We start from the raw sequence: 55,913 nt of genomic DNA on the forward strand, positions 1-55,913 counted from the left end.
CCCTCCTGACCCGCGCGCCCGAGGGGCTGGACCCCCAGTTCAGGGCCCTGTTCGACGCCGCGCCGGACGACCGGGCCCGCAAACGCGCCGTCGTCGACCAGATCGCCTCCCTCACCGACGCCTCCGCCCTCTCCCTGCACGCCCGTCTCACGACGCGCCGGGGGGTGAGGTGATCGGGCCATTCCCCCTTCACGCGGCAGGCTCGTTGCGGGACGCTCGCATGTGGTCGCACATGGCCCACAGGTTATAAGGAGGCATCAGGTGGTCGACGCACACCGGACATTCGTCATCGTCGGCGGGGGACTGGCCGGAGCAAAGGCAGCCGAGACGCTCAGGTCCGAGGGGTTCACCGGCCGGGTGATCATGATCTGCGACGAGCGCGACCATCCCTACGAACGGCCGCCCCTGTCCAAGGGCTTCCTCACCGGGAAGAAGGGCCGCGACTCCGTCTTCGTCCACGAGCCGGCCTGGTACGCCGCCGCCGACGTCGAGCTGCACCTCGGCCAGGCCGCCGTACAGCTCGACCGCAAGGCCAAGACCGTCCTCCTGGGCGACGGCACCGTGGTCCCGTACGACCGGCTCCTGCTGGCCACCGGCGCCGAGCCGCGCCGCCTGGACGTCCCCGGCACCGACCTCGCGGGCGTCCACCACCTGCGCCGCCTCGCCCACGCCGAGCGGCTGCGCCGGGTCCTGGCCTCCCTCGGCCGCGACAACGGGCACCTGCTGATCGCCGGTGCGGGCTGGATCGGCCTGGAGGTGGCCGCCGCCGCCCGCGGCTACGGGGCCGAGGTCACCGTGGTCGAAGCGGCGCCCACCCCCCTGCACGGGGTCCTCGGCCCCGAGCTCGGCCGGCTCTTCGCCGACCTGCACGCCGAGCACGGCGTCCGCTTCCACTTCGGCGCCCGGCTCACCGAGATCACCGGCCAGGACGGCATGGTCCTCGCCGCCCGCACCGACGACGGCGAGGAGCACCCGGCGCACGCCGTGCTCGCCGCCATCGGCGCGGCCCCCCGCACGGCCCTCGCCGAGACCGCGGGCCTCGCCCTCGTCGACCGCGAGCACGGCGGCGGGATCGCCGTCGACGCCTCCCTGTGCACGTCCGACCCGGACATCTTCGCCGTCGGCGACGTGGCCGCCGCCCACCACCCGGTGCTCGGCACCCGGCTGCGCGTCGAGCACTGGGCCAACGCCCTCAACGGCGGCCCGGCCGCCGCCCTCGCCATGCTCGGCCGGCACGTGTCCTACGACCGGGTGCCGTACTTCTTCTCCGACCAGTACGACGTCGGCATGGAGTACTCCGGGTACGCGCCGCCCGGCAGCTACGACCAGGTGGTGATCCGCGGCGACGCGGCCAAGCGCGAGTTCATCGCCTTCTGGCTCTCCGAGGGCCGCGTCCTCGCGGGGATGAACGTGAACGTGTGGGACGTCACCTCCGGCATCCAGGCCCTGATCAGGTCGGCCGCACCCGTGGACCAGGAGGCGCTGGCCGACCCCTCCGTCCCCCTCGCCGCCCTCACCGGCTGAGCGGGGACGGCCGGCCGCGCGGGGCGCCCGGGAGGATTGTCGGAGCACGGCCGTAGACTTCACGCGTGGCTGGCAGGATCAATGACGACGACGTGAAGGCGGTACGGGACGCGGTCCCGATCGACGCCGTGGTGTCCGAGTACCTCCAGCTGCGCAACGCCGGCGGCGGCAACCTGAAGGGCCTGTGCCCCTTCCACGACGAGAAGTCCCCGTCCTTCCAGGTCAGCCCCAGCAAGGGGCTGTACCACTGCTTCGGCTGCCAGGCGGGCGGGGACACCCTCGACTTCATCATGAAGATCGACCACCTGTCCTTCTCGGAGGCCGTGGAGCGGCTGGCCGGCCAGGCCGGCATCACCCTGCGGTACGAGGAGGGCGGGTACACCGCCGGCACCAGCGGCCGCGGCGAGCGGATCCGCCTGGTCGAGGCCCACAAGGCGGCCGCGCAGTTCTACGTGGACCAGCTGGACGGGCCCGAGGCCGAGATCGGCCGCCGGTTCCTCGCCGAGCGCGGGTTCGACCAGGCCGCCGCGGCCCACTTCCAGGTGGGCTACAGCCCCGCCGGCTGGGACCACCTCACGCGCTTCCTGCGCGGCAAGGGCTTCACCGACAAGGAGCTCATCACCTCCGGCCTGGCCCAGGACAGCCGCAGCGGAAAGCCCATCGACCGCTTCCGCGGCCGCCTGATGTGGCCCATCCGCGATATCACCGGCGAGGTCGTCGGCTTCGGCGCCCGCAAGCTCCGCGACGACGACAACGGCCCCAAGTACCTGAACACCCCCGAGACGGCGATCTACAAGAAGTCCCAGGTCCTCTACGGGATCGACCTGGCCAAGAAGGAGATCGCCCGCACCAGCCGGGCCGTCGTCGTCGAGGGGTACACCGACGTCATGGCCTGCCACCTGGCGGGGGTCACGGACGCCATCGCGACCTGCGGCACCGCCTTCGGCGGCGACCACATCAAGATCCTGCGCCGCCTCCTGATGGACAACGCCACCGCCGAGGTGATCTTCACCTTCGACGGGGACGTGGCCGGCCAGAAGGCCGCCCTGCGGGCCTTCGAGGACGACCAGAAGTTCGCCGCCGAGACCTCCATCGCGATCACCCCCGGCGGCATGGACCCCTGCGAACTGCGCCTGGCCGAGGGCGACGGGGCCGTGCAGAACCTGGTGGAGTCCCGCACCCCCCTCTTCGAGTTCGCGATGCGGCACATCGTGTCCCGGCACAACCTGGAGAACCCGGCCGGCCGCGCCGCCGCCCTGGACGAGGCCGCCCCCGTGGTCGCCAAGATCAAGAACATCGCCATCCAGCACGAGTCGGCGGTCCAGCTCGCCGGGATGCTCGGCATCCTCGACGAGCAGTTCGTGGTCAAGCGGGTCGCCCAGCAGGCCCGCTGGGCCCGCGAGCGCGGCGGCAAGGCCCCCGCGGGCCCGCAGCGCCGCGGCGGGCCCGACCAGAGCCCCGCGCCCGCCCAGCAGGCCCCCGCCCACGCCCCGGGCCCCGCCCTCAACCTCCGCAACCCGGTCCACCTCACCGAGCGCGAGCTTCTCAAGCTGGCCCTCCAGCGCCCCGACCTGGTCGCCCCCACCTTCGACGCCTACGGGGCCGACGAGTTCACCGCCGCCCCCTACGCGACGGTCCGCCAGGCCATCGCCGAGGCCGGCGGGGTCACCGCGGCCGGCGAGGACTACCTCGCCCGGGTCCGCGACACGGCCCCCGACGACACCGTCCGCAAGCTCGTCACGGAGCTCGCCGTCGAGGCCATCCGCGCCAAGACCGTGGACGAGGCCTACGCGGGCGTCCAGCTGGTCCAGGTCCGCCTGCGCGCCGTGGACCGCCGCTTCCAGGAGGTCCAGGGCGCCATGGCCCGTATGGCCAGCCACGCCTCCGCCGAACAGGCCGCGGCCCTCCAGCAGGAGCTGTGGGTCCTCCAGCAGTACCGCCAGTCCCTCCGCAACCGGGGCGCGGAAGCCCTCTGACCGCCGTCGGACGGCACCGCCGGAGCGCGGCGGACCGTCCCGTGGACCCCGTACGCGTTCGATACGGCGCGATCTTGTCGGACACGCGTACGAGCGGCATCGGGCTTCGGTCCGGTGGGTAACCATCCGGTCACACAGCGGACTCAGAAAGTCCTCGCACGCCCCTCGTGGCAGCGATGTGTCGTACCCCACACTGAAGAGCGGTGCCTGAGTCCTCGGAGCCCTGGAGGTCGCCCCCGTGCAGACCCAGACCCTGACCGAAGCCGTGCCCGCCCGGAGCCGGGCGGAGGAGTACCCCGAGACCGGCAGCGGACCGGGCTCCGGCCCGGACCCCGAGCCGGAGGCCGCGGCCGGGGGCGAGTCCGCCGAGGCGGCCGCAGCGCAGTCCGCGGAGCACGAAGCACCGGAGCACGAAGCACCGGAGGACGCAGCAGGGGAAGCGGCGGAGGACGCCGCGGAGGACGAGGCGGACGGCGAGGGGGAGGCCGGGGCCGGGCTGCTGGACCGGGTGCCCGCCCCGCGCCGCCGGGCCGATACCGCCGGGCCCACCTCCGACCTGTTCCGCCAGTACCTGCGCGAGATAGGCCGCATACCCCTGCTGACCGCGGAGGAGGAGGTCGAACTCGCCCGCCGGGTCGAGGCCGGCCTGTTCGCCGAGGAGAAGCTCGGCACCGCCCGCGACCTCGACACCCGCCTCGCCCTCGACCTCGACAAGCTCGTCGTCATGGGCCGCATGGCCAAACGCCGCCTCATCGAGGCGAACCTCCGGCTCGTCGTCTCCGTGGCCAAGCGGTACGTGGGCCGCGGCCTGACCATGCTCGACCTGGTCCAGGAGGGCAACCTCGGACTGATCCGCGCCGTCGAGAAGTTCGACTACGCCCGCGGCTACAAGTTCTCCACGTACGCCACCTGGTGGATCCGCCAGGCCATGTCCCGCGCCCTCGCCGACCAGGCCCGCACCATCCGCGTCCCCGTGCACGTGGTCGAGCTGATCAACCGGGTGGTCCGCGTCCAGCGCCGGATGCTCCAGGAGCGCGGGTACGAGCCCACCGCCGAAGAGGTCGCCGTCCACCTGGAACTGACCCCCGAGCGGGTCAGCGAGGTCCTCCGGCTCGCCCAGGAGCCCGTCTCCCTCCACGCCCCCGTCGGCGAGGAGGACGACGTCGCCCTCGGCGACCTCATCGAGGACGGCGACGCCGCCTCCCCGGTGGAGTCCGCCGCCTTCTTCCTGCTGCGCGAGCACCTCGAAGCCGTGCTCTCCACCCTCGGCGAGCGCGAGCGCAAGGTGGTCCAGCTGCGCTACGGGCTCGCCGACGGCAGGCCGCGCACCCTGGAGGAGATCGGCCGGATCTTCGGCGTCACCCGCGAGCGGATCCGCCAGATCGAGTCCAAGACCCTCAACAAGCTGCGCGACCACGCCTTCGCCGACCAGCTCCGCGGCTACCTCGACTGACCCCGGCACCCGGCGCGGCCCCGGCGCGGCCCCCGGCGCGGCCCCGGCGCGGCCCCCGGGGCGGCCCCGGGGCACCCGCCCGGCCCGCCGGGGTGGCTCAGTCCACCTCGGCCACGGCCTCCGCGAACTGCGCCGCGTACAGGCGCGCGTACGCCCCCTGCGCCGCGAGCAGCTCCGCGTGCGTGCCCTGCTCCACGATCGAGCCGTTCTCCATCACCAGGATCACGTCCGCGTCGCGGATCGTGGACAGCCGGTGCGCGATCACGAACGAGGTCCGGCCGTGCGCCAGCCGCGCCATCGCCTTCTGGATCAGCACCTCGGTACGGGTGTCCACCGAGCTCGTCGCCTCGTCCAGCACCAGGATCACCGGATCCGACAGGAACGCCCGCGCGATCGTGATCAGCTGCTTCTCACCCGCGCTGACCCCCGAACCCTCGTCGTCCAGCACGGTGTCGTACCCGTCCGGCAGGGTCCGGATGAACCGGTCCGCGTGCGCCGCCCGCGCCGCCTCCTCGATCTGCGCCCGCGTCACCGCCTCCCGCGCCCCGTACGCGATGTTCTCCGCGATCGTGCCCCCGAACAGCCAGGTGTCCTGGAGCACCATCCCGATCCCCGACCGCAGCTCCTCGCGGGTCATCTTCGAGATGTCCACCCCGTCGAGGCAGATCCGGCCGCCCGTCACCTCGTAGAACCGCATGAGCAGGTTCACCAGCGTGGTCTTCCCGGCACCCGTCGGCCCCACGATCGCCACCGTGTGCCCCGGCTCCACCGCCAGCGACAGGTTCTCGATCAGCGGCTTCTCCGGCTCGTACCGGAAGGCGACCTCCTCCAGCGTCACCTGCCCCTTCAGCTCCGCCGGCCGCTCCGGCAGGTCCGCGTCCGGCTCCTGCTCGGCCGCGTCGAGCAGCTCGTACACCCGCTCCGCCGAGGCCACGCCGGACTGGACCAGGTTCGCCATCGAGGCCACCTGCGTCAGCGGCATCGAGAACTGCCGCGAGTACTGGATGAAGGCCTGCACGTCACCGATCGACAGCGTGCCCGAGGCCACCCGCAGCCCGCCGACCACCGCCACCAGCACGTAGTTGATGTTCGAGACGAACAGCATCACCGGCTGCATCAGACCGCTGACGAACTGCGCCTTGAAGGAGGCCCTGAACAACGCGTCGTTCGACTCGGCGAACACCTGCGCCGACTCCTCCTGCCGGCCGAACACCTTCACCAGCGTGTGCCCCGAGTACATCTCCTCCACGTGCGCGTTCAGCGCCCCCGTGGACTTCCACTGGGCCACGAACTGCGGCTGCGACCGCTTCCCGATCTTCGCCGCGATCACGATCGACACCGGCACCGTCACCAGCGCCACCAGCGCCAGCAGCGGGGAGATCCAGAACATCATCGCCAGCACGCCGACGATCGTCAGCAGCGAGTTCAGCAGCTGCCCCATCGTCTGCTGGAGGGTCTGCCCGATGTTGTCGATGTCGTTCGTCGCCCGGCTCAGCACCTCGCCGCGCTTCTGCCGGTCGTAGTACGACAGCGGCAGCCGCGCCAGCTTGTCCTGGAGCTCCTCGCGCAGCCGGTAGACCGTGCCGTTCATGACGTGGTTCGACAGCCGCGTCGCCACCAGCATCAGCAGCGCCGCCAGGCCGAAGGCCGCCAGCGCCCACAGCACCGTCGTGCCCACCGCGCCGAAGTCGATGCCCTCGCCGGGGGTGAACTGCGTCCCCGAGAGCATGTCCGCCGTGCCGCCCTCGCCCCGGGCCCGCAGCCCCTCCAGGGCCTGCTCCCGGGTGATCCCCGCGGGCATGTCCCGGCCCACGATCCCCGCGAACACCAGGTCGGTGGCGTGGCCGAGGATCTTCGGCCCCATCACCGTCATCGCCACGCTGCCGACCACGGCCGCGACCATGCCCCACAGCCGGCCCCGGTCCACCGCCAGCTGCTTCAGCAGCCGCCGGCCGGAGCCCTTGAAGTCCAGGGACCGCTGGGCCGGCCCCATCATCATCCGTCCACCGGGCCCGCTCATGCGGCCTCCGCCTCCGTCAGCTGGGAGAGCACGATCTCCCGGTAGGTCTCGTTGCCCGCCATCAGCTCCTGGTGCCGGCCCACGCCCACGACCCGGCCCTCGTCCAGGACCACGATCCGGTCCGCGTCGCGGATCGTCGACACCCGCTGGGCCACGATCACCACCGTGGCCTCCTGCGTCTCCCGCGCCAGCGCCGCGCGCAGCGCCGCGTCCGTCGCGTAGTCGAGGGCCGAGAACGAGTCGTCGAACAAGTAGATCTCCGGCCGCTGCACCAGCGTCCGCGCGATCGCCAGCCGCTGCCGCTGCCCGCCGGACACGTTCGTCCCGCCCTGGGTGACCGGCGCGTCGAGCCCGCCCTCCAGCCGCTCCACGAACTCCCTGGCCTGGGCCACCTCCAGGGCCCGCCACAGCTCCTCGTCGCTCGCGCCGGGCCGCCCGTAGCGCAGGTTCGACGCGACCGTCCCGGAGAACAGGTACGGCTTCTGGGGGACCAGGCCCACCGTCCGCGCCAGCAGCGCCGGCTCGATGCCCCGTACGTCCTCCCCGTCCACCAGCACCGTGCCGCCCGTCACGTCGAACAGCCGCGGCACCAGCCCCAGCAGCGTGGACTTCCCGCTGCCCGTGGACCCGATCACCGCCGTGGTCTCCCCGGGCCGCGCCAGCAGGTCCACGCCCACCAGCACCGGCGCCTCGGCCCCCGGATAGCGGAAGTCCGCCCCGCGCAGCTCCAGCGAGCCCTTCACGGCCAGCTCCCGGACCGGATCGGCCGGCGGGACCACGCTTGACTCGGTGTCCAGCACCTCCTGGATCCGCTCGGCGCACACCTCCGCACGCGGCACCATCATGAACATGAAGGTGGCCATCATCACGGACATCACGATCTGCATCAGGTACGCCAGGAAGGCCGTCAGCGCGCCGATCTCCATCCCGCCGCTGTCGATGCGCTGGGCGCCGAACCAGACCACCGCCACGCTGGAGACGTTCACGACCAGGATGACCGTCGGGAACATCAGCGCCAGCAGCTTGCCCGCCGCCAGGGAGACCCCCGTCAGCTCGGCGTTCGCCTCCCGGAAGCGCTCCTTCTCGTAGCCGTCGCGGACGAAGGCGCGGATCACGCGGTTGCCGGTGATCTGCTCGCGCAGCACCCGGTTCACCGTGTCGAGCCGGCTCTGCATCTGCCGGAACAGCGGCCGGGTCCGGAGCACGATCGAGCCCACCGCGATGCCCAGCACCGGGACCACCGCGAGCAGCACCGTCGAGAGCTGCACGTCCAGCGACAGCGCCATCACGATCCCGCCCACGCACATGATCGGCGCCGAGACCATCAGCGTGAACGACATCAGCGCCAGCATCTGGACCTGCTGGACGTCGTTGGTGGTCCGGGTGATCAGCGAGGGGGCGCCGAACTGGGTCAGCTCGCGCGCCGAGAAGCTCTGCACCCGCGTGAACACGGCCGCGCGGACGTCCCGGCCCAGGGCGGCGGCCGTCCGCGCGCCGAAGTAGACGGCTCCGGTGTTGCACACCAGCTGGACCAGGCTGACGGCGAGCATCAGCGCGCCGAAGCCCAGGATGTAGCCGGTATCGCCCTTGACGACACCGTTGTCGATGATGTCGGCGTTCAGAGTGGGCAGGTAGAGGGTCGCACTGGTCTGGAGGAGCTGGAGCAGCACCAGCAGGGCGATGGGTTTCCGGTACGGGCCCAGGTGGGTCCGCAGAAGTCTCATGAGCACGCGCAGGCTCCGGGTCGGCAAGATCGGGGTTTCACCCCATCTTCAACCAACCCGGTGGCCGATCCGCATCCTTTTTCGCAAAGCCGGTCCAAAGCCTGACCGGGCGTACGAATCCCCCGCGGGGCCGCCCTCAGAAGGCGCCCGGGTGGACCTGCTCGCGCGTGGCGACGTACTGCTGGCGCACGGCCTGCCAGGCCGCGAGCTCCTCGCCCGCCTCGAAGACCTGCACCGCGGCCCCGTGCCAGGCCGGCGGGGTGTGCGGGGCGAGGGTGCCCTGCTGCACTCCGAGGGCCCAGGCGGCCTGCCGGGCCGCGCCCAGCGCCGCGTAGTCCGCCGGCTGGGGGACGACGATCTGCGTGCCGAAGAGCCCGGGCGCCGCGGCCTGTACGGCGGGCAGCTCGGCCGCCGCCCCGAGCAGGAACACGCGGCGGATCTCCACCCCGCGGGTGCGCAGCACGTCGAGGGCGTCGACCAGCCCGCACAGCATCCCCTCGAACGCGGCCCGGGCCAGGTGCTCGGGCTTCATCGAGTCCCGGCGCAGCCCCATGAGGGTGCCGGCGGTGTGGGGGAGCTCCGGGGTCCGCTCGCCCTCCAGGTACGGGAGCATGACCAGCCCGTGGGCCCCGGGGGTCGAGCGCAGTGCGAGCTCCGAGAGCCCGTCGAGGTCGGTGCCGAGGAGTTCGGCGGTGCCGCGCAGGGTCCGTACGGCGTTGGAGGTGTGCACGACGGGCAGGTACATCCCCGCCGCGTCGGCGAGGCAGGTGATCATCCCGTCGGAGTCGGCGAGCGGCGCGTGGTGCACGGCCATCACCGAGCCGGAGGCGCCCAGGGAGACCACGGCGTCCCCGATGCCCAGCCCGAGGCCGAGCGCGGCCGCCATGGTCTCGCCGGTGCCCGCGGAGATCAGCAGGCCCTCGGGGGTGGTGCCGGCGGCCTCGGCCGGGCCGAGCACCTCGGGCAGCACCGCCCGGTGGCCGAGCGCGAGCTCGACCAGGTCGGGGCGGTAGGTGCCGGTGGCGGGGGACCAGTAGCCGGTGCCGGAGGCGGCGCCGCGGTCGGTGGTGCGGCGGGCGGGCCGCCCGAGCAGCTGCCAGACCAGCCAGTCGTGCGGCTGCATCAGCACGGAGGTGTGGCGGGCGGCCTCGGGCTCGTGCCGGGCCAGCCAGGCGAGCTTGGACACCGGCTGGGAGGGCTGCGGTACGCAGCCGACGGCCTCGGCCCAGGCCTGCCGGCCCCCGAGCGCGTCGACCAGGTCGAGGGCCGCGACCTGGGCCCGCCGGTCGTTGCCGACCAGCGCCGGGCGCACCAGGGCGCCCTTGGAGTCCAGCGGCAGCAGCCCGTGGGGCTGGGCCGAGACGCCGATGGCCTGGACCCCCTCCAGGAGCCCGCCGCCGGCCGCCTCGCCCAGCGAGAGCAGCCAGGACTGGGGGTCGGTCTCGTAGGGCTGGCCTGGTGGGGCCTCGCCCTCGGGCTTGGGATGGGGGGCGTACCCCTGGCGCAGCACGGCACCCGTGTCCGTGTCGCAGACGACGATGCGTGTGTAGGCGGAAGAGCTGTCCAGCCCGGCGACTATCCCCATGCGGAGATTGTGCCGCACGGGGGCCGTGGTGCGGCCGTCAGGTGTTGCTGGTTCCCCAGTCGTCGTCGAAGCCGTTCGAGGAGGCCTTGGACGAGCGCAGCGCGCGCACCCGCTCCCCGAGGGAGTCGGGGATGGCGTCCCCGACCCGGTCGCTGACCGCGTGGTACGCCTTGCCCGCGAACTGGCTCGCGTTGTGCCCGGCCGTCTCGGCCGCGTTGCGGACCGCCGGGTTCTGCGAGAACTCGCGCAGGGACTTCTTCATCTCCTCGTAGCGCTCCCGTCCCGCACGGGTCCCGAGGACGTACCCGACGGCCAGTCCGACGACGAACGTGAGCTTGTAACGCATGGCTGCCACCCTTCGCTGTGTCGGTGCCCGGCGGCCCTCCGGTACCTCCGTCGATACCGATTGGCGGAGCACCCCCCTGCTTGCGCTAATCTATGTCTCGCAACGGGCACCCGCCCCCCGGCAAGCCGGAGGAAGGGCTGTTCGGTGCAACGCAGCAATCCCCTGTAGCTCAATTGGCAGAGCAGCCGGCTGTTAACCGGCAGGTTACTGGTTCGAGTCCAGTCGGGGGAGCGCGATCCCCTGTAGCTCAATTGGCAGAGCATTCGGCTGTTAACCGGAGGGTTGCTGGTTCGAGTCCAGCCGGGGGAGCCACACGAAAGAGGACCCAGCGGGTCCTCTTTCGCGTTTTTCCCGACGGTTCGTGGAACCGGGCAGCGCTGGATGCGGTCTCCTAGGACAAGCGAAGCCGATCATGCGGGGCATCCGGAGCAGGAGATCGTATGAGCGGCTATGCTGCGGCAGACGGCGCGCACACATGTACGCGCCACGCCGTAGAGGGGCGGTAGCTCAGCCGGTTAGAGCAGCGGACTCATAATCCGTCGGCCGTGGGTTCGAGTCCCACCCGCCCCACTGCAAGCCGCAGGCGAAGAATCGTTCTCGCCTGCGGCTTTTTGCGTTCCCCGGGGTGCCGGGCCGGTGGGGCGTGGCGGCGGGGCGGGGTGCGCGGGATGTCGCCGGTCCGCGGGTGTCGCGGGTCCGCGGGCGCCCCCGCCGGGGTGGGGTGGGGGCGCCGGGGTCAGGCGGCCTCGGTGGCGTCCGCCAGATGGTGGAGGACGTCCGAGAGCTTCTCGCGGCGGGCGAAGACGGCGCGCTGCAGGTGCGCCCCCGAGCCCTCGCGCAGCAGCCGCGCCAGGGTGTCCGAGGCGTGGTCGAGGTCGCCCGCCGCCGCCAGGGCCGGGGCCAGCAGGTCCAGGAGGGTGCCCGCCAGGGTGGCGGCCGGCACCTCGGCGCCCGTGTACGGGTCCAGCCCGAACCCCTCCAGCCCGTCGCGGGCCGCGCGCCAGCGGGCCAGGCGCAGGACGTCGTCCCGTACCGCGGGAGGCGGCGGACCGCCCTCGGCCAGCTCCCGCAGGGCCGTGGCCACCAGGGCCCGGCCCAGCGCGGCCTGCATGACCGCCGCGTCCAGGTCGGGGGACATGTCGGGGGCCCGGATCTCCAGCGTGGGCCAGGTGCCCGAGGGGCGCAGGTCCCAATAGACCATCTTCGGGTCCAGCGCGGCCCCCGAGGCCAGCAGCATCTCCACGGCGTGCCGGTAGTGCGCGGTGGAGGTGAAGTGCGGGGGGAGCCCGGCTGAAGGCCAGGCGCCCCAGGCCAGCGCCCGCCAGCTGGCGTGGCCCGTGTCCCGCCCGTCCCAGAACGGCGAGTTGGCGCCCAGCGCGATCAGCGTGGGCAGCCAGGGGCGGACCCGGTTGGCCACCGCCACCGCCGTGTCCGTGTCCATCGTGCCGACGTGGATGTGCCGGCCGCAGCCGATCAGGTTGTCGGTCAGCGCCCCGAAGCGCTCGAACTGCTCCCGCTGGCGGGGCTCGTCGTGGTTCAGTGCGAGCGGGCCCCGCCGCGCCAGTACGGGGGACGGGCTCGCCAGCAGCCGGCAGCCGTGCTCGCGCGCCGCCTTGCACAGGATCCGGCGCAGCCCGGCGAGCTCGCCGCGCAGCTGGTCGGCCGTATCGGCGACCGGGGTCGCCACCTCCACCTGGTAGCGGGTGCCCTCCGAGTGGAGCTCGCGCCGGATCCCGCCGGCGGAGGCCAGGACCTCGGGCGCGGCCGGAGCCAGCTGCCAGGTGCGGGCGTCGACGAGGAGGAACTCCTCTTCCACGCCGAGGGTGAGGGGGACGGTGCCGGTCCGCTGGACGCCGGTGCCGACGGTCCCCGAAGTGCTCTTGCCAGGTTCGATCACTACGCCTCCCTGGACATACGAGTCGTTTCATCATGAGCCGACCAAGGGCGGCAGGCGAACGCCGTTTCGGTCAATCCCCGGTAAACACAGGCGAGTTCCTTCGTGCCGGGACCGCCTGCGGCGGAGCCCCTGCGGCAGGCCGGGCACCGGGGGCCGCAGGGGCCGCTGGGGGCGTGGTTACCATCCCGTGTGCACCCAGAGACCTCGGACAGACAGCCCTCGAAGCGACCGTCCCCGGACGGACAGCCTTCGGAAAGACCGTCCTCGGACGGGCAGCCTTCGGACGGACAGTCCTCGGGCGGGCAGCCTTCGGACGGACAGTCCTCGGGCGGGCGGTCCTCGGACGGGCAGCCTTCGGAGGAGGCGGGTGGGCGGGACGCGGATCGGGGCGGCGGCGGTGAGGGCGGGGGTGGCGGGGGCGGTGGTCGGCGGGGCCGGATATTCGCGGACCTGACGCCCCTGCGGGAGTCCGCGCACTACCGGCGGCTGTGGATCGGCAACACCATCTCCTGGCTCGGCCAGGGCATGACCGCCCTCGCGATCTCGCTCCAGGTCTACGACATCACCGGTTCCAGCTTCGCGGTGGGCCTCGTCGGACTCTTCTCGCTCGTACCGCTCGTCGCCTTCGGCCTGTACGGCGGCGCCATCGCCGACACCGTGGACCGCCGCCTGCTGGGCCTGTGCGGTTCGGCGGGCGCCGCCGTGCTCTCGGTCGCCCTCGCCGCGGCCGCCCTGCTCGGCTACCACGAGGTGTGGTTCCTGTACGCGATCGTCGCCCTCCAGGCGCTCTGCTTCGCGCTCATCTCGCCCGCCCGCAACGCGATGATCCCCAAACTGCTGCCCCCGGAGCAGCTGCCCGCGGCCAACGCCCTGGGATCGGTCACCAACACCACCGGCATGATGGCCGGGCCCATGCTCGGCGGGCTCATCGTCGGCTGGTGGGGCTACCAGGCCGCCTACCTCATCGACGCCGTCACCTTCGCCGCCGCCCTGTACGCGATGTGGCGGCTGCCCCCGATGCGGCCCGACCGCGGCGGGGACAAGCGCGCGCGGGCCTCCGTCCTCGACGGGCTGCGCTTCCTGGCCACCCGCCCCAACATCCGGATGACCTTCTTCTCCGACATGTGCGCCATGGTCCTCGCGCACCCGCGGGCGCTCTTCCCGGCCGTCGCCGTGCTCTGGTACGACGGGGACGCCACGACCGTCGGCCTGCTGGTGGCGGCCCCGGCCGTGGGCGCGCTCCTCGGCGGGCTGTTCTCCGGCTGGCAGGGCCGGATCCGGCGGCACGGCCTGGCCATCCTCCTGTCGGTCGCGGCCTGGGGCACCGCGGTGGCCGTCTTCGGGCTCACCCGCAACCTCTGGCTCGGCCTCTTCTTCCTCGCCCTCGCCGGCTGCTCCGACACCGTGTCCATGGTCTTCCGCACCACGATGCTCCAGGCGGCCACCCCGGACGAGATGCGCGGCCGCCTCCAGGGCGTCTTCATCGTCGTCGTCGCGGGCGGCCCCCGCCTGGGCGACTTCCTCGCCGGCTCCGCCGCCGACCTGACGTCCCCCGAGATCGCCATCACCGGCGGCGGCATCGCCTGCGTCCTCGCGGTAGCCCTCCTGTCGCTGCGCTGGCGCACCTTCGCCCGGTACGACGCGCGGCATCCGGTGGGGTGAGGGGGAGGGGGTACGGGGATCAGCTCCGGGCCGGGGTCTCGCCCCCCGCCCCGGCGTTCCGCCTGCCCGGTGTTTGCCCACCACCCCCGGGGTGGGCCGGGGTACGGGGATCAGCACTCGGCCGGGGTTTGGTAGGTGGCCGGTGCTGTGGTGAGGGGGCGGGCCACCCCGGGTCCCTTCCCGGCCCCGCTATCCAGCCCCGTCAGGGGTCCCTCGGACCCCGACCCCCCAGCCTCGCCAGGGGTCCCACCCGACCCCGACCCTCCAGCCTCGCCGGCGTTTGAGGCGCGGGGTCTGGGGCGGAGCCCCAGTTTCGGGAAGGGGCGGGTAGGGGAACCGGCTCCGCGCAGCGGCCCCCCGACCCCCGGCCCACCTCTCTAGCCCCCGGTCCGGGTCGGAGAGGTTCTCCGGTGTCTGCTCGCATGTCTGAGGGTGCGGCCGTCCCGCGGCACCCTGTCAAGGGCGCTGCGCGTCGCTGCGCGATGGCCCTGCGGGCCACCCTTGACAGGCCACCACGGGACGTCAAGTCCCAGACTTGCCAGCAGCCACAGGAGAAGAAGCAGCAGGGGGACCTGGGACACGGGCGGTCAGTGTCGGCCAGGCGCATCCCGTTCCGCTGGGCGGAAAGACCACAGGCCGCGGAGGATCGCTACACAGCCGCGGCCGTCTCAGCGGCCTCCGGGCCGGCTCCGGCTGGGCATGGGCCGCCTACGACCGCGACGCGCTCCGGCCGTCCGGCGGCCGCGGGCCGTCTCGTGTGCTGCGAGTCGCTGGAGGGGACTCGGGGCACAGGCCCGGAAGGCAACCGCCCCGCCGCGCTGCCTCCCGTGCTCTGCGATCCGTGGGGTGGGACTCAGGGGGTGGGCCGGGTGCCGCGGCGGGTTCAGACGATGCCGCGGGAGAGGTTCAGGGTGGTGAGGTCCTGGGGGCGGAGGCGGAGTTGGTCGGCGGTCAGGGGGGCCGCTTCCGGGGGGCGTTTGAGGATGGCTGCGGCCAGTTCCGGGGCGATGACCGAGAAGTAGGAGTCCGGGGTGGTCCACATGTTGTCCGGTGCGGCCAGGGCCAGGGCGCCGCCCGAGCCGCCCTCGCCGATCAGGAGGGTGGTCACGGGGACCCGTGCGGCGGCCACCGCCGCGAACGTGTCCGCGATGGCCGGGCCCGCGCCCGCCCGTTCCGCCTCGGCGTCGTTGGCGGCCCCCGGGGTGTCCACCAGGGTCAGTACCGGGAAGCCCAGCCGGTCCGCGAGGCGGATCAGCCGGGACGCGGTGCGGTAGCCGGCCGGGCGGGTGGCCGTACCGCACTGGGCGGCGTACGCGATGGTCCTGCCCTGGCGCAGGCCGAAGCCGCACAACATGCCCGGGTCCGTGCCGCCCGCCCGGTCCCCGGACAGCGGCATCCGCAGGTCGAAGTACGCGTCCAGGTAGGCCCGGGCGCGGGGGCGTTCGGGGGCGCGGGCCTGGCGTACGGCTTCCCAGCCGGTCTCCGGGAGGGCGGACGGGCCCAGTGCGGCCGGGGGGTCGGCTGGGTCCGGGGGGCCGGCGTGCGCGGGGCGGGGGGTCAGCAGGTGCAGCCAGGCGGCCAGGGCGGCGGGCATGTCCGCGGGGGGTACGACGGCGTCCACGTGCCCGGCGGCGTACTGGCCCTCGGCCGTGTAGGCCGACGGGTCCGCGTCGGCGGGCCGTACCCGCGAGCCGGCGAAGCCGACCTGGGCCCCGGGCAGCGCGAGGACCACGTCGGCGCCCGCGCCGAGGGTGGCCCAGCCGCCGCCGGTGGTGGGGTCGCGCAGGACCGCGATCTGCGGGAGGCCCGCCTCCCGGGTCAGCACGCACTGGCGGGCCACGCGCTGGAGCTGGGTGAGGGCGAGCATCCCCTCCTGCATCCGGGAGCCGCCGGTGGCGATGAGGGAGACGAGGGGGAGGCGGTGCGTGCGGGCGTGGGTGTACGCGGCTTCCAGGCGGTCTCCGGTGCGGTGGCCGAGGGAGCCGCCGAGGAAGCCGAACTCGAAGGAGATCAGGACCGCTTCGCGGCCTCCGATCCGGGCCGTCCCGCAGACCGCGGACTCCGGTTCGCCGGTGCGCTCGGCGGCGCGGGCGCGCGATGCGTCGTAGCCCGGCCAGCCCAGGGGGGCGTCGGGAAGCTCCGAGGGGGAGGAAGGGGAGGGGGTGAGGGAGGTGGGGAGGGGGGTGAAGGTGCCCGGGTCTGTTACGGCGGCCAGGGCTGCGCGGGCGGAGAGTCTGGTGGCGGGCTGCTCAGGCACCGGGGGCTCCCGGGGCGGTGAGGGCGCGCTTCAGGACCTTGCCGAGGTCGTTGCGGGGGAGGGAGTCCAGGTAGTGGACGGTGCGCGGGCGCTTGTGCGGGGAGAGGCGGGCGGCCACGTGGTCGGCCAGTTCGCCGGCGGGGGGCGGGGACTGCGGGTCCGCCGGGACGATCCAGGCGACCACCCGCTCGCCGAGGTCGGGGTCCGGGGCGCCGGTGACGGCGGCCTCGCGGACCCCCGGGTGGTCGAGCAGGGCGTTCTCGATCTCGCCCGCGCCGATCTTGAACCCGCCGCTCTTGATCAGGTCGGTGGCCTTGCGGCCGACGATGCGGATGTTGCCGTAGCGGTCGCGGGTGGCCATGTCGCCGGTACGGAACCAGCCGTCGGGGGTGTGGGCCTCCGCGGTGGCCGCGGGGCGGTTCAGGTACTCCGTGAAGAGGTTCGGGCCGCGCATCTGGATCTCGCCGATGGGTTCGGCGTCCGGTTCCGCGCCGGGGTGCGCGTTCTCGGGGAGCGGGGTGTCCGTCTCGTCCACCAGGCGCAGTTCCACGCCCCGGACCGGCAGGCCGACCGTGCCCGGGAGGGCGTCGGTGGTGCCCTCGCGGGCGGAGGCGCGCTGTGAGCAGATCATCAGGGTCTCGGTCATGCCGTAGCGCTCGATGACCCGGCGGCCGGTGGCGGCGGTGATCCGCTCGTGGTCGTGCAGCGGCAGTCCGGCCGAGCCGGAGACCAGCAGCCGGGCCCCGGCGAGGGCCTTGGCGAGGGCCGGGTCGCCGTCCAGGGCTCCGGCGAGGCGGTGGTACATCGTGGGGACGCCGAACAGCATCGTGCCGCCCTCGGCCAGGGCGCGGCCGACGCCCTCCGTGGAGAAGGCGCCCAGGTGGTGCACGGATCCGCCGCGGCGCAGCGGGCCGAGCACGCCGAGGACGAGGCCGTGTACGTGGAACAGCGGCAGGCCGTGCACGACGGTGTCGGCCTCGGTCCACTCCCAGGCCTCCTGGAGGGCGTCGAGGGTGGCGGCGAGGGCGCGGCGGGGGACCACGGCGCCCTTGGGCGGGCCGGTGGTGCCGGAGGTGTAGATGACGAAGGCGGGGGAGTCGGCTGCGGCTTCGGCGGCGGCGGCCGGGGCGGCGGGCTCCGCGGCTTCCGTGTCGATGTCCGTACGGGGCAGGTCCGCGAGGCGTCCGGGCAGGACGGCGTCCGGTGCGGCCAGGACGAGGGCGGGGGCGCTGTCGGCCAGGATGTGGGCCAGTTCGCCGTCGCCCGTCTTCGGGTTCAGCGGTACGACCGGCACCCCGGCCAGCAGGGCGGCGACGGCCCCGACCGCCGTCTCCAGCGTGGGCGTGGCCCACAGGGCCACCCGCTCCGCGCCCGCCAGCCGGGGGGCGAGGGCGCCTGCGGCCGCCGCGAGCCGGCGGTAGGTCAGGGTGCGGTCGCCGAACCTCAGCGCGGTGCGGTCCGAGGGGGCGGCGAGGGCGGGGAAGAGAGGAGTGGCCACGGATTCACCCTACGGGGACCAGGGCAGCGGGAGTGCGATCTTCACGGCATAGACGGCGACCAGGCCGTACCCGATCCGGAAGGTCCAGGCGCGGGCGGCGGCGGAGATCCGGGCCCCGGTGAACGAACCCGCGAGTACGAGCAGTTGCTGCCAGCAGAAGGAGGCGGCGAACACGGCCCCGGCGAACACCGCCCCGGCCGCGCCGCCGGACAGGGCGGCGCCTTGCGCGGTGGTCAGGGCGGCGAAGTACAGGGCGGTGGTGGGGTTCACCGCGGTCAGGGCGGCGAAGCGGGCGAAGGTCGCCCCGGGGGAGGGGAGGGGGGCGGGCAGGGGCGTGGGGAGGGCTGAGGGGGCTGAGGGGGAGGGCTTGGAAGCGGAGGGCTGGGGGGTGGTTTCGGCTCCGGTGGGTGGGGACGGGGGTTCCAGCGGGGCTCCGGCGGGGTGCGCGTGCGGCTCTAGCGGGGTGGCCGCGGCGGGGACGATGGCGTCGGGGGCGGCGCCCGGGAGGGCGGGCCGGAGGCCGTGGGCCGCGATGGCCAGGAGGATCAGGGCCGACAGGAGGCGGACCCAGGCCTCGACCCCGGTGAGGGCGGCGGAGACCAGCGGGCCGAGGGCCGTGGCGAGGACGGCGTACCCGAGGTCCACCACCGCCACGGCTGCGGCGGCGGCCATCGCGGTGCGGAGCGGGCCGCGCATGCTCTCCTGGATCAGCAGGACCCCCATGGCGCCCAGCGGCACGGCCACGCCCAGGCCGGCGGCGGCGCCCGCCACCGCGGTCGTCATCAGTTCGCTCATGCGGGCCAGTAGGCGGCCGGGGCAGGGGACTACGGGGTCGAATACCGGCCCGTACTGCGAGAATCGCGGTATGGACCGGATCGACAGGGAAATCCTCGGTGTACTTCAGCAGGATGCGCGGATCTCGTACCGCGATCTGGGGGTCCGCGTGGGGCTCAGCGCGAACGCCGCGGCCGACCGGGTGCGCAGGATGCGGCGGGACGGGGTGATCCGCGGGTTCACGACGCTGGTGGACCCGGCGGCGGAGGGCGGGGGCTGGCTCGTCGTGTTCATCGACGTGACGCTGCGGCTGGACGCGACGAACGAGGAGTTCGAGCGGGCGGTGGGGCGGCTGCCGGGGATCACGGAGGTGGTGCACGTGACGGGGGAGCACGACTACCTCGTACGGGCCAGGGCAGCCGATCCCGCTGCGCTGGACGGGCTGCTGCGGCGGCTGAAGCGGGAGGCCGGGGTCGCGCACTCCAACACCCGGATCGCCCTCAGGGCCGCGACCCGGCCCGCGCCGTAGCCCCGGCCGGGCGTCGGACCCGGTTCCCGCAGCGGGACGGGGTTACAGCGGTGACTCCCACGTCAGGGTCGTGCCGCGGGCGCCGGACCCGGTCCGGCCGTCGTCGGTGACGGTCAGCCGGACCCGGCCGGCGGCGGCCCCGCCACGGGAGCCCGCCGACTGCGCGGACTCCGCAGCCACCGCCACGTCGATCGCCGTGACGCCCGGCTGCCGGTGTGCCGCTGCCAGGGCGCCGCGCAGGGCCGCGAGGAGTTCCGCGGCCACCGGTTCCGTGACCAGCGCGTCCACCGGCCCCGAGAAGTGGACGGAGGGCTGGAAGCCCAGGACGGCCGCCGCTCCGCCCGTCTCCCGCAGCACCCGCCCCCGGAAGGTCGCCGGCGCGTCCGCGGGCGGCTGCTGGAGGGCGAAGATCGCCGTACGGACCTCCTGGATCGTGGAGTCCAGCTCGTCCACCGCCCGGCCCAGGTCCTCGTCCACCGTGTCGGCCACCGGCGCCGCGGCGCCCCGCCGCCGGGTCGCGTCGAGCATCATCTCCGTGGCGAACAGCCGCTGGACGACCAGGTCGTGGAGGTCCCGCGCGATGCGGTCCCGGTCCTCGTAGACCGCCAGCTGCTCGCGGTCGTGCTGCGCGTCGGCGAGGACGAGCGCCAGGGCCGCCTGGGAGGCGAACTGCGAGGCGAGCAGCCGGTCCACGGCGTCGTACGGGCGCCCGCCCCGGCGCCGCGGCAGGGCCAGGGTGCCGATGAGCTGACCCCCGCTCTGCAGCGGCAGCAGCATGCTCGGGCCGAAGCGCTCGCGCACGTGCGTGGTCATCCGGGGGTCGGTCGACGAGTCCTCGACGAAGACCGGCTCCCCGCCGAGCAGCTGCTCCAGCACCGGGCTGCCCGGGGCGATCGTGGTGCCGACCAGGTCGCCGGGGTCTTCGCGGGTGGAGGCCGCCACGATCTCCATCCCGCCCTCGGGCGTGGGCTGGAGGACCACCCCGGCGGCCGCGTCCGCCAGCAGCCTGGCCCGTTCGGCCACGCACATCAGGGCGTCCTGCGCGGGCCGCCCGGCGAGCAGGGTGGTGGTCACGGCGGCCGCGCCCTCGATCCAGCGCTCGCGGCGCCGGGCGGTCTCGTACAGCCGGGCGTTGCCGATCGCTATGCCGGCCTGCGAGGCCAGGACCCGCAGCATCGCCGCGTCGTGCTCCGTGAACCGCGCGCCGTCCTGCTTCTCGGTGAGGTACAGGTTCCCGAACACCTCGGTGTGGACGCGGATGGGGACGCCGAGGAAGGTGTGCATCGGCGGGTGCCCCGGGGGGAAGCCCACGGCGCGCGGATCCCGGGTGACGTCGTCGATCAGCAGCGGCCGCGGGTCGCCGACCAGGGCGCCGAGCACGCCGGAGCGGCCGTCGGGCAGCCGGTGGATCCGGGCGCGCTGCTCCTCGGTGAGGCCGGAGGTGATCAGTTCCGTCAGGCGGCTGCGGTTGCCGCTCGCGGTGTCCGGGCCGGTGGCGGGCGGTCCGGGGCCGTCGGCGGGTTCGATCACGCCCAGGGCCCCGTACCGGGCCCCGCACAGCTCCCGCGCCGAGTCGACGATGTGCTGGAGCGTGGCGCGCAGCTCGAGCTCCGTACCGACGCTGAGCACGGCGTCGAGCAGCAGCGGCAGGCCCTGTACGGCCGCTGCCGCTGCTGCCCGTCCGGCGGGGTCGGCCCGGCCGCCCGTACCCGGGTCCGGGGGGCCGTCCCGTCCGGGGGTGCCGTGCGCCGGGGTCATTCGGACAGCGGGTCCAGGACCATGGGGGCGATCTTCCCTTCGAGCATCGCGCCGAGACCGAGTACGGCGCACACGTCGGGCCGTTCCGCGATGGCGACCGGCATCCCGGTGGCGTCGCGCAGCATCTGGTCGAGCCCGGGCAGCAGGGCGCTGCCTCCCACCATCATGATCCCCTTGTCGGTCAGGTCGGCGACCAGGTCCGGCGGGCACTCGCGCAGCACCTTGCCGATGCCGTCGAGCACGGCGGTCAGCGGGGTGTGGATGGCGTTGCGGACGGCGGCCGTGTCCACCTGGACGGAGCGGGCCAGTCCGGTGGCCACGTCGCGGCCGTGGATCTCGGTGGAGGCGGGGCCGTGCGGGGTGAGGCCGTTGCCGTGCAGGGCCAGCTGCAGGGGGCGGACGGCCTGGCTCGGCAGCATCAGCTCGTGCTGGTGGCGCAGGTGCTGGACGATCGCGTGGTCGATGGCGTCGCCGCCGACCGCGACCCGCTCGGCCGTCACGATCGAGCCGAGGGAGAGCACCGCGATCTGGGTGGCCGCCGCCCCGCACACCATGATCATCGTCGCGGTCGGCTGCTCCACGGGCAGTCCGCAGCCGACGGCCGCCGCGATCAGGGTGTCGACGAGCTCCACCCGCCGGGCGCCGAGCCCGACCAGGGTCTCCACGGCGGCACGCTGGGCGAGCGGGTCGGCGTCGTGCGGGGTGCAGGCGGCGGCGCGCAGCCGGGGCTTGCGGCGCAGGGCCCGCCGGAGCTTCTCGCCGAGCAGGTGGCGCAGCATCCGCTGGGCCATCTCGATGTCGACGACCGTCCCGCCGGAGACCGGGCGGACCACCCGGATGTACTCGGGGGTGCGGCCGGTCATGCGCTCGGCGAAGGAGCCGACGGCGATGAGGGCGCCGGTGCGGGTGTTGACCGCGGCGACACTGGGCTCGTCCACGACCAGTCCGGCGCCCTTGACGTAGACGCGGGTTCTCGCCGCCCCCAGGTCGACGGCGACGTGGCAGCGGCGCAACTGCTCAAGGCTGACGGTCACGGCGGTTCCTCCCGAGGCGCTGGCGCTTGCTTGGTGAAGCTTGGTGCGGGGCGACCGGCGATCACCGGTCACATTTCGCATCTTTTCGGGCAAATCGGACATGGTGCGCGCTGGGGTGGTCCGGTTGGGGGCACCGGACGGTGTGTCGGGTGGGGTGGGAGGTGCTGCACGGGGGTGGTCTTCTGGCGTGTCAGGTCCCACCATGCGGCTACTACTCGCGCGTAACCAGGTAAAGGGGAAGCCGTGCTGACGGTCCGCCAGAGAATAAGCGCCCTGTTCGTGCTCCTCGCGGCGCTCCTCGCGCCGATGCCCGCCCAGGCCGCCGAACGGGTGGCCGGCACCGTCGCTGACCAGGCATCATCCGGCAATCCGGTGGTGTTCGTACACGGTTACAACGCCGACCCGGGGGTCTGGGGCGGGCTCCGCGCCGACCTCCGCGCCGCCGGGTACCCGGACTCGCGGCTCTTCTCGTGGGGTTACGACACCCACCAGTCCGTCAACGAGGTGCTGGCCGGGCGCTTCGCCGCGTACGTCGACCAGGTCCGCCGCGAGACCGGCGCCGACCGGGTCGACGTGGTCTCGCACTCCTTCGGCTCCCTGGTCAGCCGCTGGTACGTCAAGCACGGCGGCGGCACCGCGACCGTCGAGCGCTGGATCTCCCTGGCCGGGCCGAACCACGGCACGTACATCAGCTGGGGCTGCGTGATCTGGGACCAGGCCTGCCGGGACATGAGCCCGGGCTCGTACGTGCAGCGGAAGCTGGCGGAGGGGGACGAGACCCCCGGCGCGGTCAGGTACGCGACCTTCTGGTCCGACTGCGACGAGGTGATCAACCCGGACAGCAGCGTCCCCCTGTCGGGGGCGGCCAACACCTACGCCGGCTGCCTCAAGCACAACGACTTCCTCGGGGACGACGGGGTCTCGGCCGGGGTGCGGGCCTTCCTCGCCTCCTGAGGAGCCGGGACCGGGCGGGCCGGGCGGGCCGGCGCCGGACGCCGTCACCCCGTCCGGCCCCCGTCCGGGAAGGTCAGCCGCTGGAGCAGGCCCCAGGTGAACTCGGCCACGACCGGCCGGCCGCCGTCGGGGTCGGCGAAGGCCAGCTGCCAGCGGGTGGGGGCCGTGCCCTCCCTCGGGCGGACCGGGGCGAAGGCCCGCGCGACCTCGTCCACCGTGCAGCTCCACGGCTCCAGGTCGGCCACCGAGGCGGGCTGCGGGCCGGCGGCGCCCGGGGCGCGGACCAGCCACTCGTTCCAGACCGACCCGCCGGGGCCCGCCGTCACCTCGAACCGCAGGTCGGGCCAGGGGGCCACGGGCCAGAGCAGCACCTCGCAGGCGAGGTCCCCGAGGGTCCGCCGGGCCGTGGACTCGGGCGGGCCGAGTACGGAGCGGTAGCGGGCCAGGGCCCCGCGGGAGCGGGGCGAGCGCACCATCGCCTGCCAGCGCTTGTTCGCCTCCCGCTGGTCGGCGGTGGAGGCCCCGAGCCGGATCCGGGCCTGCTCGGCCAGGTCCGGCTGGAAGTCGGCCATCCGGCGCAGCAGGACGAGCGCGAAGGCCCGCGGGCCGAAGGAGCCGGAAGGGCCGGAAGGGCCGGAGGATCCGGAGGGAGGGGGCCCGGGGCGTCCGGCGGGCCCGCCGGGGCCGGTGTCTGGGGGGTTCATGGGCCCAGCCTGCCCGCTGTGGGCCCGGGGAAGTCCACACAGGATCCTTACAGGCCCGGGACACCGTTGTGGCCTGCGGGCGCATAGCCTGCGGGCGCCATGGACTACTGCCACGCATGCCGGCGGCACCTCAACGGCGCACTGGCCTGCGCCGGCTGCGGTACCCCGGTCGACCAGCTCAGCGCCGCCCCCGCATACTCCGCCGCCGCGCCGCCCGCCCCCGCGTTCACCGCTCCGGCGGGCTCCGCCGCCCCGGACCCCGCGGAACTGGATCCCGTACTGCTCTCCGCGGCCCCGGGCGGGGGCCGCCGGGCCGCCGCCGGGCGCCGCCGGGTCGCGGCCCACCGCAGGCGCCGCCGTACGGCCCTCACGGCCGGACTCGGCCTGCTCCTCGCGGCCGGGGGCACGCTCGCCCTGGCCCGGCTGACGGCCGAGGGGCCCTCCGTCGACCGGGCCGCGACGGTCGTGCGCCAGGAGCAGGGCCTCGGCTCGGAGCAGCCGGTGGCCCCGCAGACCCCCGCGGGCCACACCTCGGCCCCGGCGGGTCCCGGCACGGCCGAGCCCGCCCACAGCCCCGACGGGGCCGGTACGTCCGCACCCGGCCCGACCGGCGGGGCGGAGCCCGGGCCGGAGGCCCCCGAGGGGGCGGCGCTGCCCGGCGGGGCGGAGCCGTCCGGCGGGGCGGAGGGCTCGGATCCGGAGGACGGGGAGTCCGCGGAGCCGGGCGGCTCCGGCGGCCCGGAGGGGCCCGGCCCCGGAGCCCGGCCGCCGCAGGTCAGCGCGGCCCCGCCCGCCGGTCCCTCCCCGAAGGCCCCGAAACCCCCGAAGGCCACGGACGATCCGCAGGACCCGCGGCCCGGGACCCCGCCCGGACAGGCCACCCGCACCCCCGAGCCGGACCCGGAGCCCGCACCCGAGCCGGACTGCGAGTGGTTCCTCTGGTGGTGCGTCTGACCCGCCGCGCGGTCCGGTCTGGGGTCAGCCCGCGTCCAGCATCCGGCGCAGGAGGTCGCGCAGGACCGTGCGCTCGGCCGTGCTGAGCCCGGCCAGCGGTTCGCGGGCGAAGTCCAGGGACTCCCGCAGCTGCTCCGCCGTGCGCAGTCCGTCGCCCGTGGCGGCGGCCAGTTTCACGCGGCGGTCGACGGGGTCGGGGCGGCGCTCCACGAGGCCGCGGCCCTCCAGCCGGTCCACGATCCCGGTGATGTTCGACGGCTCGCACTTCAGGGTCTGGGCGATCCGCCGCATCGGCGTCGGCTCGGCCGCCAGCAGCCCCAGGACGCGCGCCTGGGCGCCGGTCAGCTGGTGGCTCGCGGCCGCCTGCTCGTACTCCTCGTGGTAGCGCGCCACCACGGATCCGATGAGCTCGACGACCTCGGCGGTCAGGGGGTCGGTGCGTCTGGTCATGGATCCAGGGTACCCATTTACTTGACAACATGAAATATCAAGGCGCATGGTTGTTTCACTTGCTGAAGTAAAACATCCGAGGAACCCCCGGGAGCAGCCATGTCCACCCCGTCCACCACCGCCGAGATCCCCGCCGTCAGCCGCGAGTGGCACCTCGTCGCCCGCCCGCAGGGCTGGCCGACCGCCGGTGACTTCGCCCTGCGCGAGGTGCCCGTGGAAGCCCCCGCCCCGGGCCGGATCCTGGTGCGCAACCTCCACATGTCCGTGGACCCGTACATGCGCGGAAGGATGAACGACACGAAGTCGTACGTGCCCCCCTTCCGCCTCGACGCCCCGATGGACGGCGGCGCGGTCGGCGAGGTCGTGGCCTCCGCCGCCGAGGGCTTCGAGGTCGGCGACCAGGTGCTGCACGGCCTCGGCTGGCGCGAGTACGCCGACGTGGACGCCGCGCACGCCACGAAGGTGGACGGTTCGCTGGCCCCGCTCTCCGCGTACCTGGGCGTGCTCGGCATGCCGGGCCTGACCGCGTACGCCGGGCTCTTCGAGACCGCCTCCTTCAAGGAGGGCGACGCGGTCTTCGTCTCCGGCGCCGCGGGTGCGGTCGGCAGCCTCGTCGGCCAGTTCGCGAAGATCAAGGGTGCCTCCCGGGTCGTGGGCTCCGCGGGCTCGGAGGACAAGGTCAAGACGCTGACCGGCAAGTACGGCTTCGACGCGGCCTTCAACTACAAGGACGGCCCGGTGGCCGAGCAGCTGCGCGAGGCCGCCCCCGACGGTGTCGACGTGTACTTCGACAACGTGGGCGGCGAGCACCTGGAGGCGGCCATCGGCGCGCTCAGGGTGGGCGGCCGCGCGACCCTGTGCGGCGCCATCGCGCAGTACAACGACACCGCTCCGGCGGCCGGCCCGAAGAACCTGGTCCAGGTCATCGGCAAGCGCCTGCGCCTCCAGGGCATCCTCGTGAACGACCACGCGGGGCTCCAGCAGCAGTTCGTCCAGGACGTCGCCGGATGGCTGCGCTCCGGTGAGCTGACGTACGACGAGACGGTCGTCGAGGGCATCGAGAACGGCGTCGACGCCTTCCTCGGAATGCTCCGCGGGGAGAACACCGGAAAGATGGTCGTCTCCTTCACCCGTTAGGCTCCTCCCAGACCGTCGCGATCGTGGGCGCGAGTCGCGGCGACAACCAGGAGGATCCGTTACATGTCCATCCAGCAGTCCGAGGTGCTCTACACCGCTGTCGCCACCGCCGAGAACGGCCGCGACGGCCGCGTCGCCAGCGACGACGGCCAGCTCGACGTGGTCGTGAACCCGCCGAAGGCCATGGGCGGCAGCGGCGCCGGCACCAACCCCGAGCAGCTGTTCGCCGCCGGTTACAGCGCCTGCTTCCAGGGCGCCCTCGGCGTCGTCGCCCGCAACGAGAGCGCCGACATCACCGGCGCGACCGTCACCGCCGAGGTGGGCATCGGCAAGAACGACGACGGCTTCGGCATCATCGTCAAGATCGTCGCGTCCATCCCGACCGTGGACCAGGAGCGCGCGAAGGACCTGGTCGAGAAGGCCCACCAGGTGTGCCCGTACTCCAAGGCCACCCGCGGCAACATCACCGTCGAGCTCTCGGTCGCCTGATAGGCGCCCGGCTCCCGCGCGGGCCGCACCCCCGATCCCGGGGGTGCGGCCCGCGGCTTTTCCGCCCCCCTCTAAGCTGGCCCGATGCGTGATCTTCTGGGGGGTTTCCGGTACCTGGCGGCCGGACAGCGCTGGGTGCTCGGCCACGGCCGCTGGCTCGGCTTCGGACTGCTGCCGGGCCTGGTGTCGCTCGTGCTGTACGCCGGTGCGCTCGTCGGGCTCGGATACGGGGCCGACGACCTGGTGGCCTGGTCCACCCCCTTCGCCGACGGCTGGTCCGCGTTCTGGCAGGACCTCTTCCGGGGCTTCCTGACCGTCCTGTTCTTCGGCCTCGGCCTCTTCCTCGCGGTGATCACCTTCACCGCGGTGACCCTCCTGATCGGCCAGCCCTTCTACGAGTCGCTGTCCGAGGAGGTCGACCGCTCCGAGGGCGGCGAGGCCCCGGAGTCGGGCCTGCCGCTCTGGCGCGAGCTGCTGGTCTCGGCGGGCGACAGCCTGCGGATCCTCGTGCGGGTCCTGTGCTACGGGATCGTGCTCTTCGCCCTCGGGTTCATCCCCGTGCTCGGGCAGACCGTGGTCCCGGCCCTCGGCTTCGCCGTCTCCGGCTTCTTCCTCACCCACGAGCTGGCCTCGGTGGCCCTCCAGCGCCGCAAGGTCGACCTCTCCGGGCGGCTGCGGATGCTGCGCGGGCGCCGGATGCTGGCCCTCGGCTTCGGCATCCCGCTCGTCCTCGCCTTCCTCGTCCCGCTCGTGGCCGTGTTCCTGATGCCGGGGGCCGTCGCGGGCGCCACCCTGATGGCGCGCGAGCTCACCGGCGAGGCGGCGCAGGGCGGCGGGGCCGACGGGTCCGACGACTCCGACGATGCGGGAGACTCCGGCCGCTCCGGCCGCCCGTAGCACCGCGGTCCCGTACGCCCGTCAGGCGATCTCCGCCGTGACCACCGAGGGCGTGCGGGCGTCGGCCTCCGCGAGCAGGGTGCCGTCCGGGCCCCACACGGCCGAGACCCCGCAGCCCGTCCACGGCCCCGCCCGGCCGACGTGGTTGGCCAGCACCGTGTACATCCCGGTGCTGCGGGCCAGCGCCGGATAGACGGAGGCGCGCTCGCCGACCCCGCCGCCCGTGCCGTACAGCGAGCTGGCCAGGTGCACCCGGCAGCCGTCGGCGGCGCCGCGGGAGGCCAGCTCGGGGAAGTGGTTGTCGTAGCAGACGGCCAACGAGAAGCGGATCCCGTCCAGTTCGAAGCGCCCGTCCTCCCGGCCCGCCGCGAACAGCCCCTGCTCCTGCTCGTACAGGTGCTGCTTGGCGTACGAGGCCAGCAGCTCCCCGTCCGCGCCGTGCACCAGCGTGGTGATGGCCGGGAGCGGGCCGTCCGAGGCCGCCGCGCAGTTGACGGCGGTGGCGATCCCGGCGGAGCGCAGCGGGTCCAGCCGCGGGTCGTCCGGGCCGGTCCACAGCCCGGGGCCGGCGCTCAGGGCGGCGGGTTCGTACCCGGTGACGGCGAGCTCCGGGAAGACGACCAGCGCGGCGCCGGCCGCGCGCGCGAGCCCGGCCAGCCGGGCCAGTTCGGCGACGTTCGCTTCGACGTCCCCCGGTACGCAGGTCAGTTGGGCGGTGGCGATCCTCATGCGCCCAGGGTGCCCGAGGCGGGCGGGCCCCCGTGCAGCAGGGCCGCGAAGGCCCGGAAGGCCGCCGGCATGTCCAGGGCCTCCGGGTCGAGCAGCCACTGGTACTGGAGCCCGTCCATCACCGCGGTGACCAGCGGGGCGGCCTGCTCCGGGGTGAGGCCGGAGGGCAGCTGCGGGCCGAACTCGGCCCGCAGCAGGGCGGCCATGTCCGTGCGCACCTGCGCGTACCGCTCGGTGAAGAACCCCCGGGCGGGGTGCCCGTCCGTCACGCTCTCCCCGAGCAGCGCCGAGAAGGTCTGCACGATCCCGGGGCGCATGGCGTTGTAGTCCACGAGGGCGGTGAGCAGGTCCAGCCGCCAGGTCCCCCCGGCCGGCCGGGTCCCGCCGGTGTCCCAGCGGTCCCGCTCCTCCAGCACCGCGACGAGCAGCGCCTCCTTGGTGGGGTAGTAGTGCAGCAGCCCCTGCTGGGTCAGCCCGACCCGCTCGGCCACGGAGGCCAGCGACGCGCCCCGGTAGCCGCGCTCCGCGATGACCTCCAGCGCCGCGCGCAGGATCTCGCCGCGCCGCTCCTCGCTCCGCGCCCTGGCCATCAGCCCGCGCACCCCTTCCGTCCGCCGGTCCGCCGCGGCGGACCCGGTCCGGCCCGCCCTCCAGGAGGACCGTACGGCATCTCGATATTACGAAAAGATAACATCACCTACCGTTCTACAGGCAATCGCGCCACGATGGGCCCACCCGCACAGCACCCAGCGAGGAGGCACGACGTGGCAGGCGACACCACCCACACCGGCGAGGACGGCCGCGCAGACCGGGCCGAGCAGGCCCGCACCGAGGCCGTCGAGGCGGCCCTCGGCAAGCTCGACCTCGACACCAAGGCCCGGCTGCTGGCCGGACAGGACATGTGGTCCCTGCCGGCCCTCCCCGAGATCGGCCTGCGGTCCCTGGTCATGTCCGACGGCCCGATCGGGGTCCGCGGGGTCCGCTGGACCGCCGACGACCCCTCCATCGCCCTGCCCTCCCCGACCGCCCTGGCCGCCACCTGGGACCCCGCCCTCGCCCGCCGGGCCGGCCGGCTCCTCGCCCAGGAGGCCCGCCGCAAGGGGGTCCACGTCCTCCTCGCCCCCACCGTCAACCTGCACCGCTCCCCGCTCGGCGGCCGCCACTTCGAGTGCTACTCGGAGGACCCGTACCTCACCGGCGAGATCGGCTCCGGCTACGTCGGCGGGGTCCAGGAGGGCGGGGTCGGCACCACCGTCAAGCACTTCGTCGGCAACGACGCCGAGACCGAGCGCTTCACCGTCGACAACACCATCGCCCCGCGCCCCCTGCACGAGCTCTACCTGGCCCCCTTCGAGGCCATCACGGCCAACGCCCACCCCTGGGGCATCATGACCGCGTACAACCGGATCAACGGCCAGACGATGACCGAGCACCGCTACCTCGTCAACGAGGTCCTGCGCGGCAGCTGGGGCTTCGACGGGGCCAACGTCTCGGACTGGATGGCCGCCCGCTCCACCGTCGGCGACATCGAGGGCGGCCTCGACGTGGCCATGCCCGGCCCCCAGACCGTCTACGGGCCCGCCCTCGCCGAGGCCGTCAGGGCCGGCCGCACCGACGAGTCCGCCGTGGACGCGGCCGTCCGCAACGTCCTGCGGCTCGCCGCCCGCACCGGCTGCCTCGAAGGCGCCCCGCCCGCCGTCGCCGAGCCCCCCGCCCCCCTCGACGGCGAGGCCCTCGCCCGCGAGATCGCCCGCCGCGCCTTCGTCCTCGTACGCAACGGCCAGCGCGACGGCGCCCCCGTCCTGCCCCTCGCCCCCGGCGGCACCCTCGCCCTCTCCGGGGCCGCGGCCCGCGACGCCCGGGTGCTCGGCGGCGGCTCCGCCACCGTCTTCCCCGCCCGCGTGGTCTCCCCGCTCGACGGACTCGCCGCCGCCCTGCCCGCCGGCGCCGTCTCCTACGCGCTCGGCGCCGACCCCAGCGAGGAGCCCACCCCCGCCGACAAGGGCTTCGAGCTGCGCGCCGTCTGCCGCGACGCGCACGGCGCCGTGATCGGCGAGGGCACCCTGCCCTCCGGCCAGGTCCAGTGGATCGGCGACGACCTGCCCGCCGGAGCCACCTACGACACGATGGCCAGCATCGAGGTCACCGGTACCTTCACCCCCCGCGAGAGCGGCGAGCACACCTTCGGCACCCGCGGCCTCGGCGCCTTCGCCCTCAGCGTCGGCGGCACCCTCCTGTGGGAGGGCGTCCAGCGGATGGGCGACGAGGCCGACCCCTTCGAGGCCTTCTTCGGGGCGCCCAGCGAACGCGGCCGCGCCACCCTGACCGAGGGCGAACCCGTCGAGGTCTCCCTGCTCTACCGGGTCCCGGACCTGTCCGCCGCACCGCTCAAGGCGATCATGTTCTCGCTGCTCCACCTCGGGCCGCGCCGCGACCCCGACGAGCTGATCGCCGAGGCCGTGGAGGCCGCCCGCGCCGCGGACACCGCCGTCGTGGTCGTCGCCACCACCGAGCGGGTGGAATCGGAGGGCTTCGACCGCCAGGACCTGGCCCTGCCGGGCCGCCAGGACGACCTGGTCCGGGCCGTGGCCGCCGCCAACCCCCGCACCGTCGTGGTCGTCAACGCCGGCTCCCCGGTCGAGATGCCCTGGCGGGACGAGGTCGCCGCCGTCCTGCTGACCTGGTTCCCCGGACAGGAGGGCGGGGCCGCCCTCGCCGACGTGCTCCTCGGCGCCCACGAGCCCGGCGGCCGGCTGCCCACCACCTGGCCCGCGGCCCTCGCCGACGCCCCCGTCACCGGGGTCACCCCGACCGACGGCCGACTCGACTACGCCGAGGGCCTGTTCATCGGCTACCGGGCCTACGACCGGCACGGCGTCCGCCCCGCGTACTGCTTCGGCCACGGACTGGGCTACACCGACTGGGAGTACGAGTCCCTGGAGGTCACCGCCGGGACCGCCCGCGTCCGCGTCCGCAACACCGGCACCCGCCCCGGCCGCGAGGTCGTCCAGGTCTACCTGGCCCCGCAGGGCGGCGGCGGACCCGAGCGCCCCGACCGCTGGCTCGCGGGCTTCGGCAGCGTCGAGGCGGGCCCCGGCGAGAGCGCCGAGGCCGTGGTCGCCCTGCCCGCGCGGGCCTTCGAGGTCTGGGACGAGGAGGCGGGCGCCTGGTCGAGGCCCGCAGGCGCCTACGAGGTGCGGGCGGGCCGCTCGATCGCCGACACCCGGCTCACCGCCGTCCTCGAGGTCTGACCGCCGCAGACCGCCCCGGACCGGACCGGGGGTGGGCCCTGACACCCGCCCCCGGTCCCGATTCCGTACGCGCCGCCCGTACCCGCGCCCGTACCCGCCGCCCTCAGGCCGGCGGGCCCGCGGCCGTCACCTGCCGGTGCGCCAGCTCCGCGAGCCGCGCCTGCCCGTCCCGGCCCGGGTGGAACCAGTCCCACCGGCTCAACTGGGCCGCCGTGAACGGGTACGAGAACACCCCGTCCCCGTCGTACCGGCACAGCGGATCCCTTCCGCAGACCTCGCGCAGCGCCTTGTTGTACGCCACCACCCGCGCCCGCACCGCTGCCCGGCGGGCCACCGCGGCCTTGTCCACGGCCTCCGGCTCGGCCAGCATCGAGGGGCAGATGCCCAGCTTCCACACCTGCTGCGCCAGCGGGCTCGCCCGTCCCGTCTCCCAGAGCCGCATCAGGTCCGGCACGCTGGAGACGTAGACCTGCGTCTCGGGCAGCACCGACCGCAGCCGCTCCATCCCCCGCTCGAAGTCCGCCCGGAACTCCGCCACGGGCGTCATCGCCGAGGCCGAGGCCCGGCAGGCGTCGTTCGCCCCCGTCATCACCGTCACCAGCTCGGGCCGCTGCTGCGCGGCCTGCCCCATCTGGTGCGGGAGGTCCGCCATCCGCGCCCCGGTCCGCGCGAAGTTCCAGCTGCGCCCGGCGGCCCCCGCCGGCCCGAGCAGCCGGCTGGCCAGACTGCGCACCGCGGGATCGCCGCCGGTGGCCCAGGAGGCCTCCGGACAGTCCGCCAGTACCGAACAGGCATCGAAACCACGGGTGATGGAGTCACCCACAGCGGCGATCGACGCCGGCTTCGGATTCCACAGCGGGGCGGGCTCCGCCGCCTGCCGCTGCCCCGGCCGCTCCGCCCGCCCGGCGGCCGCCGCGGTATCCGGCTCCCCCTGCGCGGAACACCCCGCGAGCCCCGCGACCAGCAGGACCGCGGCCGCCGTGGCACGGGACCCGGCCGTGCGCCGCCGGCGGTTCCGCATGGTGCTGCGCATCGGGTGTTCCCCTCCCTGGCCGCCCGGCGGTCCGGCGCGGCGTCCTGCTGAGTGAAAGCTCGGTGTTTGGATGCTCCTGGACCGACCGTACGTCACACCTGGGCCCCCGGCGCACGGTAGCTTTTCCCCGGGGCGTTTCGGCCGCCACCGTCTGCCGGCACAACCACTGGCACAATGTCAGATCGGTTCCGGTAAATTACATCACGTCACATACTGTCCGTTTTCAGGAGATTCACTCCCGATGTTGTTTACCATGGGTGACCTCGGGAGCGGCACCGGAACGAGGCCGCTGGGGAAGGCGAACCTCGTCCCACACTGGAGGTCCCGGTGACGACACGTGGAGTTCTGTACGTGCATTCCGCGCCCCGCGCGCTCTGTCCGCACGTGGAATGGGCAGTGGCGGGTGTGCTCGGAGTGCGCGTGAATCTCGACTGGATCAGACAGCCCGCCTCACCCGGCACCTGGCGTGCCGAGTTCTCCTGGCAGGCCGAGGCCGGTACGGCCTCCAAGCTCGCCTCCGCCCTGCGCGGCTGGCACCTGCTCCGCTTCGAAGTGACGGCCGAACCCTGCGCCACCGCCGAGGGCGAGCGCTACAGCTCCACCCCCGACCTCGGCATCTTCCACGCCGTGACGGGCATCCACGGGGACATCCTGGTCCCCGAGGACCGGCTGCGGGCCGCCCTGCTGCGGGCCGCCGAGGGGGAGGGCGACCTGGAGGCCGAGGTCTCCCTGCTGCTGGGCAAGCCCTGGGACGACGAGCTGGAGCCCTTCCGGTACGCGGGGGAGGGCGCGCCGGTGCGCTGGCTGCACCAGGTGGTCTGAGGAACGGCGAAGGGGCCCGCCCGGCGGCTGCCGGGCGGGCCCCTCCTGCGTGCTCAGCCGCTTCAGAGGGTGCGGAACGCCAGGGTGACGTTGTGGCCGCCGAAGCCGAACGAGTTGTTGATCGCGGCGATCTGGCCCTCGGCGGGCAGCTTGCGCGGCTCGCCCGTGACGATGTCGGCGTCGATGTCCTCGTCCAGGTTGTCCACGTTGATCGTGGGCGGGGCGAGGCGGTGGTGCAGCGCCAGCACGGTGGCGACGCTCTCGATGCCGCCGGCGCCGCCGAGCAGGTGGCCCGTCATCGACTTGGTGGCGGAGACCGCGACGTGGTCGAGGTCGTCGCCCAGCACCTTGCGCAGGGCCTTGATCTCGGCGCTGTCGCCCTGCGGGGTCGAGGTGGCGTGCGCGTTGACGTGCACGACATCGGCGGGCTTCAGGCCGGTGTTGTCCAGCAGGTTCTGCACCGCCGCCGCGACACCGCGGCCGGTGGGCTCGGGCTGGGCGATGTGGTGGCTGTCCGCGGACAGGCCCTGGCCCAGCGCCTCGCAGTAGACGCGGGCGCCGCGCGCGGCGGCGTGCTCCGCGGACTCCAGGACGATCACGCCGGCGCCCTCGCCGAGGACGAAGCCGTCACGGTCGCGGTCGTAGGGGCGGGAGGCCTTCTCGGGCTCCTCGTTGTTCTTGGACATCGCCATCATGTTGGCGAAGGCCGCGATCGGCAGCGGGTGGATCGCCGCCTCGGTGCCGCCGGCGACGACCACGTCGGCGCGGCCGGTGCGGATCATCTCGATGGCGTAGCCGATGGCCTCGGCGCCGGAGGCGCAGGCGCTGACCGGGGTGTGCACGCCCGCGCGGGCGTTCACCTCCAGGCCCACGTTGGCCGAGGGGCTGTTCGGCATGAGCATGGGGACGGTGTGCGGGGAGACCCGGCGCACACCCTTCTCCTTCAGTACGTCGTACTGGTCGAGCAGGGTCGTGACGCCGCCGATGCCGGAGGCGATCACGGTGCCGAGGCGCTCGGGGGAGACGGCGGAGTCCTCGCCCGCGGGGGCGTCGAACCCGGCGTCGGCCCAGGCCTCCTTGGCGGCGATCAGCGCGAACTGCGCCGAGCGGTCCAGCTTGCGGGCCAGCGGGCGGGGCAGTACCTCGCCCGGGTCCACGGCGGCCTGGGCGGCGATCTTCACCGGGAGTTCGGCGAAGCGCTCGCCCTCCAGGGGCCTGACCCCGGAACGGCCCGCGAGCAGGCCTTCCCAGGTCGATGCGCTGTCGCCACCCAGCGGAGTGGTTGCGCCGATACCGGTGACGACCACGGTGCGATTGGTCGGGCTCACAGGAATTCTTTCTCCACGTGTAAGGGGGTGCTGAATTGTCACGGCGCCACCGCCGGGTGGCGACAAACGCTCGGTAGGGCTCAGCCCTGGTTCTTGAGGATGTACTCCGCGGCGTCGCCGACGGTCTTGAGGTTCTTGACGTCCTCGTCCGGGATCTTGACCTCGAAGCGCTCCTCGGCGGCGACGACGACCTCGACCATGGACAGCGAGTCGACGTCCAGGTCGTCGGTGAACGACTTGTCGGCCTCGACGTCCTCGACCGGGATGCCGGCGATCTCGTTCACGATCTCCGCGAGACCCTCGATGATCTCTTCCTGCGTGGCGGCCATGTGGCGCTCCTTCGATAGCTGTTGAAAGGTGGTGCGTCGTGCAGTGCGGTGTCCGGAAGATCCGGAGTGCCTAGGGGAGGGTAACGACCGTGGCGGCGTATACGAGACCCGCCCCGAAGCCGATGACGAGAGCGGTGTCCCCGCTCTTCGCCTGACCGGTGGCCAGAAGCCGCTCCATCGCGAGCGGAATCGAGGCGGCGGAGGTGTTGCCCGTCGTCTCGACGTCGCGGGCGACCGTGACGTGCTCCGGCAGCTTCAGGGTCTTCACCATCGAGTCGATGATCCGCATATTGGCCTGGTGCGGGATGAAGACGTCCAGGTCCTCGGCCGAGATGCCGGCCGCGTCGAGGGCCTGCTGGGCGATCTTCGCCATCTCGAAGACGGCCCAGCGGAAGACCGCCTGGCCCTCCTGCGTGATGGCGGGGAACTTGTCCCCGGTCTGGTACTCGTCCCAGGGGACGGTCTGCTTGATCGTCTCGGACTTGTCGCCCTCGGAGCCCCAGACGGTCGGGCCGATGGCCGGTACGTCCGAGGGGCCGACGACCACGGCGCCGGCGCCGTCGCCGAACAGGAAGGCCGTCGCGCGGTCCTCCAGGTCGGTCAGGTCCGAGAGCCGCTCCACGCCGATGACGAGCACGTACTCGGCGGAGCCCTCGACGACCAGGCCCTTGGCCAGGGTCAGGCCGTAGCCGAAGCCCGCGCAGCCCGCCGAGATGTCGAAGGCGGCCGGCTTCTTCGCGCCGATCCTGTCGGCGATCTCGGTGGCGACGGCGGGGGTCTGCTTGAAGTGCGAGACCGTCGAGACGATCACGGCGCCGATCTGCTCGGGGGAGACCCCGGCGTCGGCGAGGGCCTTCCCGGAGGCCTCGACGGACATGGCCGCCACGGTCTCCTGGGGGGAGGCCCAGTGGCGGGTGGCGATGCCGGAGCGGGAGCGGATCCACTCGTCGGAGGAGTCGATCGTCTCCAGGATCACCTCGTTGGGGACGACCCGGGTCGGGCGGTAGCCGCCGACCCCGAGGATCCTGGCGTACGGAGAGCCCTGGGCAGGCTTGATCTTCGACATGCGGTGTGGGCTCCTTCTCTCAGCCGGCGTGCTCGGCGACGAGCGCGGCGGCCTTGTCGAGGTCGTCCGGGGTCTTCAGCGCCAGCGTCGCGACGCCCGGCAGGGCGCGCTTGGCCAGGCCCGTCAGGGTGCCGCCGGGGCAGACCTCGACGATCGCGGTGACCCCGAGCTCCTTGAAGGTCTCCATGCACAGGTCCCAGCGGACCGGGTTGGCCACCTGGCCGACCAGCCGGGCGACGACGTCGGCGCCCGTGGAGACGGTCCGGCCGTCCTTGTTGGACACGTAGACCAGGGCCGGGTCGGCGGGCGCGAGCGCTGCCGCGGCCTCCTCCAGCTTCGCGACCGCGGGGGCCATGTGGTGCGTGTGGAAGGCGCCCGCGACCTTGAGGGCGACCACCTTGCGGACGCCCTCGGGCTTGTCCGCCTCCAGCGCCGCGATCTGCTCCAGGGTGCCGGCGGCCACGATCTGGCCCGCACCGTTGATGTTCGCCGGGGTCAGGCCCAGCTTCTCCAGGTGCGGGACGGTCACCTCGGGGTCGCCGCCGAGCAGGGCGGCCATGCCGGTCTGCGTGACGGCGGCGGCCTCGGCCATCGCCAGTCCGCGGGTGCGCACCAGGGACAGCGCGTCGGTGTCGGACAGCACGCCGGCGTACGCGGCGGCGGTGATCTCACCGACGCTGTGGCCGGCGACGGCGCCGAAGGAGTCCCGGGAGTCCAGGGCGGCGGCGGAGAGCAGGCCCGCGGCGACGAGCAGCGGCTGGGCCACGGCCGTATCGCGGATCTCGTCCGCGTCGGCCTTCGTGCCGTAGTGGGCGAGGTCGAGCCCGATGGCGTCCGACCACGCGGCGACGCGGTCGGCGGCGCCGGGGAGGTCGAGCCAGGGAGTCAGGAAGCCGGGCGTCTGAGCGCCTTGGCCGGGAGCGACGAGTACGAGCACCCTCACACTCTCTCTTGTGGACGGTCCGCAGCGCCCGTGGGGACAGGGACGAAGAACCGTCGGGGGAATTGTTGATGTCCGACAAAAGTCTAGGGCTGGAGATCGCCCTCGGCCAGACGCCCCAGGATCAGGGCGATCCGCAGCGTGAATGCCGAGCGGACGTCGGAGGGTGACCAGCCGGTGACGTCAGTCACACGTCGGAGCCGGTACCGCACCGTGTTCGGGTGGACGAAGAGCATCCGGGCCGCGCCCTCGAGGCTGCTGGCCTGCTCCAGGTAGACGCTGAGGGTCTCCAGCAGGGCCGAGCCGGCCTCTTCGAGCGGTCTGTAGATCTCCTCCACCAGCAGCTCGCGGGCCGAGGGGTCTCCTGCGATCGCGCGCTCCGGCAGGAGATCGTCTGCCGACACCGGGCGGGGGGCGTCCTGCCAGGCGGTGCAGGCCCGCAGTCCGGCGGCCGCGGCCTGGGCGGAGCGGGTCGCCGTCAGCAGGTCGGGCACCACGGGGCCGGCCACGACGGGCCCCCCCGCGAACGGCCCGATCAGGGACTTCGCCACCTGTACGGGCTGGTCGCTGCCGCCCGCGATGACCACGAGCCGGTCCCCGAGCACCCCGGTCAGGACCTGGAGCTTCGCGTGCCGCGCGGCCCGCCGGATCGCCTCCACGGTCAGCTCGCTGTCCCCCTCGGGGGCCGTGCCGAGCACCACGCAGACGTGCTCGGGGGAGTTCCAGCCCAGGGCCGCGGCCCGGGACAGGGCGCCCTCGTCGGCCTCGCCGGACAGCACCGCGTTGACCACGAGGGACTCCAGGCGGGCGTCCCAGGCGCCGCGGGCCTCCGCGGCCTGGGCGTACACCTGGGCGGTCGCGAAGGCGATCTCCCGGGCGTAGACGAGCAGGGCCTCGCGCAGGATGGACTCGTCGCCGGGGGCGGCGACCTCGTCGATCGCGGTCTCCATGACCTCGATCGTGGTCCGCACCATCTCGACGGTCTGGCGCAGGGTGATGGCCCGGGTCAGCTCGCGGGGGGCGGTGCCGAAGACGTCGGTGGAGATCGCCTGGGGGGTCTCGGGGTGCCGGAACCACTCCGTGAACGCGGCGATGCCGGCCTGCGCGACCAGGCCGATCCAGGACCGGTTCTCGGGCGGCATGGCCCGGTACCACGGCAGGGTCTCGTCCATGCGCGCGATGGCGTTGGCGGCGAGCCGGCCGGAGGACTTCTCCAGCCGCCGCAGCGTGGCGGCATGGGGGTGGGCAGGCTGGACCGGAGCCGCGGAGGACACCGGTGGGGGCTCACGATCAGGTTGGGGCACGGGGACAAGACTGCCTTATCCGGCCGCTCCGGCGGACTGCCGGGGCTACGGTGACCCCATGATTGACGTACGGCGAGCCGCCGACCGGTACGAGGGCGGGGACCGGGGGGCCGGGATCACCACCCGGCACGCCTTCTCCTTCGGGAACTTCTACGACCCCGACAACATCCGCTTCGGCCCGGTCGTCGCCTGCAACGAGGAGGGCCTCGCCCCCGGCGCGGGATTCGACGAGCACCCGCACAGCCACACCGAGATCGTCACCTGGGTCGCCGAGGGCGAGCTGACGCACCGCGACAGCGCCGGGCACGCCACGGTCCTGCGCGCCGGGGACCTCCAGCACCTGAGCGCGGCCTCCGGGGTCCGGCACGTGGAGCGCAACGACGGCGGGGTCCCGCTGCGGTTCGTGCAGATGTGGCTGGCCCCCGCCGAGCCCGGCGGGGAGCCCTCGTACGGGGTCGTGCGCGCGATGGCCGACGGCAGCCCGTACGCCCTGCCGGCCGCGGGCGCCGTGCTGCACGTCCGGCGTCCGGGTGCGGGGGAGCGGGTGGCCGTACCGGCGGCCCCGCGGGCGTACGTGCACGTGGTCCGCGGGGAGCTGGAGCTCGCCGGGGCCGGGGCGGGCGGGGCGGCCGGGGGGCTGCTGGGGTCCGGGGACGCGGTGCGGGCCACCGGCGCGGACGGGCTGGAGCTGCTGGCGCGCACGGACGCGGAGCTGCTGGTGTGGGAGCTGACCTGAGCCGGCCCGCCGCGGGGGCGGCGGGCCGGGCGGGGAACGGCTCCCGGGCTACTTGAGGTAGACGATGCCGTCCGTGGTGAGGGTCGGGCGGCCGGCGGTGCCGACCACGACGATCTTCAGCTTGTGCGTGCCGCTCGTCGCCCAGGACTTGGTGAAGATCGCGTCCCGGTACTTCGTGGTGGCGGACTTGAGGTCGACGGTGGCGGTCTTCACCCCGTCCACGTAGACGTGCGCCTGGCCCGAACCGGAGGCGCGGGAGACCGTCCAGGCCACCGAGCGGCCGGTGAAGGTCCAGGTCAGGCTGGAGCCGGCGGTTCCGCTGGAGAGCGAGGCGCCGCCGAGGTAGCTGGTGGAGGTGCGGCTGGTCCACGTGCCGGTCCGCGCCGCCGCCGTCTCCTGGAGCACCACCGGGGTGGCGGTGCCCGTGGCGGTGGCGGTGTTCCCGGCGTGGTCGGCGGCCGTCATGCTCCAGACGGAGGCCGTGCCGGACTTGGCGGTCTGGGGGCTGCTCGCGGTGGTCGCCGCGAAGGTCCCGGCCGCGGGCGCGGTCAGCCGGACCTCCTTCAGCGCGCCGGTGTCGGCGGCCTTCCAGGACAGGGTGACGGGGACGGCGGCGGTGTTCACCGTGCCGGTGCGCAGGGTCAGCGAGGGCTTCGCGGTGAAGGTGGGCGCGGTGGTCTCGGCGACCACGGTGACCGCGGGGGACATGCTCGTCCTCCCGGACTGGTGGGTGGCGCGGACCTGCACCTGGTGGCTGCCCAGGGCCAGGTCGGCGGCCGCGGAGGTGGCCGAACCGGCCGTGGCGGCAACGGACTTGCCGTCGACGAGCAGCTCGTGCTTCGCGATCAGCGAGGCGGGGGTGGTGCTGGTCCAGCCCACGGTGACCCTGCCCTTGGTCCAGTACTTCGAGGCCGAAAGCCCTGCTCCCGTCACGGACTTGACGGTCAGTCCGGCGACCGGGCCGCCCGCCCAGGCGCGGACCGCGGGCAGTTGGCCGTACAGCAGGGTGCCGGGGCATTCGGTGGCGTAGCCGTCGCGGTGGCCGGAGACCCGCTGGAAGGTGGCGCTCTGGCCGGCGGTGTACTTGCCGTTGTTGACCGCGGCGGTCATCGACACGGTGCTCTGGGGGTCGTACCTGTACTGGCCGAGCTTCCACGCGGCGACCCGGGCCACCGCCGTCTTGGCGGCGGCGGAGGCGTCCTCCTGGGTGTAGCTGCCGATCACGGCGATGCCCGCGGTGTCGGTGTTCCAGCCCAGGGTGTGCGCGCCGGTGACGGGCAGCCCGGTGCCGCCCTTGCGGCCCTCGAAGACGGTGCCGCACTTGTCCACGACGAAGTTGTAGCCGATGTCCTTCCAGCCGTTCGACTTCACGTGGAGGGTGTGCAGGCCGCGCATGATCGCCGCGGAGTCGGTGCAGTCGTACGCGTTGTTCTGCGCGGTGTGGTGGACGAAGACCGCCTTGACCTCCTTGCCGTATCCGGGGGCCTCGTCGTTCAGGCTCTCGTCGGCCCCCCACTGGGCGCGGGCGACGACGGGCGGCTGCGGCACGGTGGAGACCGGGGCGGTGGGCGGCGGGGAGGTGGGCGCGGTGGGGGTCGGGGTGGCGGGTGCCGTGGCCGAGGGGGAGGCGGTGGCCGCCGTGGCGGTGGCCGAGGGGCTCGGGTCGGCCGCCGGGGTCGTCGCGGTGCCCGCGGGCGGGGTGGGCTCCCCGGCCGGAGCGGTCGCGGCCGGGTCGGTGGCCTGCGGGGGCGTGGCCTCCGGGGAGGCGGTGGCGGTCGCCGTGTCTACGGAGAAGGCCGCGGGGCCTGCGCTCAGCACCCGGGAGGTGCCGGGGTCGACCATGTCGAGGCGCAGCCCGGCCGGGAGGGCGGAGCCGCCCGCGACGCGGACCTCGACCCCGTCGGAGGGGCCGGTCCAGGCGGGTTCGGAGACCCCGCGCAGGCCGGTCCGGGACCGGCCGTCGGCGAAGGACTGGCCCTCGGAGCCCAGACCCAGCCAGGAGGACCACTCGCCGGTGCGGGTGGAGCGGGTGCGCACCTCGATCTCGCCGTCCACCCGGCGGGCGGGGTCGTTCCAGGAGACCGCGAGCATGCTGAACCGCCGGGTGCCCTCGTCCTTGTACGAGGCGCTGGTCCCGGAGGTCTCCAGGGCGGCCGTGCGGACCTTGGAGACCACGGGTCCGGAGACCACGCCCGGCGGCTTCTCGTCCGTACGGGCGCCGGAGCCGTCGAGCACCCCGGTCACGTCGAGCCCCGTCACCCCCTGGAAGGCGAAGGCTCCGACGATGCCGGCGGTGACGGTCGCGGCCGTCACCCAGATTCTGCGCGTGCGCACCGGTGGTCTCCGTGTCCCTGGTGGATTGAGAAACGGAATCTACCGATCGATTTGAGCCAGGCAAGCGGGATGAACCGCCTGTAGCGGACAGTTCATCAGGAGGTGTGATGTGATCTACATCTCAGCGGGCCGCGGCGAGCTCGGCGAGCACCGCGTCGGTGAACTGCGGCCAAACCTCCACCGCCCACGGGCCGAACGCCCGGTCCGTCAGCGCCACGCAGGCGGCCCCCGCCTCCGGGTCCACCCAGAGGAAGGTCCCGGACTGGCCGAAGTGCCCGAAGGTGCGCGGCGAGGAGCCCGAGCCCGTCCAGTGCGGGCTCTTGCCGTCGCGGATCTCGACGCCCAGTCCCCAGTCGTTGGGCACCTGGTGCCCGTACCCCGGCAGGACCCCCTTGAGCCCCGGGTGCACCACGGAAGTGGCCTCCGCGAGCGTGCGCGGGTCCAGCAGCCGCGGGGCCTGGAGCTCGGCGGCGAACCGGGCCAGGTCCTCGACGGTGGAGACGCCGTCCTTCGCGGGCGAGCCGTCCAGCGAGGTCGCGGCCATGCCGAGGGGCTCCAGCACCGCCTGGCGCAGGTACTCCGCGAAGGGGATGTCGGTGGCCTTGGTCAGGTGGTCGCCGAGCACCTCGAAGCCCGCGTTCGAGTACAGCCGCCGCTCCCCGGGCGGGGCCATCACCCGGTGCTCGTCGAAGGCGAGCCCGCTGGTGTGGGCGAGCAGGTGCCGCACGGTCGAGCCCTCGGGGCCGGCCGGCTCGTCGAGTTCGACGGCCCCCTCCTCGTACGCGACCAGCACGGCGTACGCGGCGAGCGGCTTGGTGACGGAGGCCAGCGGGAAGCGGTGCCCGGTCGGCCCGTGGCTCCCGGCGAGGCTCCCGTCGGCCCGCACGACGGCCGCAGCGGCGGTCGGCACCGGCCAGTTCTCGATGATCCGCAGGCTCTCCATGCCGCCGAGCCTACTTCCTCGGCCGGCACCCGGGCCGGGCCGCCCCCGGGCCCGGCCCGGTCCGCCGGGATCCGGCAGGCGCGGCCCGCGGCCCGGCCTACAGCCCGGCCTACAGCTCGGCCAGGAGCTCGGCCTTCTTCGCGCTGAACTCCGTGTCCGTCAGCAGGCCCGCCCCGTGCAGCTCGCCCAGGTGCCGGATCCGCTCGGCGATATCGGCCGGGTCGCGGCGGGCCGGGGGCACGGCCGCCACCGGCAGGGCCGGCCCGCGGCCCCGGACGGCGCGCAGCACGGCCGCGGCGAACGGCAGCGACTCGTGCACCGAGCCGTACCCGAGGGCGAACAGCACGGCCGCCGGGTCCTGGTCCGGAGGTACGGCCCCCGCGGCCGTACCGTCCGCGCCCCCGGCGCCGCCCGCGCCCTCCGCCCCGCGCGCCACGAGTCTGAGGTGGCCGCCGGCCGACTCCGGCGTGCGCCACTGCACCCCGCACAGCTCGTCGAGCCCGAAGTGCTGGTCGCCCGCCTTCCACTTGCTGCTCGACGCGCCCGTCCGCGACCAGCGCAGGCTGACCCGCGAGCCGTCGAACACGGCCTTCGCGTCGTACCCCTTGAACTGCAGCGGCGCCGCCGGGGTCGGCTCGGGCGCGGGCACCAGGAACCGGGCCGCCGGCTCGGCGGCCTCCGGTCCCAGCGCGGCGCGCAGCTCCCCGGCGTATCCCGCGGCGGCCGCGGCCCGGTCGGCGGGCAGCACCAGCCGGTACGGGTCGCAGATCTCGCGCAGCTGTCCGGCGGCGGCCTCCATCAGGGGGTCGGCGCCGCGCCGCGGCACGGCGTGGAGCACGACGGTGTCCCGTTTCCCCGGAGTGAGCGCCACAGCGGTCAACGCGCTGTACGGAATGCGCCGTTGGCCCAGCGCGTTCCACAGCCGCGGTGTGCGGATCCCCCGTTCGAAACGGATGAGCACCGAATCCGAGTGAAACTCCCACACGGCATGATTTCCGGCCAGTACTTCACCCATGCGGCTCATCGTAAGCGGCCTCCCTCCCCCGCGTCCCCCTCGCTGACGGAGGGGATTCTCCTGGATCTACGCGTGTCAGTGCGCTTCTCCGCCGGAAATTCCATGGAGACAGGCCCCGTCGTCCTGGATACAGACGGCCGAAGCGAATGAGCCGGTTCCGATTCGCGCGAGGTTGTCGACGGCCACCGTCCCGGGTTCGAAGTACCCCGTGTGGCCCCGCGCCCCCTCCGCGGACAGCAGCCGCGCCCCGAAGGCCGGGTCCACCGGGTCCGCCCCGTGGCCCACCCCCGCGAACTCCAGGTACGGCACGTCGGCGATCCAGTCCCCGCGGTCGCGCATCGCCCAGATGCGGGCGGAGCCGCCCAGCGCCGCGGCATTGGGCGCCCGCATCCCGGGACTGCCCGCCACCGCCAGGTCCGTGACCCGCTGCGGCAGCCTGCGGGCCGCGACCCCGCACACCACGGAGCCGTAGCTGTGGCAGAACAGCGCCACCGGGGAGCGCCCCGGCAGGGCCCCCACCAGGGCTTCGAGCCGCTGCGCGCCCTCGACCGCCAGCCGGCCCGTGGCCGCGTCCACCCCGACCCCGGCCGGGGCCGTGTAGTCGGCCCAGGCGATGACGGCCGTGCGCACGCGGGGCGCGGCCGCCCGCTCGGCCCCGTACAGGGACGCGGCCATGCCCACGGGGGCGGAGTAGCGGCGCGCGGTCCGCTCGAAGGTCAGCAGGTCGGTGTCCACGCCCGGGACGACCACCGAGACCCGCTCGGCGCGGTCGAGGTCGCCGAAGACCTCCGCGACCCGCCCGGCGCCGGTGGGGTCGAAGGCGAGCACCTGCCGGCCGGGCGCGGCCAGGGAGGCGAAGCGGTGGGCGCGGCGGGTGGCCTCCTCGCGGGCGGCGGGGGCCAGCCGGAAGTCGCGCGCGCGGGCCAGCTCCGCCCGGCGGGCCTGGTGCAGGGCGCGCAGGTTGGCGCGGTAGCGCACGGCCGGGGGCGCCCCGGTGAGGTTCCCGACGGCCAGCGGGTACGCCTCGGTGAGCCGGGCGCGGGCGCCCGGGTCGAGCCGGGCGAAGAAGGCGGCGACCACCGGTGCGGGGGAGTCGGAGGGCGGCAGCGCCCGGCCGTCGATCCGGCCGCGGTCCCACAGGGCGCGGGCGGCGGCGAGCGGTGCGCCGTCCTCGTCCGGGCGGTGCAGTGCGGTCCAGCCGGTGGTGGTGAGCATGACGAACACCACCGCGAGCGCGAGGAGGGCGCGCCAGGCGGCGGAGGCGGAGACGGGGGGCTGCGGGGGCCGGCCGGGGCCGGCGGGGCCCGCGGGGTGCGCCGTGCCGGAGGGGTTCACTGCCGTTCACCCTAGGAGACGCGTCCGGCGGTCGGCACACCGGGTGAGCGGGGTCACGGCCGTGTGGGGGTGAGAGCGGGCCTTTTCGGGCGATCCTCCGAGCGCGGGGGCGCGCTACCGGCGCGGAACGTCACGCTCCGTGTGTGCCGGGCGGGGCGGAGGTCCCGGCAGCGGGCCGCCAGTCCGCGGCGAGGGCGGGGGAGAGGATGTCGAGGCAGTCCTCGGTGATCCGGCGGATGGCCGCCACGCTGGCGTCCCCGCCCTGCCCCCACAGCCGTCCCGTCACCCGCATCACCCCCGAGAAGGCGGCGACCGCGACCCGCGGCCGCAGGTCGGCGTCCGGGTCGAGGCCCTCGCGCTCGGCGACGATCCGCGCGATCTCCTCCTCCAGCTCGGTGGAGCGGCGCAGGTGGACGGCGATCAGTGCCGGGGTGGACTCGATGACCTGGTACGCCCGCATGTGCAGGTCCACCGGGACCACGTCCCCGATGGCCTCGTCAATGGTGTCCCAGGCGGCGAGGACCGCGGAGCGCAGGGCGGTGAACGGGTTCTCGGCGGCGGGGCGGGCCCGCAGCGCGGCCAGGAAGTGCGACTCCACGAGGTCCTGGACGGCGAAGGCGACCTCCTCCTTGTTCGCGAAGTAGCGGAAGAAGGTGCGCTGCGAGACCTCGACGGCCTCGCTGATCTCGTCGACCGTCGTCTGCTCGTACCCCTGGGCCGTGAACAGCTCGAGGGCCGCGCGCAGCAGGGCGTCGCGGGTCCGGCGCTTCTTGCGTTCGCGCAGTCCCTGCGGGACGGGCACCGCGCCCGGGGTGCCCGCCGCGCCGGCCGCGGCCGTACCGCCGGTCCGCTCGTCCGTCATCACTGCCGTGTGGCTCCTCTCTCCGCCCCGTGCCCGCCGGTGGGCCGCCCCGTGAGCGGGCTCACCCTACCGGCGCCCGGGATGACAGCTTCTGCCTCATTGGTCCGTTTGAGAAATGTCAGTCGCTGTCACTAGCCTTTCGCCATGACTCGGCAGACGACCGTCGCGGATGTCGCGACCTCGAAGACCCCCGGTCCTCCCGCGCCGGCCTCCGGGCTGCGCGGCCATCCGTGGCTCACGCTGTTCGCCGTGGCGATCGGCGTCATGATGGTCACCCTCGACGGCACCATCGTGGCCGTCGCCAACCCCGCCATCCAGAAGGACCTCGGCGCCACCCTGGCCGAGGTGCAGTGGATCACCAACGGCTACCTCCTCGCCCTCGCCGTCTCGCTCATCACCGCGGGCAAGCTGGGCGACCGCTTCGGCCACCGGCAGACCTTCCTCATAGGCATCGCCGGCTTCGCCGCCTCCTCCGCCGCGATCGGCCTGTCCGGCAGCGTCGAGCTCGTCATCGCCTTCCGCGTCCTCCAGGGCGTCTGCGGGGCCCTCCTCATGCCGGCCGCCCTCGGCCTGCTGCGGGCCACCTTCCCCGCCGAGAAGCTGAACATGGCCATCGGCATCTGGGGCATGGTCATCGGCGCCTCCACCGCCGCCGGCCCCATCGTCGGCGGCGTCCTCGTCGAGCAGATCAGCTGGCAGTCCGTCTTCTTCATCAACGTGCCCGTCGGCCTGATCGCCCTGGTCTTCGGCATGGTGATCCTGGTCGACCACCGGGCCGAGAACGCCCCGCGCTCCTTCGACCTCCCCGGAATCGTGCTGCTGTCGGGCGCGATGTTCCTGCTGGTCTGGTCCCTCATCAAGGCCGCCGAATGGGGCTGGGGCGACAGCCGCACCCTGCTCTTCCTCGGCAGCGCGGTCGTCTGCTTCGTCCTGTTCGCCGTCTGGGAGACCAAGGTCGCCGAACCGCTCATCCCGCTCGGCCTGTTCCGCTCCCTGCCGCTGTCCGCCGGTACGGTCCTGATGGTGCTGATGGCCTTCTCGTTCATGGGCGGGCTGTTCTTCGTCACCTTCTACCTGCAGAACGTGCACGGCATGAGCCCCGTGGACAGCGGACTGCACCTGCTGCCCCTCACCGGCATGATGATCGTCGGCTCCCCGCTGGCCGGCGCCGCCATCACCCGCGTCGGCCCGCGGATCCCGCTGGTCCTCGGCATGGTCGCCACCGCGGCCGCCTGCTTCGGGATGGCGCAGCTCACCCCCGACACCGGCACGCTGACCATGTCCCTGTGGTTCGCCCTGCTCGGCGTCGGACTCGCCCCCGTCATGGTCGGCGCCACCGAGGTCATCGTCGGCAACGCCCCGCTGGAGCTCTCCGGGGTCGCGGGCGGCCTCCAGCAGGCTGCCATGCAGGTCGGCGGCAGCCTCGGCACGGCCGTCCTCGGCGCCGTGATGGCCGGAGCGGTCTCCGACACCTTCCCCGAGAAGTGGGCCGCGGCCGAGCTGCCGCCCCTCGACCCGCAGCAGCTCGAACTGGCCGAGAAGGGCGTGCAGGTCGGCCTGGCGCCCGTGCCGCCCGGCGCCCCGGAGCAGGTGGTGCAGGCGATCTCCACCGTCGCCCACGACACGTTCGTCTCCGGGATGAGCCTCGCCTTCACCGTTTCGGGTGTGGTGGCCGTGCTCGCCGCGGTCGTCGCCTGTTTCACCAAGCGGGGCGCCAACGCCGCCGCGGGGGCCGGGGCCGGCGGCCACATCTGACCCCGCCCGACCGGTCGCGGGACCGCCCCGAACCGGGCCGGACCCGTCAATTCCGTACGTACGACAGCCCCGCCGGGACCGCCCGGCGGGGCTGTCCCCTATCAGGGTGGATCCGCCCGCGAGCCCTTCCGCTGGGGCATCGGCGCAGGTCAGCGTGGGGACAGCGGCACAGCCCCACGGCTCCCCGGTCCACCGGACCACCCGTGCGGGCGAGCTGCCGTACGAGGAGTTGACCGGGATGAACACGATCTCCGCCCACCGCACCACCGTCCGCGGGAACGCCGTCCGCCGGACCGCAGAACGCCGGACCGCCGTACGCCGTCCCGCGGCCCACCGCGTCCCGACCGCCGCGGCCGCCCTGGCCCTGGCCGCCACCGCCTTCGTACCGACCTCCGGAGCGCACGCGGCCCCGCCACCGCCCCCGCTCCCGTCCTGCGCGCCGGGCGCCCTGTGCCTCTGGGCGAAACCCGGGTTCACCGGCGGCCGGCAGGTGTACGAGCTGAGCACCCTGGACGTCGACAGCTGCACGCCGCTGCCCGCGGGGAAGAGCGCCGAGGCCCTGGCCAACCGGACCGGGCGGCCCGTGACCACCTACCAGTCGGCGGACTGCGCCGAGACCGGCGAGTTCCAGACCTACCCGGGCGACGGGGTCTGGCTGCCCCAGTCCCCGTACCGGATCCGCGCGGTCAAGATCTGGGAGAACTGACCGGCGGGGCCGCGGGGGCGGCCGAGGCGGAGGCGGGCTGAGGCTGCGCGGGGAGCGCGGAGGGGGCGTTCCCCGACAGCCGGGCCACCTCCGCCCGCAGGGCCCGGACCTCCTCGGTCAGGGTCTCGATCGCGGCGGTCTGGAGCCGCTCCTCCAGGTCGTCCCGCTCGAAGCGGGCGATGAACCAGGCGGCGATATTGGCCGTCACCACACCGAGCAGCGCGATCCCGGAGAGCATCAGCCCCACCGCGAGCACCCGCCCCAGGCCCGTGGTCGGCGCGTGGTCCCCGTACCCGACGGTGGTCATGGTGGTGAAGGACCACCACACGGCGTCCCCGAGGTTCTTGATGTTCCCGTCGGGGGCCTCGCGCTCCACGCTCAGCACCGCCAGCGACCCGAACATCATCAGGCCCGTCACCGCGCCCGCCACGTAGACGGTGAGGTTGATCTGCGAGGCCATCCGGGCCCGCCGGCCGACCAGCAGCAGGGTGGACACCAGCCGCAACAGCCGCAGCGGCTGGAGCAGCGGCAGCGCCACGGCGCACAGGTCCAGCCAGTGCGTGCGCACGAAGCGGAGCCGGGACTCCGCGAGGATCAGCCGGACCAGGTAGTCCAGCGCGAAGGCGCCCCACACCACCCACTCCACGAGCAGGCAGGCGTCCTGCACCGCCCGGCTCGCGTCCGGCACGACGATGGGCACGGCGTACGCCACGGCAAAGGCCGCGGCGAAGCCGAACAGGGGGTACTGGGTGCGCCGCTCCCACCGGAGCCGCGCGGGCTGAACCTTCATCCGGGCATCGTAGGCGCCGCCCCGCCGCCCCCGACCGGGGGGCGCCGGGGCGGCACCCGCCCGTCAGCCGCCGTACCGGGCGAGCGCGACGAGCCCGTCGAAGGCGGCGGGGGCGAGACGCAGGCGCGGCCCGGCGGGGACCTTGCTGTCCCGCACGAGTACGACGCCGGCGGTACGGGCCAGGTTGGTGGCGACCTCGACGCACTGGCCGCCGTTGCCGCTGTAGGAGGACGTGAACCAACGGGGGGATTCGGTCGTCACGGGCTGCCCTTTCGTAACTGCGCGATCATGGCTACGGAGGCTGCTTGGGACAGCGCTTCGGCCTGTAGCTGATGGTAGGCGGTCAGGATGGGAAGCACCGAGGCACTTTCCCTCTCCAGGTGCCCTCGCTGCGCGGACTCCGCGTACGACATCAGCGACCGGTCCGGCAGCGTCAGAACCGTCACGGGCAGGCTGAACGGGCGGCGTGCTCCCATCTGGAACGGAGCCACCTGGAGCACGGTGTTCGGGCGTTCGGCGAACTCCAGCAACCGATCGAATTGGGCCTCCATGACCGCCCGTTCACCCATGGGCCGGAGCAGGCACCCCTCGTCGAGCACCGCGAAGAGAAGGGGTGCGGGCGAGCGGACGAGCGCCGCCTGCCGTTGGGAGACGAGGGCGACCCGCTCTTCGGCCTGCTCGGGCGTGATGGCCTCTCTACGTACGGCGTCCGCTTCCAGCGTTGTGGCGTACTCCGGGGTTTGCAGCAGTCCCGGGATGACGCCCACCTCGTAGAGCCGGATCTCCGCAGCCCGCGACTCGTGCGCAACGTACTCCGGGAACCCTTCGAGCAGAGCCGTGTGCCTGACGGCCCGGCTCTGGCGTTCGAGCCTGTCCCCTGTGCCGAAGACCTTGTCAGCACCTGCTGCGAAACGGGTGGTTGGAGGTCGCCTGCCGGTTTCCACGGCAGAAATATGCGTGGCCGAGCAGCCCATGCGCTCGGCCAACTCGTCCTGCGTCCAACCGCGTCCGTCCCGCAGGCTGCGCAATCGCAGGCCGAACGCCGCGCTCGGTGATTTCTCGGGGTCGAGTTCCTTCCGGTTCAAGAGGCTCTCCCAACTATCCGTTCAAAGTGCGCAGGTTGAAGACAACCCGACCCTAGGCCACGCTGAGAACTCCTGGTAGCGAAACCGCTACAGAGAGGAGTCCTGGCGCATGTCCACGCACGGAACGAACCCCGGGGACGACGACACGTTCGAGTACGCCACCTATTCCCCGGCCCCCGGGGACTGCCCGAGCTGCGCGATGCCGATCCCCGCCGGGCACCTCGCCCGGCGGGGGACGCTCGCCCGGCCGGGGGAGGAGCCGGTCACCGCCTACTGGCACACCCGGTGCGTGCGGGCGGACGGGTCTCGGCTGTGACGGTGACGCGGCAGGGCCCCGCACCCCCCTCGGGGGAGTACGGGGCCCTGCCGCGGTCCGAGTGCTACGCGTCGCCGCCCGCGGCGCCCGGGTCGGCCGCCGCCACGTCCAGCAGCTGGTAGCGGTCGATGGCCTGCTTCAGCACCGACCGGTCGATGCGGCCCTGCTTCGAGAGCTCGGTCAGCACCGCCAGGACCACCGACTGGGCGTCGATGTGGAAGTACCGGCGGGCCGCGCCGCGCGTGTCCGCGAAACCGAAGTCGTCCGCGCCCAGCGAGGCGTACGGGCCCGGGATCCAGCGCGAGATCTGGTCCGGTACCGCCCGCATCCAGTCCGAGACCGCCACGAACGGCCCCTCGGCCCCGGAGAGCTTCCGCGTCACGTACGGGACGCGCTGCTCCTCCTCCGGGTGCAGCAGGTTGTGGCGCTCTGCGTCCACGGCGTCGCGGCGCAGCTCGTTCCAGGAGGTCGCCGACCAGACGTCCGCGGAGACGTTCCACTCCTCGGCCAGGAGCCGCTGGGCCTCCAGCGCCCACGGCACGGCCACGCCCGAGGCCATGATCTGCGCCCGGGCGCCGCCGGGGGCGCCCGTCGAGACGCGGTGGATGCCCTTGAGGATGCCCTCGACGTCCACGTCCGCCGGCTCGGCCGGGTGCTGGATCGGCTCGTTGTAGACGGTCAGGTAGTAGAAGACGTCCTCGGCGTCCGGACCGTACATCCGGCGCAGGCCGTCCTTGACGATGTGCGCGATCTCGTACCCGTACGCGGGGTCGTACGCCACGCAGCCCGGGTTCGTGGAGGCCAGCAGCTGGGAGTGGCCGTCGGCGTGCTGGAGGCCCTCGCCCGTCAGGGTGGTCCGGCCCGCCGTGGCGCCCAGGACGAACCCGCGGGCGAGCTGGTCGGCCATCTGCCAGAACTGGTCGCCCGTGCGCTGGAAGCCGAACATCGAGTAGAAGACGTAGACCGGGATCAGCGGCTCGCCGTGCGTCGCGTACGCCGAGCCCGCCGCGATCAGCGAGGCCGTGCAGCCGGCCTCCGAGATGCCGTCGTGCAGCATCTGGCCGGTCGGGGACTCCTTGTACGCGAGGAGCAGCTCGCGGTCGACGGCCTCGTACTGCTGGCCCAGCGGGTTGTAGATCTTGGCGCTCGGGAAGAACGAGTCCATGCCGAAGGTCCGGTACTCGTCCGGGGCGATCAGCACGAAGCGCTTGCCGATCTCCTTGTCCCGCATCAGGTCCTTCAGCAGGCGGACGAAGGCCATGGTGGTGGCGATCGACTGCTGGCCCGAGCCCTTGCGGACGGCCGCGTAGGTCTTGTCGTCCGGCAGCTGCAGCGGCTTGGCGCGCACCACGCGGGTCGGTACGTACCCGCCCAGCGCATTGCGCCGGTCGTGCATGTACTGGATCTCCTCGGAGTCCCGGCCCGGGTGGTAGTACGGCGGGGCGCCGCCCTCCAGCTGCGCGTCCGTGATCGGGATGTGCAGGCGGTCGCGGAAGCGCTTGAGGTCGTCGACCGTCAGCTTCTTCATCTGGTGCGTGGCGTTGCGGCCCTCGAAGTTCGGGCCCAGGGTCCAGCCCTTGACCGTCTTCGCGAGGATCACCGTCGGCTGGCCCTTGTGGGCGCGGGCCGCCGCGTACGCCGCGTAGATCTTCTTGTGGTCGTGCCCGCCGCGGCCCAGGTGGAGGATCTGGTCGTCGGACATGTTCTCGACCATCGCGCGCAGGCGCTGGTCGTCGCCGAAGAAGTGGTCGCGGATGTACGCGCCGGTCTCGGTGGCGTAGGTCTGGAACTGCCCGTCCGGGGTGGAGTTCATCCGGTTGACGAGGGTGCCGTCGCGGTCCTGCGCGAGCAGCGGGTCCCAGGAGCGGTCCCAGATCAGCTTGATCACGTTCCAGCCGGCCCCGCGGAACTGCGACTCCAGCTCCTGGATGATCTTGCCGTTGCCGCGGACCGGGCCGTCGAGGCGCTGGAGGTTGCAGTTGACCACGAAGGTCAGGTTGTCCAGGCCCTCGCGGGCGGCGAGCGACAGCTGGCCGAGCGACTCCGGCTCGTCCATCTCGCCGTCGCCGAGGTACGCCCAAACGTGTGACTTGGAGGTGTCCGCGATCCCGCGCGCCTCCAGGTAGCGGTTCATCCGGGCCTGGTAGATCGCGCCGAGCGGGCCGAGGCCCATCGAGACCGTCGGGAACTCCCAGAAGTCCGGCATCAGGCGCGGGTGCGGGTAGCTCGACAGGCCGTACGGGGCCTTCGACTTCTCCTGGCGGAACGCGTCGAGCTGCTGCTCGGAGAGCCGGTCCAGCAGGTAGGCGCGGGCGTAGATGCCCGGGGAGGCGTGCCCCTGGAAGAAGATCTGGTCGCCGCCGTCGCCCTCGTCCTTGCCCCGGAAGAAGTGGTTGAAGCCCACGTCGTAGAGGGAGGCGGAGGAGGCGAACGTGGCGATGTGGCCGCCGACGCCGATGCCGGGGCGCTGTGCGCGCGAGACCATCACGGCGGCGTTCCAGCGGGTGGCGTTGAGGACCTTGCGCTCGATCTCCTCGTTTCCGGGGAAGAACGGCTCGTCCCTGGTCGCGATGGTGTTCACGTAGTCCGTGCTGCGCATCTCGGGCACGGCCACGCGCTTCTCGCGGGCCCGCTCGATCAGCCGCAGCATCAGGTAGCGGGCCCGCTCACGGCCCCGCTCGTCGACGGCGGCGTCCAGGGAGTCGAGCCACTCCCGGGTCTCCTCCGGATCGAAGTCCGGGACCTGGCTCGGAAGGCCGCCAATGATGATCGGATTGCGATCGGATGCGGAAGCCACGCTGTTCCTTCACTGTCGGGGGAGTCGTGTCCTGGGTCACACCGCCTCCCATCGTGTACCGCTGTGCCGGGAATCGTCATCTTTACCGCTAGGTAACTCCTGGAAAAGATCCATCCGGGCGGAGGAACGGGGCGGTAGGCGGACGGTCCGGACAACTGGCACCTTACGCCCGAGCGGCCCAGGGGCTTCGCAAGGCCGTTCGTCCCCCAAAGAGGTACGAAAGTCCTCAAGGGCTGCCCGTCGCGCCGCAATGGTGTGGCATGAATCACCGGAGGCCATCACGAGAGTGCCAGGAGTTGCGGCGAGACGGCCCCAATCGTCACCGTTTAGACGGTCACGGCCGTCGGGCTACTTGCGCGATCCGCCGCGCCCGTGTGGACTACGCCCAATGCTGCGCGTACGCGCGCGGCCAGAAGACATCACCGAACACGAGCAGGAGGCAACCCGTGAGCGCGACCGCGGACCACGCGGAGACCAGCCTGGCCGCCCGGCTGGGCTTCCAGTCCGACCAGGTGGTCCAGGAGATCGGCTACGACGACGACGCCGATCAGGACTTCCGTGAGGTTATCGAGGACCAGATCGGCAGCGACCTCGTGGACGAGGACTACGAGGACGTCGCAGACGCCGTGGTCCTCTGGTTCCGGGAGGACGACGGCGATCTGACGGACGCCCTGGTCGATGCCACCGAGCTGGTCGACGACAATGCGCTGATCCTGCTGCTGACGCCCAGGACCGGCCGCCCCGGCTACGTCGAGGCCAGCGACATCAACGAGGCGGCCCAGACCGCCGGCCTCTCGACGAGCAAGCCGGTCAGCGTCGGCAAGGACTGGACGGCGAACAAGCTGGTCACCCCGAAGACGGCCAAGTCCGGCAAGCGCTGACCAGCGCGGCAGCCGAAGGACGCGCAGCCCCCGCCGACCCCCCGGTCGGCGGGGGCTGCGCGCTTCCGGGGCGGGCGCTCGCCTAGGCTGGCCCCACCCGAACAGCCCAGCGAAGGGATGCGAGAGATGGCGATCGAGGTCGGCAGCAAGGCCCCGGACTTCGAGCTCAAGGACAACCACGGCGCCACCGTGCGGCTCTCCGACTTCCGCGGGGAGAAGAGCGTCGTCCTGCTCTTCTACCCCTTCGCCTTCACCGGCGTCTGCACCGGCGAGCTCTGCGAGCTGCGCGACCAGCTCCCGCGCTTCCAGAACGACGACGTCCAGCTCCTGGCCGTCTCCAACGACTCCATCCACACCCTGCGCGTCTTCGCCGAGCAGGAGGGCCTGGACTACCCGCTGCTGTCGGACTTCTGGCCGCACGGCGAGACCTCGCGGGCCTACGGGGTCTTCGACGAGGACAAGGGCTGCGCGGTCCGCGGCACCTTCGTGATCGACAAGGACGGCATCGTCCGCTGGAGCGTCGTCAACGGCCTGCCGGACGCCCGCGACCTGAACGAGTACATCAAGGCCCTCGACAGCATCTGATCCTGCGCGGGAACCTGGGAAATGCCTGGCAAATACCGGTACGGACCGGGAACCCGTCACTAGGATCGGACCGTTGATCCGGTTAGCAACAGCAGGACGGGGCCACCGCCCCGCACAACCAATGGAGGACCCGTGGGAGTCAGCCTCAGCAAGGGCGGCAACGTCTCTCTGACCAAGGCCGCCCCCAACCTGACGGCGGTCATCGTCGGCCTGGGCTGGGACGCTCGTACCACCACCGGCGTCGACTTCGACCTCGACGCCAGCGCCCTGCTGGCCAACGACCAGGGCAAGGTCACCAACGACGCCAACTTCGTCTTCTTCAACAACCTGAAGAGCCCCGACGGCTCCGTCGAGCACACCGGTGACAACCTCACCGGTGAGGGCGAGGGCGACGACGAGCAGATCAAGGTGAACCTGGCCGGCGTCCCCGCCGACGTCCACCGCATCGTCTTCCCGGTCTCGATCTACGAGGCCGAGAGCCGCCAGCAGAGCTTCGGCCAGGTGCGCAACGCCTTCATCCGCGTGGTCAACCAGGCGGACAACGTGGAGCTCGCCCGCTACGACCTCTCCGAGGACGCCTCGACCGAGACCGCCATGGTCTTCGGCGAGCTGTACCGCAACGGCGCCGAGTGGAAGTTCCGCGCCATCGGCCAGGGCTACGCCTCGGGCCTGCGCGGCATCGCGCAGGACTTCGGCGTCAACGTCTGAGCCGCGCCGCAGCAGCAGGACCGTCCGGCGCCGTGCACCCCGTGTGTGCGGCGCCGGACCGCTTTGCACACCCGTCACACTCAGTCTTCCGGGGAGGACCAAGAATGGGCGTCACACTCGCCAAGGGGGGCAATGTCTCCCTCTCCAAGGCCGCACCGAACCTGACCCGGGTGACCATCGGGCTCGGCTGGGACGTGCGGTCCACGACCGGCGCGGACTTCGACCTCGACGCCAGCGCCCTGCTCTGCCGGGACGGCCGGGTGCTCGGGGACAACTACTTCGTCTTCTACAACAACCTCCGCAGCCCCGAGGGCTCCGTGGAACACACGGGCGACAACCTCACCGGTGAGGGCGACGGGGACGACGAGTCGATCAACATCGACCTGACCCTGGTGCCGGCCCATGTGGACAAGATCGTCTTCCCCGTCTCCATCCACGACGCCGACGCCCGCCGCCAGACGTTCGGCCAGGTCACGAACGCCTTCATCCGGGTGGTCAACATGGCGGACGGCCAGGAGCTCGCCCGCTACGACCTCTCCGAGGACGCGTCCAGCGAGACCGCGATGATCTTCGGCGAGGTGTACCGCTACGGGGGCGAGTGGAAGTTCCGTGCAGTGGGGCAGGGGTACGCGTCGGGTCTG

General features: G+C 73.5%; 50 protein-coding genes and 3 tRNA genes (2 of these 53 running past the window's edge). 24 read left to right on the top strand and 29 right to left on the bottom strand.

Annotation, left to right across the window (positions count from 1 at the left end):
* The 4 genes from ACZ7JZ_RS03460 to ACZ7JZ_RS03475 all read left to right on the top strand — a co-directional run.
* Window positions 1–173, top strand: partial view of a deoxyguanosinetriphosphate triphosphohydrolase gene (locus tag ACZ7JZ_RS03460; protein ID WP_470932716.1) — the end only. The gene continues 1,240 nt to the left of window position 1, outside the view; only the last 173 of its 1,413 coding nucleotides appear in the window; its start codon lies beyond the left edge, outside the window; its stop codon occupies window positions 171–173.
* Between the two features lie 88 nt (window positions 174–261).
* Window positions 262–1,524, top strand: coding sequence for an NAD(P)/FAD-dependent oxidoreductase (locus ACZ7JZ_RS03465; protein ID WP_470932718.1), 1,263 nt, complete (start codon window positions 262–264; stop codon window positions 1,522–1,524).
* 65 nt (window positions 1,525–1,589) lie between these two features.
* The gene (gene dnaG / locus ACZ7JZ_RS03470) at window positions 1,590–3,500 is read left to right on the top strand and encodes a DNA primase (RefSeq protein ID WP_470932720.1); all 1,911 of its coding nucleotides are present in this window, start codon (window positions 1,590–1,592) and stop codon (window positions 3,498–3,500) included.
* Window positions 3,501–3,753: 253 nt separating this feature from the next.
* Window positions 3,754–4,953 (top strand): RNA polymerase sigma factor, encoded by a 1,200-nt coding sequence (locus tag ACZ7JZ_RS03475; protein ID WP_470933374.1) that lies wholly within the window; start codon window positions 3,754–3,756, stop codon window positions 4,951–4,953.
* Between the two features lie 97 nt (window positions 4,954–5,050).
* On the opposite strand, the gene ACZ7JZ_RS03480 is transcribed toward ACZ7JZ_RS03475, so the two are convergent.
* The 4 genes from ACZ7JZ_RS03480 to ACZ7JZ_RS03495 form a co-directional block, all read right to left on the bottom strand.
* Window positions 5,051–6,973 (bottom strand): ABC transporter ATP-binding protein, encoded by a 1,923-nt coding sequence (locus ACZ7JZ_RS03480; protein WP_470932722.1) that lies wholly within the window; start codon window positions 6,971–6,973, stop codon window positions 5,051–5,053.
* The gene (locus ACZ7JZ_RS03485) at window positions 6,970–8,703 is read right to left on the bottom strand and encodes an ABC transporter ATP-binding protein (protein WP_470932724.1); all 1,734 of its coding nucleotides are present in this window, start codon (window positions 8,701–8,703) and stop codon (window positions 6,970–6,972) included. The genes ACZ7JZ_RS03480 and ACZ7JZ_RS03485 overlap by 4 nt, the downstream gene beginning before the upstream one ends.
* 130 nt (window positions 8,704–8,833) lie before the next feature.
* The gene (locus ACZ7JZ_RS03490; RefSeq protein WP_470932726.1) at window positions 8,834–10,282 is read right to left on the bottom strand and encodes an FGGY family carbohydrate kinase; all 1,449 of its coding nucleotides are present in this window, start codon (window positions 10,280–10,282) and stop codon (window positions 8,834–8,836) included.
* Window positions 10,283–10,319: 37 nt separating this feature from the next.
* Window positions 10,320–10,628 (bottom strand): YtxH domain-containing protein, encoded by a 309-nt coding sequence (locus ACZ7JZ_RS03495; RefSeq protein ID WP_470932727.1) that lies wholly within the window; start codon window positions 10,626–10,628, stop codon window positions 10,320–10,322.
* Window positions 10,629–10,786: 158 nt separating this feature from the next.
* On the opposite strand from ACZ7JZ_RS03495, the gene ACZ7JZ_RS03500 reads away from it, so the two are divergent.
* From ACZ7JZ_RS03500 to ACZ7JZ_RS03510, 3 genes are all read left to right on the top strand, one after another.
* Window positions 10,787–10,859 (top strand) — tRNA-Asn (locus ACZ7JZ_RS03500).
* A gap of 5 nt (window positions 10,860–10,864) precedes the next feature.
* Window positions 10,865–10,940 (top strand) — tRNA-Asn (locus tag ACZ7JZ_RS03505).
* A 184-nt stretch (window positions 10,941–11,124) separates the two neighbouring features.
* Window positions 11,125–11,198: transfer RNA gene (locus ACZ7JZ_RS03510), tRNA-Ile, on the top strand.
* A gap of 166 nt (window positions 11,199–11,364) precedes the next feature.
* Here ACZ7JZ_RS03510 and ACZ7JZ_RS03515 read toward each other — a convergent pair.
* Window positions 11,365–12,525 (bottom strand): carboxylate-amine ligase, encoded by a 1,161-nt coding sequence (locus ACZ7JZ_RS03515; protein ID WP_470932729.1) that lies wholly within the window; start codon window positions 12,523–12,525, stop codon window positions 11,365–11,367.
* Window positions 12,526–12,963: 438 nt separating this feature from the next.
* Between ACZ7JZ_RS03515 and ACZ7JZ_RS03520 the strand changes: the two genes are divergently transcribed.
* The gene (locus ACZ7JZ_RS03520; RefSeq protein ID WP_470933376.1) at window positions 12,964–14,187 is read left to right on the top strand and encodes an MFS transporter; all 1,224 of its coding nucleotides are present in this window, start codon (window positions 12,964–12,966) and stop codon (window positions 14,185–14,187) included.
* A gap of 883 nt (window positions 14,188–15,070) precedes the next feature.
* On the opposite strand, the gene ACZ7JZ_RS03525 is transcribed toward ACZ7JZ_RS03520, so the two are convergent.
* The 3 genes from ACZ7JZ_RS03525 to ACZ7JZ_RS03535 are packed head-to-tail and all read right to left on the bottom strand — an operon-like array spanning window position 15,071 to window position 18,737.
* Window positions 15,071–16,444: a carboxyl transferase domain-containing protein gene (locus tag ACZ7JZ_RS03525; RefSeq protein ID WP_470932731.1), complete on the bottom strand. Its 1,374-nt coding sequence runs from the start codon at window positions 16,442–16,444 to the stop codon at window positions 15,071–15,073.
* Complete coding sequence (locus ACZ7JZ_RS03530) at window positions 16,437–17,942, bottom strand: acyl-CoA synthetase (protein WP_470932733.1); 1,506 nt, start codon at window positions 17,940–17,942, stop codon at window positions 16,437–16,439. Before ACZ7JZ_RS03530 ends, ACZ7JZ_RS03525 begins: the two co-directional genes overlap by 8 nt.
* Before the next feature lie 9 nt (window positions 17,943–17,951).
* Window positions 17,952–18,737: a hypothetical protein gene (locus ACZ7JZ_RS03535; protein ID WP_470932735.1), complete on the bottom strand. Its 786-nt coding sequence runs from the start codon at window positions 18,735–18,737 to the stop codon at window positions 17,952–17,954.
* Between the two features lie 70 nt (window positions 18,738–18,807).
* On the opposite strand from ACZ7JZ_RS03535, the gene ACZ7JZ_RS03540 reads away from it, so the two are divergent.
* Complete coding sequence (locus ACZ7JZ_RS03540; RefSeq protein ID WP_470932736.1) at window positions 18,808–19,245, top strand: Lrp/AsnC family transcriptional regulator; 438 nt, start codon at window positions 18,808–18,810, stop codon at window positions 19,243–19,245.
* A 42-nt stretch (window positions 19,246–19,287) separates the two neighbouring features.
* Here the strand turns inward: ACZ7JZ_RS03540 and ACZ7JZ_RS03545 are convergent, their stop codons facing one another.
* Together ACZ7JZ_RS03545 and mreB are read right to left on the bottom strand one after the other, a co-directional pair.
* On the bottom strand, window positions 19,288–21,003 hold the full coding sequence (locus ACZ7JZ_RS03545; RefSeq protein ID WP_470932738.1) for a sensor histidine kinase: 1,716 nt from the start codon (window positions 21,001–21,003) through the stop codon (window positions 19,288–19,290).
* Window positions 21,000–22,037 (bottom strand): rod shape-determining protein MreB, encoded by a 1,038-nt coding sequence (mreB, locus tag ACZ7JZ_RS03550; RefSeq protein ID WP_470932740.1) that lies wholly within the window; start codon window positions 22,035–22,037, stop codon window positions 21,000–21,002. The genes ACZ7JZ_RS03545 and mreB overlap by 4 nt, the downstream gene beginning before the upstream one ends.
* A 243-nt stretch (window positions 22,038–22,280) precedes the next feature.
* Here mreB and ACZ7JZ_RS03555 point away from each other — a divergent pair, with 243 nt between their 5' ends.
* Complete coding sequence (locus ACZ7JZ_RS03555; RefSeq protein WP_470932742.1) at window positions 22,281–22,991, top strand: esterase/lipase family protein; 711 nt, start codon at window positions 22,281–22,283, stop codon at window positions 22,989–22,991.
* A 44-nt stretch (window positions 22,992–23,035) separates the two neighbouring features.
* Here ACZ7JZ_RS03555 and ACZ7JZ_RS03560 read toward each other — a convergent pair whose 3' ends face one another.
* Window positions 23,036–23,563 (bottom strand): hypothetical protein, encoded by a 528-nt coding sequence (locus ACZ7JZ_RS03560; RefSeq protein WP_470933378.1) that lies wholly within the window; start codon window positions 23,561–23,563, stop codon window positions 23,036–23,038.
* 231 nt (window positions 23,564–23,794) lie between these two features.
* On the opposite strand from ACZ7JZ_RS03560, the gene ACZ7JZ_RS03565 reads away from it, so the two are divergent.
* Complete coding sequence (locus ACZ7JZ_RS03565; RefSeq protein WP_470932744.1) at window positions 23,795–24,649, top strand: SCO2400 family protein; 855 nt, start codon at window positions 23,795–23,797, stop codon at window positions 24,647–24,649.
* Between the two features lie 24 nt (window positions 24,650–24,673).
* Here ACZ7JZ_RS03565 and ACZ7JZ_RS03570 read toward each other — a convergent pair whose 3' ends face one another.
* Window positions 24,674–25,099 carry a MarR family winged helix-turn-helix transcriptional regulator gene (locus tag ACZ7JZ_RS03570; RefSeq protein WP_470932746.1) on the bottom strand — a complete coding sequence of 142 codons (426 nt, stop codon included), beginning with the start codon at window positions 25,097–25,099 and terminating at the stop codon, window positions 24,674–24,676.
* A 99-nt stretch (window positions 25,100–25,198) separates the two neighbouring features.
* On the opposite strand from ACZ7JZ_RS03570, the gene ACZ7JZ_RS03575 reads away from it, so the two are divergent.
* The 3 genes from ACZ7JZ_RS03575 (at window position 25,199) to ACZ7JZ_RS03585 (ending at window position 27,622) form a co-directional block, all read left to right on the top strand.
* On the top strand, window positions 25,199–26,236 hold the full coding sequence (locus ACZ7JZ_RS03575) for an NADP-dependent oxidoreductase (protein WP_470932748.1): 1,038 nt from the start codon (window positions 25,199–25,201) through the stop codon (window positions 26,234–26,236).
* A gap of 63 nt (window positions 26,237–26,299) precedes the next feature.
* Window positions 26,300–26,725 (top strand): organic hydroperoxide resistance protein, encoded by a 426-nt coding sequence (locus ACZ7JZ_RS03580; RefSeq protein WP_470932750.1) that lies wholly within the window; start codon window positions 26,300–26,302, stop codon window positions 26,723–26,725.
* An 84-nt stretch (window positions 26,726–26,809) separates the two neighbouring features.
* On the top strand, window positions 26,810–27,622 hold the full coding sequence (locus ACZ7JZ_RS03585) for an EI24 domain-containing protein (RefSeq protein WP_470932752.1): 813 nt from the start codon (window positions 26,810–26,812) through the stop codon (window positions 27,620–27,622).
* 21 nt (window positions 27,623–27,643) lie between these two features.
* On the opposite strand, the gene ACZ7JZ_RS03590 is transcribed toward ACZ7JZ_RS03585, so the two are convergent.
* Together ACZ7JZ_RS03590 and ACZ7JZ_RS03595 are read right to left on the bottom strand one after the other, a co-directional pair.
* Window positions 27,644–28,351: a carbon-nitrogen hydrolase family protein gene (locus ACZ7JZ_RS03590; RefSeq protein ID WP_470932754.1), complete on the bottom strand. Its 708-nt coding sequence runs from the start codon at window positions 28,349–28,351 to the stop codon at window positions 27,644–27,646.
* Window positions 28,348–28,941 carry a TetR/AcrR family transcriptional regulator gene (locus ACZ7JZ_RS03595; RefSeq protein ID WP_470932756.1) on the bottom strand — a complete coding sequence of 198 codons (594 nt, stop codon included), beginning with the start codon at window positions 28,939–28,941 and terminating at the stop codon, window positions 28,348–28,350. The genes ACZ7JZ_RS03590 and ACZ7JZ_RS03595 overlap by 4 nt, the downstream gene beginning before the upstream one ends.
* A gap of 135 nt (window positions 28,942–29,076) precedes the next feature.
* Between ACZ7JZ_RS03595 and ACZ7JZ_RS03600 the strand changes: the two genes are divergently transcribed.
* Complete coding sequence (locus ACZ7JZ_RS03600; RefSeq protein ID WP_470932758.1) at window positions 29,077–31,602, top strand: beta-glucosidase; 2,526 nt, start codon at window positions 29,077–29,079, stop codon at window positions 31,600–31,602.
* Between the two features lie 103 nt (window positions 31,603–31,705).
* On the opposite strand, the gene ACZ7JZ_RS03605 is transcribed toward ACZ7JZ_RS03600, so the two are convergent.
* Entirely contained in the window at window positions 31,706–32,635 is a 930-nt protein-coding gene (locus tag ACZ7JZ_RS03605; RefSeq protein WP_470932760.1) for an SGNH/GDSL hydrolase family protein, read from the bottom strand.
* 327 nt (window positions 32,636–32,962) lie between these two features.
* On the opposite strand from ACZ7JZ_RS03605, the gene ACZ7JZ_RS03610 reads away from it, so the two are divergent.
* Entirely contained in the window at window positions 32,963–33,457 is a 495-nt protein-coding gene (locus tag ACZ7JZ_RS03610) for a DUF3145 domain-containing protein (RefSeq protein ID WP_470932762.1), read from the top strand.
* A 62-nt stretch (window positions 33,458–33,519) separates the two neighbouring features.
* Here the strand turns inward: ACZ7JZ_RS03610 and fabF are convergent, their stop codons facing one another.
* The 5 genes from fabF to ACZ7JZ_RS03635 all read right to left on the bottom strand — a co-directional run bounded on the left by fabF (window position 33,520) and on the right by ACZ7JZ_RS03635 (window position 38,394).
* A complete protein-coding gene (fabF, locus tag ACZ7JZ_RS03615) occupies window positions 33,520–34,785 on the bottom strand; it encodes a beta-ketoacyl-ACP synthase II (RefSeq protein ID WP_470932764.1) in 1,266 nt (421 codons plus the stop codon).
* An 80-nt stretch (window positions 34,786–34,865) separates the two neighbouring features.
* A complete protein-coding gene (locus tag ACZ7JZ_RS03620) occupies window positions 34,866–35,114 on the bottom strand; it encodes an acyl carrier protein (RefSeq protein ID WP_470932766.1) in 249 nt (82 codons plus the stop codon).
* 70 nt (window positions 35,115–35,184) lie between these two features.
* Entirely contained in the window at window positions 35,185–36,180 is a 996-nt protein-coding gene (locus tag ACZ7JZ_RS03625) for a beta-ketoacyl-ACP synthase 3 (protein WP_470932768.1), read from the bottom strand.
* Window positions 36,181–36,199: 19 nt separating this feature from the next.
* Window positions 36,200–37,117, bottom strand: a complete 918-nt coding sequence (locus tag ACZ7JZ_RS03630; protein WP_470932770.1) for an ACP S-malonyltransferase — start codon at window positions 37,115–37,117, stop codon at window positions 36,200–36,202.
* An 89-nt stretch (window positions 37,118–37,206) separates the two neighbouring features.
* Window positions 37,207–38,394, bottom strand: coding sequence for a PucR family transcriptional regulator (locus ACZ7JZ_RS03635; RefSeq protein ID WP_470932772.1), 1,188 nt, complete (start codon window positions 38,392–38,394; stop codon window positions 37,207–37,209).
* Window positions 38,395–38,482: 88 nt separating this feature from the next.
* Here ACZ7JZ_RS03635 and ACZ7JZ_RS03640 point away from each other — a divergent pair, with 88 nt between their 5' ends.
* A complete protein-coding gene (locus ACZ7JZ_RS03640) occupies window positions 38,483–39,160 on the top strand; it encodes a pirin family protein (protein ID WP_470932774.1) in 678 nt (225 codons plus the stop codon).
* Between the two features lie 48 nt (window positions 39,161–39,208).
* Here the strand turns inward: ACZ7JZ_RS03640 and ACZ7JZ_RS03645 are convergent, their stop codons facing one another.
* The 5 genes from ACZ7JZ_RS03645 to ACZ7JZ_RS03665 all read right to left on the bottom strand — a co-directional run bounded on the left by ACZ7JZ_RS03645 (window position 39,209) and on the right by ACZ7JZ_RS03665 (window position 45,649).
* Complete coding sequence (locus tag ACZ7JZ_RS03645) at window positions 39,209–41,494, bottom strand: peptidoglycan recognition protein family protein (RefSeq protein WP_470932776.1); 2,286 nt, start codon at window positions 41,492–41,494, stop codon at window positions 39,209–39,211.
* Window positions 41,495–41,615: 121 nt separating this feature from the next.
* A complete protein-coding gene (locus ACZ7JZ_RS03650) occupies window positions 41,616–42,437 on the bottom strand; it encodes a serine hydrolase domain-containing protein (protein ID WP_470932778.1) in 822 nt (273 codons plus the stop codon).
* Between the two features lie 109 nt (window positions 42,438–42,546).
* Complete coding sequence (locus tag ACZ7JZ_RS03655) at window positions 42,547–43,452, bottom strand: DUF4429 domain-containing protein (RefSeq protein WP_470932780.1); 906 nt, start codon at window positions 43,450–43,452, stop codon at window positions 42,547–42,549.
* A 75-nt stretch (window positions 43,453–43,527) separates the two neighbouring features.
* Window positions 43,528–44,667, bottom strand: a complete 1,140-nt coding sequence (locus tag ACZ7JZ_RS03660) for an alpha/beta hydrolase (protein ID WP_470933380.1) — start codon at window positions 44,665–44,667, stop codon at window positions 43,528–43,530.
* A gap of 250 nt (window positions 44,668–44,917) precedes the next feature.
* Entirely contained in the window at window positions 44,918–45,649 is a 732-nt protein-coding gene (locus ACZ7JZ_RS03665) for a TetR family transcriptional regulator (protein ID WP_470932782.1), read from the bottom strand.
* 144 nt (window positions 45,650–45,793) lie between these two features.
* Between ACZ7JZ_RS03665 and ACZ7JZ_RS03670 the strand changes: the two genes are divergently transcribed.
* Window positions 45,794–47,404: an MFS transporter gene (locus tag ACZ7JZ_RS03670; protein ID WP_470932784.1), complete on the top strand. Its 1,611-nt coding sequence runs from the start codon at window positions 45,794–45,796 to the stop codon at window positions 47,402–47,404.
* A 238-nt stretch (window positions 47,405–47,642) separates the two neighbouring features.
* Window positions 47,643–48,110, top strand: coding sequence for a peptidase inhibitor family I36 protein (locus tag ACZ7JZ_RS03675; RefSeq protein WP_470932786.1), 468 nt, complete (start codon window positions 47,643–47,645; stop codon window positions 48,108–48,110).
* Here ACZ7JZ_RS03675 and ACZ7JZ_RS03680 read toward each other — a convergent pair.
* The 3 genes from ACZ7JZ_RS03680 to ACZ7JZ_RS03690 form a co-directional block, all read right to left on the bottom strand.
* Window positions 48,091–48,900, bottom strand: a complete 810-nt coding sequence (locus ACZ7JZ_RS03680; protein ID WP_470932788.1) for a potassium channel family protein — start codon at window positions 48,898–48,900, stop codon at window positions 48,091–48,093. The genes ACZ7JZ_RS03675 and ACZ7JZ_RS03680 overlap by 20 nt on opposite strands.
* Window positions 48,901–48,963: 63 nt before the next feature.
* Window positions 48,964–49,161 (bottom strand): DUF397 domain-containing protein, encoded by a 198-nt coding sequence (locus ACZ7JZ_RS03685; RefSeq protein ID WP_470932790.1) that lies wholly within the window; start codon window positions 49,159–49,161, stop codon window positions 48,964–48,966.
* Window positions 49,158–49,985, bottom strand: a complete 828-nt coding sequence (locus ACZ7JZ_RS03690; RefSeq protein ID WP_470932792.1) for a helix-turn-helix domain-containing protein — start codon at window positions 49,983–49,985, stop codon at window positions 49,158–49,160. The genes ACZ7JZ_RS03685 and ACZ7JZ_RS03690 overlap by 4 nt, the downstream gene beginning before the upstream one ends.
* A gap of 109 nt (window positions 49,986–50,094) precedes the next feature.
* On the opposite strand from ACZ7JZ_RS03690, the gene ACZ7JZ_RS03695 reads away from it, so the two are divergent.
* Entirely contained in the window at window positions 50,095–50,301 is a 207-nt protein-coding gene (locus ACZ7JZ_RS03695; RefSeq protein ID WP_470932794.1) for a hypothetical protein, read from the top strand.
* A gap of 64 nt (window positions 50,302–50,365) precedes the next feature.
* Here the strand turns inward: ACZ7JZ_RS03695 and aceE are convergent, their stop codons facing one another.
* Entirely contained in the window at window positions 50,366–53,098 is a 2,733-nt protein-coding gene (gene aceE, locus ACZ7JZ_RS03700) for a pyruvate dehydrogenase (acetyl-transferring), homodimeric type (RefSeq protein ID WP_470932796.1), read from the bottom strand.
* A gap of 446 nt (window positions 53,099–53,544) precedes the next feature.
* Between aceE and ACZ7JZ_RS03705 the strand changes: the two genes are divergently transcribed.
* From ACZ7JZ_RS03705 to ACZ7JZ_RS03720, 4 genes are all read left to right on the top strand, one after another.
* On the top strand, window positions 53,545–53,979 hold the full coding sequence (locus ACZ7JZ_RS03705; RefSeq protein ID WP_470932798.1) for a DUF3052 domain-containing protein: 435 nt from the start codon (window positions 53,545–53,547) through the stop codon (window positions 53,977–53,979).
* Window positions 53,980–54,105: 126 nt separating this feature from the next.
* Window positions 54,106–54,564, top strand: coding sequence for a peroxiredoxin (locus ACZ7JZ_RS03710; protein WP_470932800.1), 459 nt, complete (start codon window positions 54,106–54,108; stop codon window positions 54,562–54,564).
* 132 nt (window positions 54,565–54,696) lie between these two features.
* Complete coding sequence (locus ACZ7JZ_RS03715; protein ID WP_403982984.1) at window positions 54,697–55,272, top strand: TerD family protein; 576 nt, start codon at window positions 54,697–54,699, stop codon at window positions 55,270–55,272.
* A 104-nt stretch (window positions 55,273–55,376) separates the two neighbouring features.
* On the top strand, window positions 55,377–55,913 hold the 5' portion of the coding sequence (locus ACZ7JZ_RS03720; RefSeq protein ID WP_470932802.1) for a TerD family protein. It continues 39 nt past the right edge of the window; only the first 537 of its 576 coding nucleotides appear in the window; it begins with the start codon at window positions 55,377–55,379; its stop codon lies off the right edge, out of view.

Source organism: Streptomyces sp. NPDC038213 (genome assembly GCF_055600495.1).

Bases quoted from the DNA above. Each gene is read 5' to 3' on its own strand.
- ACZ7JZ_RS03490 (WP_470932726.1), bottom strand. From the start codon at position 10,282: ATGGGGATAGTCGCCGGGCTGGACAGCTCTTCCGCCTACACACGCATC.
- ACZ7JZ_RS03570 (WP_470932746.1), bottom strand. From the start codon at position 25,099: ATGACCAGACGCACCGACCCCCTGACCGCCGAGGTCGTCGAGCTCATC.
- ACZ7JZ_RS03680 (WP_470932788.1), bottom strand. From the start codon at position 48,900: ATGAAGGTTCAGCCCGCGCGGCTCCGGTGGGAGCGGCGCACCCAGTAC.
- ACZ7JZ_RS03710 (WP_470932800.1), top strand. From the start codon at position 54,106: ATGGCGATCGAGGTCGGCAGCAAGGCCCCGGACTTCGAGCTCAAGGAC.
- ACZ7JZ_RS03620 (WP_470932766.1), bottom strand. From the start codon at position 35,114: ATGGCCGCCACGCAGGAAGAGATCATCGAGGGTCTCGCGGAGATCGTG.
- ACZ7JZ_RS03580 (WP_470932750.1), top strand. From the start codon at position 26,300: ATGTCCATCCAGCAGTCCGAGGTGCTCTACACCGCTGTCGCCACCGCC.
- ACZ7JZ_RS03565 (WP_470932744.1), top strand. From the start codon at position 23,795: ATGGACTACTGCCACGCATGCCGGCGGCACCTCAACGGCGCACTGGCC.
- ACZ7JZ_RS03660 (WP_470933380.1), bottom strand. From the start codon at position 44,667: ATGCTCACCACCACCGGCTGGACCGCACTGCACCGCCCGGACGAGGAC.
- ACZ7JZ_RS03655 (WP_470932780.1), bottom strand. From the start codon at position 43,452: ATGGGTGAAGTACTGGCCGGAAATCATGCCGTGTGGGAGTTTCACTCG.
- ACZ7JZ_RS03560 (WP_470933378.1), bottom strand. From the start codon at position 23,563: ATGGCCGACTTCCAGCCGGACCTGGCCGAGCAGGCCCGGATCCGGCTC.
- ACZ7JZ_RS03575 (WP_470932748.1), top strand. From the start codon at position 25,199: ATGTCCACCCCGTCCACCACCGCCGAGATCCCCGCCGTCAGCCGCGAG.
- ACZ7JZ_RS03605 (WP_470932760.1), bottom strand. From the start codon at position 32,635: ATGCGCAGCACCATGCGGAACCGCCGGCGGCGCACGGCCGGGTCCCGT.
- ACZ7JZ_RS03650 (WP_470932778.1), bottom strand. From the start codon at position 42,437: ATGGAGAGCCTGCGGATCATCGAGAACTGGCCGGTGCCGACCGCCGCT.
- ACZ7JZ_RS03585 (WP_470932752.1), top strand. From the start codon at position 26,810: ATGCGTGATCTTCTGGGGGGTTTCCGGTACCTGGCGGCCGGACAGCGC.
- ACZ7JZ_RS03595 (WP_470932756.1), bottom strand. From the start codon at position 28,941: ATGGCCAGGGCGCGGAGCGAGGAGCGGCGCGGCGAGATCCTGCGCGCG.
- ACZ7JZ_RS03640 (WP_470932774.1), top strand. From the start codon at position 38,483: ATGATTGACGTACGGCGAGCCGCCGACCGGTACGAGGGCGGGGACCGG.
- ACZ7JZ_RS03535 (WP_470932735.1), bottom strand. From the start codon at position 18,737: ATGAGCGAACTGATGACGACCGCGGTGGCGGGCGCCGCCGCCGGCCTG.
- ACZ7JZ_RS03670 (WP_470932784.1), top strand. From the start codon at position 45,794: ATGACTCGGCAGACGACCGTCGCGGATGTCGCGACCTCGAAGACCCCC.
- ACZ7JZ_RS03695 (WP_470932794.1), top strand. From the start codon at position 50,095: ATGTCCACGCACGGAACGAACCCCGGGGACGACGACACGTTCGAGTAC.
- ACZ7JZ_RS03480 (WP_470932722.1), bottom strand. From the start codon at position 6,973: ATGAGCGGGCCCGGTGGACGGATGATGATGGGGCCGGCCCAGCGGTCC.
- ACZ7JZ_RS03495 (WP_470932727.1), bottom strand. From the start codon at position 10,628: ATGCGTTACAAGCTCACGTTCGTCGTCGGACTGGCCGTCGGGTACGTC.
- ACZ7JZ_RS03540 (WP_470932736.1), top strand. From the start codon at position 18,808: ATGGACCGGATCGACAGGGAAATCCTCGGTGTACTTCAGCAGGATGCG.
- ACZ7JZ_RS03590 (WP_470932754.1), bottom strand. From the start codon at position 28,351: ATGAGGATCGCCACCGCCCAACTGACCTGCGTACCGGGGGACGTCGAA.
- ACZ7JZ_RS03625 (WP_470932768.1), bottom strand. From the start codon at position 36,180: ATGTCGAAGATCAAGCCTGCCCAGGGCTCTCCGTACGCCAGGATCCTC.
- ACZ7JZ_RS03545 (WP_470932738.1), bottom strand. From the start codon at position 21,003: ATGACCCCGGCGCACGGCACCCCCGGACGGGACGGCCCCCCGGACCCG.
- ACZ7JZ_RS03600 (WP_470932758.1), top strand. From the start codon at position 29,077: ATGGGCCCACCCGCACAGCACCCAGCGAGGAGGCACGACGTGGCAGGC.
- ACZ7JZ_RS03675 (WP_470932786.1), top strand. From the start codon at position 47,643: ATGAACACGATCTCCGCCCACCGCACCACCGTCCGCGGGAACGCCGTC.
- ACZ7JZ_RS03665 (WP_470932782.1), bottom strand. From the start codon at position 45,649: ATGACGGACGAGCGGACCGGCGGTACGGCCGCGGCCGGCGCGGCGGGC.